A 56,231-nucleotide genomic window follows, 5' to 3' on the forward strand; every position below is an offset into this window, starting at 1 on the left:
CCCCTGAACCTTCAGGGGGCCGCCGCCCTCGTACGTACCGGGTGTCCCGGGCGGGCTACTTCCGGGGCACGGTCACGCCCGTCCCGTTCACGACCTCGCGGTCGCCCAGCGGCTTGTCCAGGGTCACCGTCCGGGAGAGCTTCTTGGCCATCAGGATGCAGACCTTGTCCTTCTGCCGGGTCTCGGTGACCGAGACCGTCACGCTGTCGCCGTCCTCGCTGGCCGACGCGGCGTAGTCGCTGCACACGCCGCCCCAGAAGTGCAGGGTCAGGGACCTGCCGTCGGCGCTGTAGGACTCGACGCGCGCCTGGCTCGTGCCCTCCTTCCCGCCCTGCTTCCCGGTGGGCGAGGGCGTGGGGGTGCCCGGACTGCTCGGCGACGTCAGGTACTTGGGGTCGACCGCCGGGTGCGTCACCGTGAAGGTGTCCCGCGCGCCCTGCGGCTTCATCGCGAACAGCCAGGACGGTACGAGAGTCTGCTTGCCGTCCACGAAGTGCGTCGCGAGCCCGAAGACGGCGCCGTCGACCGCGACCGGCTGCGGCTTCGGTGCCGTGGACGCCGGCTTGCAGGGCGCCTGCTTCGAGCCGCCGCCCTCCGTCTTCGTGAAGTCGTCGGCGTGCGGCACGGGGGTCGCGCAGCCGCCGATGCCGACGCGGCCGTCGCCCGCGGTCGAGTTCAGCCGGTCCAGGGTCTCCTGGGCGCCGAGCACCGGATAGCTCGCGCCCTTGTCGGGCGCCTTCAACTGTCCGCTGCCGCCGACCACTTGGCCGTCGGAGCCGACCTGGATGCCGGTCGCCCAGCCGTACGTCGGCAGGCCGCCGATCGTGGGGTCGGCGTTCACCACCCGTACGGCACCCATGAGTTGACGGGCGTCGAGCTTCGCGTCGTCCTGGCCGAGCGCCTTCAGGACGGGCGCCGCGGCCTCCTTGGCGACCCGCTCGCCCACCGCGTCCTCCGGGTCGCCGTTCGGCGCGATGGCGGTGCCCGAACACGGCTTCCCCTTGGGGCAGTTGTCGGTCCCGCCGATGCCATGACGGGAGTACGTCCAGGTGCCGGGCGCCTGCTTGGTCACCTGGAGGGAGGGGCCGGAGCCGTCCTTCTCGGGGCTCACCTTCCAGGCGCCGTCCTGCGTCGTCGGCGTCCCGGAGATGCCAAGGGCCTTGGCCAGGGCGGTCACTTCGGCCCGGGTGACCTCGCCGCGGGCGTGATAGACGGGGGCCGAACCGGGGCCCTTGGGCAGCGTGCCGGTCGCCTTGTACGTGACGCCGTTCGGGTCGGGCTCGCCCGGCGCGATGCCGTTGGTGCCGCCGGTGCCCTCCTTCGCGCCGTCCGTGTACCCGTCGAGGGCGAGCGGCGGCGGACTGCCGCCGTCACCCGCGGGGGCGCCGTCGCCGCCCCGGCCGTCACCACCGCCGGACGCGGTCGCGGCGAAGTACGCGCCACCGCCGCCGATCAGCAGCACGGTGGCCGCGACCGAGGCGACGGCGATACGGGAACGCCGCCGCTGCGGCTCGGCCGCCTCTTGAACGGATCGCTCGGTGCTCACCGCATCGCTCCTTCGACTGCGCTGCTGTCCCTGGAGACCCACGGAAAGCTGCAGGTGGGCCTCGTCGTATCTCACATCCCCTTTACGGGGGACGGCGATGGGACGCGGCAGGGGAGCGCACGGTTCCCTGAACGCGCGCCGGAGTCCGGAATCAGTCTCCCTCAGTCGCCGTATTCGGACATTCCGTCGAGGAGTCGCGCGGAGGCCGGCGGGACGGTGATCCCGTGGATCAGGGAGGGCGGTACGGGAGCGGCCGCGGACGTGGCGGGCACCACCCAGTGCGGTGCCATGCGGGCGCAGTCGCCGCGCAGCGTCTCCATGGTTTCCGGGGCGAGCTCTACGGGGTGCTGTGCGACGGAATGCTTCGAGATGTGCGAGATAGCGGCCATACCGGAACCGTATGCATCCGGCCCTTCACGAAGAAAGCCCTACTATCGGGTAGTTTTTGCCGCTTCAGCGGCGGTGCCCCGACCCGGTAGCGTGAACCGTCAACCCCTCACCTTTCCTCTTCGGGAGCATCCAGCCGTGCGTATCGCAGTCACCGGCTCCATCGCCACCGACCACCTGATGACCTTCCCCGGCCGCTTCGCCGACCAGCTGGTCGCCGATCAGCTGCACACGGTCTCTCTGTCGTTCCTGGTCGACGCCCTCGACGTACGAAGGGGAGGCGTGGCCGCGAACATCACCTTCGGCATGGGCCAGCTCGGCACGAGCCCGATCCTGGTCGGCGCCGCGGGCTCCGACTTCGACGAGTACCGCGCCTGGCTCGACCGGCACGGCGTGGACACCTCCGCCGTCCGGATCTCCGAGACCCTGCACACCGCGCGCTTCGTCTGCACCACGGACGCCGACCACAACCAGATCGGCTCCTTCTACACGGGCGCGATGAGCGAGGCCCGCCTCATCGAGCTGCACGCCGTCGCCGAGCGCGTCGGCGGCCTCGACCTCGTCCTGATCGGCGCCGACGACCCGGAGGCGATGCTCCGCCACACCGAGGAGTGCCGCTCGCGCGGGATCCCCTTCGCCGCGGACTTCTCCCAGCAGATCGCGCGCATGGAGGGGGAGGAGATCCGCATCCTCCTGGAGGGCGCCACGTACCTCTTCTCCAATGAGTACGAGAAGGGCCTCATCGAGTCCAAGACGGGCTGGACCGACGCCGAGATCCTCTCCAAGGTCGGCCACCGCGTGACCACCCTCGGCTCGCGCGGCGTCCGCATCGAGGCCACCGGCCAGGACCCGATCGAGGTCGGCGTGCCGGAGGAGGAGGCGAAGGTCGAGCCGACCGGCGTCGGCGACGCGTTCCGCGCGGGCTTCCTCTCCGGCCTGGCCTGGGGCGTCTCCCACGAGCGCGCGGCCCAGGTCGGCTGCATGCTCGCCACCCTGGTCATCGAGACCGTCGGCACCCAGGAGTACGAGCTGCAGCGCAGCAACTTCATGGACCGCTTCACCAAGGCGTACGGCCACGCGGCCGCGACCGAGATCAGGGCGCACCTGTCCTAGTCACGAGCTCCGGCGGACCACGTAGGCGACTCCGCGGTCCGCCGGCCGCTCACCCACGTACTCCTGTTTCTGCGTCCAGCACCACGCGGGAATGTCCACCGCCGCGACCTCGTCGTCGGCGAGCACGGTGACGGTGCCGCCCACCCGCACCCGCCCGATCGCCTTGGCCAGTTCGATGACGGGCAGCGGGCAGCTCATCCCGAGCGCGTCCACGGTCACGGCGTCGGCCTCCCCGCCGCCGCCCCCGACCGGCGCCCCCAGCGTCTCCCGCACGCCCCGCACGACCCCGGGCAGCACATCGAGGAACCGCTCGACCTCCGCCTCCTCGGCCCCCATCGGCAGCGAGACCCGTACGTTCCCCTCGCTCACCACCCCCATGGCGCGCAGCACATGGCTCGGCGTCAGTGTCGAGCTGGTGCAGGACGAGCCCGACGACACCGAGAAGCCCGCCCGGTCCAGCTCGTGCAGCACGGTCTCCCCGTCGACATAGAGACAGGAGAAGGTGACGAGGTGCGGAAGGCGCCGCACCGGGTCGCCCACCACCTCCACGTCCGGCACGAGCCCGGGCACCCGCGCCCTGATCCGCTCCGTCAGCTCCCGCAGCCGCGCACCCTCCGCGGCCGCCTCGGCCCGCACCGCCCGCAGCGAGGCCGCCGCCGCGACGACCGCAGGAATGTTCTCGAAGCCCGCGGCCCGCCCCGACTCGCGCTCGTCGACGGGCCCTTGAGCGGCGAACCGCACTCCCTTGCGTACGACGAGGAACCCCACCCCCGCGGGCCCGCCCCACTTGTGGGCGCTCCCCGTGAGCAGCGACCAGTCCCCGTCGACCGGCCCCCAGGGCAGCGACTGCGCCGCGTCCACGAGCAGCGGCACCCCTGCCGTACGGCACGCCGCGGCCACCTCGGCCACCGGCTGCACGGTGCCCACCTCGTGGTTGGCGGACTGCAGACAGGCGAGCGCGGTGTCCTCGCGCAGCGCCGCGGCGTACGCCTCCGGATCCACGGCCCCGCCCCGGTCCACCGGCACCTTGGTGACCGCCCCGCCGTCCGCCTCATGGGCCGCGGCCGAATGGAGCACCGACGAATGTTCGACGGCGGACACGATCAGGTGATCTCCGACGCGCCGCCGCCCGGCCAGCGCCCCCGCGATCCCCGCGTGCACGGCACGGGTCCCCGACGACGTGAAGACAAGCTCGTCGGGCCTGCACCCGACGGCATCGGCGGCCGCCTCACGCGCCGCGTCGAGCAGCAGCCTGGCCCGCCGCCCCTCCCGGTAGAGCCGCGCCGGATCGGCCCACCCCTCGTCGAGCGAGGCCTGCAGGGCCTGCCGGGCAACGGGATGCAGGGGAGCGGAGGAAGCAACATCGAAGTAGGACACGGGACAACGCTATGACGGAGGAGTGCCCCGAAGGGGCGCGGGGAACTGTGCGATCGGCCAGAGCGGGCCCGCAGCCGCGGACCCAGAGATTCCGCCGGGCTCCCGGGCGCCCCGAGGCCGCGCCGGAAGCCCCGTCAGAAAGCGCCCGACGGACGGACATCCCACCCTTCGGAGTGACCCGCGGCGCGTTAGGCACCCTCCCCGCGCGACCCCAAATAGCGTCCAGTAGGGTTTGGTCCGCATAAACATCCAAACCCCTGCCCGCCGCAGGGCGGCGACCGACCAGCGAGTAAGGCCGCAGCCGACCGCGCGGGCGAGACTCTCGGGAAGGCGCTACGTGAGTCCCAACGGCTCCGACCGCTCGTCGCGGCGCCCGATGCGGCGGAAGCTGCCGCAGGTGCTGACTGCGGGCCTGATCCTGGTGACCGCCACCGGTTGCACATATAAGGATTTCCCCCGCCTTGGAATGCCCACCCCGGTAACGGAAGAGGCTCCTCGGATTCTCTCCCTCTGGCAGGGCTCGTGGGCGGCAGCGCTCGCCACGGGCGTGCTGGTCTGGGGCCTGATCCTGTGGAGCGTCATCTTCCACCGGCGCAGCCGCACCAAGGTGGAAGTACCTCTGCAGACGCGTTACAACATGCCCATCGAGGCGCTGTACACGGTCGTCCCCCTCGTCATCGTCTCCGTGCTGTTCTACTTCACGGCACGTGACGAGTCGAAGCTCCTCGCCCTCGAGGACAAGCCGGCCCACACGATCAACGTGGTCGGCTACCAGTGGAGCTGGGGCTTCAACTACGTGGAGAACGTGGACGGCGATCCGGCCACGGGCTACACGTACAAGGAGAAGAAGAAGGACGAGAAGCTCGCCAAGGCGAACGTCGTCCCGAAGGAGCTCTCCAGCATTCCGGAGCGCTTCCTGAAGCAGTTCCCGAAGGGTGCCGAGGGCGTCTACGAGGTCGGCACGCCCGGCGAGCGGAACCCTCAGAACGGCAACCCCGGCCCGACCCTGTGGCTCCCCAAGGGCGAGAAGGTCCGCTTCGTACTGTCTTCGCGTGACGTCATCCACTCCTTCTGGGTGGTGCCGTTCCTCATGAAGCAGGACGTCATCCCGGGCCACACCAACGCCTTCGAGGTGACTCCGAACAAGGAGGGCACCTTCATGGGCAAGTGCGCCGAGCTCTGCGGCGTCGACCACTCCCGGATGCTCTTCAACGTCAAGGTCGTCTCTCCCGAGCGCTACCAGAAGCACCTGGAAGACCTCGTGAAGAAGAACCAGACCGGTTACATCCCGGCCGGCATCGAGCAGACGGGCCACGAGAAGAACCGGGAGACGAACAACCTGTGAGCATCCTCAACGAACCCCAGGGTGCCGCGGCAGCAGACGACTCGTACGAGAACGAGCTGCCGGTCAGGCGCAAGCAGCCGGGCAACGTCGTCATCAAGTGGCTGACCACCACTGACCACAAGACGATCGGCACGCTCTATCTGGTCACGTCGTTCGTGTTCTTCTGCATCGGCGGCGTCATGGCGCTCTTCATGCGCGCCGAACTGGCCCGTCCCGGCACGCAGATCATGTCGAACGAGCAGTTCAACCAGGCGTTCACGATGCACGGCACGATCATGCTGCTGATGTTCGCGACGCCGCTGTTCGCGGGCTTCGCGAACTGGATCATGCCGCTGCAGATCGGTGCACCGGACGTCGCCTTCCCGCGACTGAACATGTTCGCCTACTGGCTGTACCTGTTCGGCTCGCTGATCGCGGTCGGTGGCTTCCTGACGCCGAACGGTGCGGCCGACTTCGGCTGGTTCGCCTACAGCCCGCTGTCGGACGCGGTCCGCTCGCCGGGCATCGGCGCGGACATGTGGATCATGGGTCTGGCCTTCTCCGGCTTCGGCACGATCCTCGGCTCGGTCAACTTCATCACCACCATCATCTGCATGCGCGCTCCGGGCATGACGATGTTCCGCATGCCGATCTTCGTGTGGAACGTGCTGCTGACCGGTGTGCTGGTCCTGCTGGCCTTCCCGGTCCTCGCGGCCGCGCTGTTCGCCCTGGAGGCGGACCGCAAGTTCGGTGCCCATGTCTTCGACGCGGCCAACGGCGGCGCCTTGCTATGGCAACACCTCTTCTGGTTCTTCGGCCATCCAGAGGTGTACATCATCGCCCTGCCGTTCTTCGGCATCATCTCCGAAGTCATCCCGGTCTTCTCCCGAAAGCCGATGTTCGGCTACATGGGCCTGGTCGGCGCGACCATCGCGATCGCCGGTCTGTCCGTGACGGTGTGGGCGCACCACATGTACGTCACAGGCGGCGTGCTACTGCCGTTCTTCTCCTTCATGACGTTCTTGATCGCCGTACCAACAGGCGTGAAGTTCTTCAACTGGATCGGAACGATGTGGAAGGGGTCCTTGTCCTTCGAGACCCCGATGCTGTGGGCGGTCGGCTTCCTGATCACCTTCACCTTCGGTGGTCTGACGGGCGTCATCCTGGCCTCGCCGCCGATGGACTTCCACGTCTCGGACTCGTACTTCGTGGTCGCGCACTTCCACTACGTCATCTTCGGCACCGTGGTGTTCGCGATGTTCTCCGGATTCCACTTCTGGTGGCCGAAGTTCACCGGCAAGATGCTCGACGAGCGGCTCGGCAAGATCACCTTCTGGACGCTGTTCGTGGGCTTCCACGGCACGTTCCTGGTGCAGCACTGGCTCGGTGCCGAGGGCATGCCGCGTCGTTACGCGGACTACCTCGCGGCCGACGGCTTCACCGCGCTGAACACGATCTCGACGATCTCGTCGTTCCTGCTCGGCCTGTCGATGCTGCCGTTCATGTACAACGTCTGGAAGACGGCGAAGTACGGCAAGAAGGTCGAGGTCGACGACCCGTGGGGCTACGGCCGTTCGCTCGAGTGGGCGACGTCCTGCCCGCCGCCGCGGCACAACTTCCTCACCCTGCCGCGCATTCGCAGCGAATCCCCGGCATTCGACCTGCACCACCCCGAGATCGCCGCGCTCGACCAGCTCGAGAACTCCGGTCACGGTGACAAGGCGCTCGCGGGCACCAAGGAGGCCGGCAAGTGAAGATCCAGGGCAAGATGTTCATCTGGCTGAGCGTCTTCGTCCTCGCCATGGCGATCGTCTATGGCGTGTGGTCGAAGGAGCCGGCCGGTACCACGGCGCTCTTCCTGGCCTTCGGTCTGTGCATCATGATCGGCTACTACCTGGCCTTCACGGCCCGGCGGGTCGACGCGGCCGCACAGGACAACACGGAGGCCGACGTCGCGGACGAGGCCGGCGAGGTGGGCTTCTTCAGCCCGCACAGCTGGCAGCCGCTCTCGCTGGCGGTCGGTGGCGCGCTCGCCTTCATGGGCGTCGTCTTCGGCTGGTGGCTGCTGTACTTCTCGGCCCCGATCATCCTGATCGGCCTGTGGGGCTGGGTGTTCGAGTACTACCGCGGCGAGAACCAGACCCAGTGAGTTCGTAGTTCCTTCCGCGCCGAAGGGGCCCGGACACTCCGCGAGGAGCGTCCGGGCCCCTTCGCGTGCGCGGGGGACCCCTCGGACGGGTCACTCGCCGCGCCGGACCTGATCAATCTTCATACCGTGTGTTTTATGAGCCACTCACCGCGAATCCGCACGGTACTGAGCTGCACGATGCTGGTGGCCGCCCTCGGTGCGGGGGCCACGGCATGCGGCAGCTCCGACGGCCACCCGCTCTCGGCGAAGCCGTACGACGCGGCCGGCCAGATCGCCTTCAACGGCCCTGTGGGCAGCCAGAAGGCGGACCCCGACAAGCCCCTGGAAGTCACCGCCCAGGGCACGGACGGGCGCATCACCGATGTGACGGCCACCGACGCGATGGGCCGGTACGTGGCGGGTGAACTCTCCGCCGACGGCGCCCGGTGGCACAGCACCGTGCCGCTGGCGGCGGGCGCTCACTACACGGTGCGGGTGAGCACCGAGGACGAGGAAGGGTCGCCGGGTCGCAAGGTCATGACCTTCGACACCAACGAGGCCGCCAAGAAGAAGCAGCTGAAGGTCACCTTCGGCCCCGAGGCGGGCAAGTACGGCGTCGGCCAGCCCGTCACGGCGAGCCTCAGCGTCCCGGTGAAGGGCAAGGAGGCCAGGGAGATCGTCGAACGCGCCCTGCGGGTCCAGTCGATGCCGTCGACGGAGGGCGCCTGGTACTGGGTGGACAGCGAGACGCTGCACTACCGCCCCAAGGAGTACTGGCCCGCCAACGCGACCATCAACGTCTCCAGCAACCTCGAGGGCATCAAGGTCAACGACAAGCTGTGGGGCGGCGAGGCCAAGCCGCTGAAGCTGACCACCGGCGACCGGATCGAGGCCGTGACGGACGCCTCGTCGCACTGGATGACGATCTACCGCAACGGCGAGGAGATCAACTCCATCCCGGTGACCACGGGCAAGCCCGGCTACTCCACCCGCAACGGCGTCAAGGTCGTACTGGGCAAGGAGTACTTCGTACGGATGCGCGGTACCAGCATCGGCATCCCCACGGGCAGCTCGGATTCGTACAACCTTCCGGTGTACTACGCGACTCGGCTCACCGACACGGGCGAGTACGTGCATGCCGCGCCCTGGTCCGTGGGGTCCCAGGGGTACGACAACGTCAGCCACGGCTGTGTGGGCATGAGCACGGGCAACGCCGCCTGGTTCTTCGAGACCGTGCGCCAGGGCGACATCACCCGGACCATCAACAGCTACGGCGAGGACATGCCGACCTTCGGCAACGGCCTCGGCGACTGGAACATGAGCTGGAAGAAGTGGCGCGAGGGCAGCGCGCTGCTCGCAGGCACCAGAGAGGGCCCCGCGGCGGTCGACGCGGCCCGACTGCGGCCGCAGGTCTAGCGGCGCCGCAGAACGGCGCAGAACAGCACAGAGGGCCCCGCGCCGAGGCGCGGGGCCCGCTGCCGTGCCGGCAGTGGTGGCGTGCGGCCTCGACGGTCAGCCTGCTGCGCAGCAGGGCGGCCAGTGCGTCCGCGAACTCCACCGGCTCGACCGGAAGGGTCACCGCCGCTTCCGCCCGGCTCCAGGTGGCCAGCCAGGCGTCCTGGGGGCGCCCGATGAGCAGCAGCACCGGCGGCGCCCGGAAGATCTCGTCCTTGATCTGGCGGCACACCCCCATGCCGCCCGCGGGCTTCGCCTCGCCGTCGAGCACACAGACGTCGATGCCGCCCCGGTCCAGCTCCTTGAGCACCGCGGCCGACGTCGCGCACTCGATGAACTCGACCTCGGGAACGTCCGTCGCCGGCCTGCGCCCGGTGGCCAACCGGACCTGCTCGCGGGTGCTCGCGTTGTCGCTGTAGACCAGCACCGTGGCGGTCGGCTGCATTGTTCCTCCAAGTACATCGGGCTGAGCTGAGCTGTGCCGTCATGGAATCGGGAACCGATGCGCGGATGCTACTCCTCCCGACACCCCGTCAACACCGGTTCGGACAGCCCTCCGATGGGCCATCCGGGCAGGACACACCCCGCAGACACTCCGAACGGCACCCCCCGGGGTGAGAGCGAGATAAGCGACCGACATAATGTCGGTCGTGGCGACAGCAACGACAGTAGATACCGGGCACGCGCACCCGCCGGTCAATCGACCGAACCTCACCAGCGTCGGAACCATCATCTGGTTGAGTTCCGAGCTGATGTTCTTCGCGGCCCTCTTCGCGATGTACTTCACCCTGCGATCGGTGACAGGTCCTGATCACTGGAAGGAAATGGCTTCGGCCCTGAACTTCCCGTTCTCGGCGACGAACACCACCATCCTGGTGCTCTCCTCTCTCACGTGTCAGCTCGGCGTGTTCGCCGCCGAGCGCGGTGATGTGAAGAAGCTCCGGATGTGGTTCATCGTCACCTTCATCATGGGTGCGATCTTCATCGGCGGTCAGGTGTACGAGTACACCGAGCTGGTCAAGCACGAGGGCCTCTCGCTCTCGTCCGACCCGTACGGCTCGGTCTTCTACCTGACCACCGGCTTCCACGGACTGCACGTGACAGGCGGCCTGATCGCCTTCCTGCTGGTCCTCGGCCGCACCTACGCGGCCAGGAGGTTCACCCATGAACAGGCGACCGCAGCCATCGTCGTGTCCTACTACTGGCACTTCGTCGATGTGGTCTGGATCGGCCTCTTCGCCACGATCTACATGATCAAGTAACGGCGCGTCGCTCACGCGACGTACCGACACATTCCAGAAGCATCGACGCAGAAGATCCTGACACCGGGGTAATCCGTGAAAAAGCTCTCCGCACGACGACGCCATCCGCTGGCGGCGGTCGTCGTCCTACTCCTCGCGCTGGCGGCCACCGGGGGGCTGTACGCCGCGTTCGCGCCGGCGGACAAGGCGCAGGCCGATGACACCGCCCAGTCCCTTGCCATCGACGAGGGCAAGAAGCTCTACGCCGTGGGCTGCTCCAGCTGCCACGGAACCGGCGGTCAGGGCTCGTCCGACGGTCCGAGCCTGGTGGGCGTGGGCGCCGCCGCTGTCGACTTCCAGGTCGGCACCGGCCGTATGCCGCTCCAGCAGCAGGGCGCCCAGGCGCCCAAGAAGAAGGTCATCTACAACCAGGCCCAGATCGACCAGCTCGCGGCGTACATCTCGTCGCTGGGCGCCGGTCCCTCGGTGCCGACCGAGAAGCAGTACAGCCCGGACGGGGCGGACATCGCCAAGGGTGGCGAGCTGTTCCGCACCAACTGCGCCCAGTGCCACAACTTCACCGGTGAAGGTGGCGCGTTGACGCACGGCAAGTTCGCGCCATCGCTCGAGGGTGTCTCCCCGAAGCACATCTACGAGGCCATGCAGACCGGCCCGCAGAACATGCCGTCCTTCCCCGACACGACGATGCCGGAGAAGGAAAAGAAGGACATCATCGCGTACCTCGACGCGGTCAACGGTGAGAAGACCGAGAGCCCTGGCGGTCTCAAGCTGGGTGGTCTGGGTCCGGTCAGTGAAGGCCTCTTCGGCTGGATCTTCGGTCTCGGCTCGCTGATCGCGGTCGCCGTGTGGGTCGCCGCTCGGACCGCAAAGGCCAAGAAGTCATGAGTAGCCAAGAGATTCCAGAAGAGAAGAACCTGCCCAGCGAGCAGGACACCGAGCACGGCTCGGTGGCGGTCGCGGACGAGAAGAACCCGTTCGCCGACCCGGGCCTCCCGCCCCATGAGCACCGCATCCAGGACATCGACGAGCGGGCCGCCAAGCGTTCCGAGCGCGCGATCGCGTTCATGTTCACGCTGTCGATGCTGGCGACGGTCGGCTTCATCGCCTCGTTCGTGGCCATCCCGGCGGACAAGAGCATCTACGTCTGGCCGATCGGGCGCATCAGCGGCCTGAACTTCGCCCTGGGTCTGACCCTCGGCGTGGCCCTCTTCTGCATCGGCGCGGGCGCGGTCCACTGGGCCCGCACCCTGATGTCCGACGTGGAGGTCGCCGACGAGCGGCACCCGATCGAGGCCGAGCCCGAGGTCAAGGCCAAGGTCATGGCCGACTTCAAGGCCGGTGCCGAGGAGTCGCAGTTCGGTCGGCGCAAGCTGATCCGCAACACGATGTTCGGCGCGCTCGCCCTGGTCCCGCTGTCCGGTGTCGTCCTGCTGCGTGACCTCGGTCCGCTGCCCGAGGACAAGCTCCGGCACACCAAGTGGGCCAAGGGCAAGATGCTCGTGAACATGAACACGCACGAGCCGCTGCGTCCCTCGGACGTGCAGGTCGGTTCGCTGACGTTCGCGATGCCCGAGGGCATGTCGGAGCACGACCACGACTTCCAGACCCAGATCGCCAAGGCCGCCCTGATGATCGTCCGGATCCAGCCGGAGAACATCAAGGACAAGCGCGAGCTCGAGTGGTCGCACGAGGGCGTCGTGGCGTACTCCAAGATCTGCACCCACGTGGGCTGCCCGATCTCCCTGTACGAGCAGCAGACGCACCACGTTCTCTGCCCGTGCCACCAGTCCACCTTCGACCTCTCCGACGGTGCCCGAGTGATCTTCGGCCCGGCCGGTCACGCCCTGCCGCAGCTGCGCATCGGCGTGAACGAGGAGGGCTACCTCGAGGCGCTCGGCGACTTCGAAGAGCCCGTCGGTCCTGCCTTCTGGGAGCGCGGATGAGCACCTCGAACGACACACGCAAGAAAGCACCCGCCGGCGAGCGGGTTGCCGACTGGGCCGACGGCCGCCTGGGGATCTACTCCCTGGCCAAGGCCAACATGCGCAAGATCTTTCCGGACCACTGGTCCTTCATGCTCGGCGAGATCTGCATGTACAGCTTCATCATCATCATCCTCACGGGTGTGTATCTGACGCTGTTCTTCCACCCGTCGATGAACGAGGTGGAGTACGCGGGCAGCTACGTCCCGCTGCAGGGTCAGCTGATGTCCGAGGCGTTCAACTCGACCATGCACATCTCCTTCGATGTGCGCGGTGGTCTGCTGATCCGGCAGATCCACCACTGGGCGGCGCTGATCTTCCTCGCGGCGATGTTCGTGCACATGATGCGCGTGTTCTTCACGGGTGCGTTCCGCAAGCCGCGTGAGGTCAACTGGCTGTTCGGCTTCCTGCTGTTCGTCCTCGGCATGTTCACCGGCTTCACCGGTTACTCGCTCCCGGACGACCTGCTCTCCGGCACCGGCGTCCGCTTCATGCAGGGCGCGATCCTGTCCGTCCCGGTCATCGGCACGTATCTGTCGATGTTCCTGTTCGGCGGGGAGTTCCCGGGCGGCGACTTCGTGGCGCGGTTCTACTCGGTGCACATCCTGCTGCTGCCGGGCATCATGCTCGGCCTGATGGTGGCGCACCTGATCCTGGTCTTCTACCACAAGCACACGCAGTTCGCGGGCCCCGGCAAGACCAACAAGAACGTCGTCGGCATGCCGCTGCTCCCGGTCTACATGGCCAAGGCCGGAGGCTTCTTCTTCCTGGTCTTCGGTGTCATCGCGGCCATCGCGGCGATCGCCTCGATCAACCCGATCTGGGCCCTCGGCCCGTACCGTCCCGACCAGGTGTCCACCGGCGCCCAGCCCGACTGGTACATGGGCTTCGCCGAGGGTCTGATCCGTGTGATGCCGGGCTGGGAGATCAACGCCTGGGGCCACACGCTCGTCCTGGGCGTGATGATCCCGCTGGCGATCTTCCCGATCGTCCTGGTGGCCATCGCGGTCTACCCGTTCATCGAGTCCTGGGTCACCGGGGACAAGCGCGAGCACCACATCCTGGACCGCCCGCGCAACGCCCCGACCCGTACGGCCTTCGGTGTCGCCTGGATCACGGCGTACTTCATCATGCTGGTCGGTGGTGGCAACGACCTGTGGGCCACGCACTTCCACCTGTCGCTGAACGCCATCACCTGGTTCGTCCGGATCTTCTTCTTCGCCGGACCGGTCATCGCCTTCATCGTGACCAAGCGGATCTGCATGGGTCTGCAGCGGCGCGACAAGGACAAGGTGCTGCACGGGCGCGAGTCCGGCATCATCAAGCGCCTGCCGCACGGTGAGTTCATCGAGGTCCACGAGCCGCTCAACCAGGAGCAGCTGCACACGCTCACCGCGCACGAGCAGTACAAGCCGGTCGAGATCGGCCCGACGGTCGACGAGAACGGTGTCGAGCGCAAGGTGTCCGGTTCCGAGAAGCTTCGGGCCAAGCTCTCCAAGGGCTACTACGGGGAGGACAACCAGATCCCCAAGCCCACCGTCGAGGAGTACAAGGAGATCACGAGCGGCCACGGCCACCACTGATCGACCGGAGCTCCTGAAGCTCTGACCACAAGGTCGCCACGGCAAGAGCCCCGTCCAGTGCCTGGACGGGGCTCTTTGCCGTCCCCGGGGCTGGATAGGGTGGTCCCACCCCCGTACGCGGGGTGCATTCTTTCCCTGTCTAGAAACCCAGGAGCGGCTATGAGCGCTGTGACCCCCGCAGGAGGCACTACCGCGGCGGGCCGTTCCTGGCCCGACGTGCTGAACGGCCTGCTCGACGGCCGTGACCAGAGCGCCGACGACACCGCCTGGGCGATGGACCGCATCATGCGCGGCGAGGCCACCGACGCGCAGATCGCGGGGTTCGTGGTGGCGCTGCGGGCCAAGGGCGAGACCGTCGAGGAGATCTCCGGTCTGGTACGGACGATGTACGAGCACGCCAATGTGATCGAGGTGCCGGGGGAGACCGTCGACATCGTCGGCACCGGCGGCGACGGCGCCAAGACCGTCAACATCTCGACCATGTCCGCGATCGTCGTCGCGGGCGCAGGTGCGAAGGTCGTCAAGCACGGCAACCGCGCCGCCTCCAGCGCGTCGGGCTCCTCCGACGTACTGGAGAAGCTCGGGGTCAACCTGGAGCTGCCGCTGCACCGGGTCGTCGAGGTCGCGGAGGAGGCGGGGATCACCTTCTGCTTCGCGGTGAAGTTCCACCCGGCGCTGCGCCACGCGGGCGCGGCGCGCGGTCAGTTGGGCATCAGGACCGTCTTCAACCTGCTCGGTCCGCTGACCAATCCGGCCAAGGTGCGGGCCCAGGCCGTCGGGGTCGCCGACGCGCGGATGGCGCCCATCGTGGCGGGCGTCTTCGCCGAGCGCGGGAACTCCTCCCTCGTCTTCCGCGGCGACGACGGGCTCGACGAGCTGACGACGACGGGCACCTCGCACGTCTGGGTGGTGCGCGACGGCGTCGTACGGGAGGAGTCCTTCGACCCGCGGGACGTGGGCATCGACCTGGTGCCGATCTCCGCGCTGCGCGGCGCGGACGCCTCGTACAACGCGGAGGTCGCGCTGCGGCTCCTCGACGGGGAGACCGGGCCCGTGCGGGACGCGGTGCTGCTGAACGCGGCCGCGGCGCTGGTGGCCCTGAAGCCGACCGACGAGCCGTTCGCGGCGCAGATCCGGGCCGGCATGGCGCGGGCCGCGGAGTCGATCGACTCCGGGTCGGCCAAGAAGGCCCTCGAGCGATGGGTGGCGGCCAGCAACCGCTGACGCCCGCCCGAGTGTGACGCACGGCGCAGTCCGGATCCTGGACTGCGCCTTGCGCGGCGAAGATCGTGTGGCAGGATGCTGCACAGGTCATGAGTGACAGCGACTACGGCCCCGGCCCGCTGTCCGGCAACCCTCCGTCCGTGGCGGGGTGCCCCGGGTGAAGACCAGGTCGTACGCAGCAAGGCGTATGGCAAGCGCGGACCCCTCGCAACCCTGGGGTCCTGGTCCTCAAGGGAGCAGTCTCGTGAGCAAGCGAATGCGATAGGGCCTTCGGCCCCTTTTGTCGTACCCCTCCGCCCGGCCCAGAGCGCCGCGCGTCGAGGCAACACCCGTATGCCGAGCAGCAGTTGTGCTGCCGCGCGGGATCTTACGCAGCTGTTCCTTCATGCCCGCAGGGAGAATTCGTCATGTCCGCACGCCCCGCCGCCGCCCAGGTCACCTCCGCCACCGAGTCCGCCGACCCCTGCTGTGCCGCGCCGCTGCCGGTGCTCGGCCGGGACGTCACCGTGCCGCTGGTCACCGGTGGCGAGGTGACGTACGCGGCGCTCGACTACGCGGCGAGCGCCCCGGCCCTGCAGCGGGTGTGGGACGACGTGGCGGCCTACGCCCCGTACTACGGCAGCGTGCACCGCGGGGCCGGGTACCTCTCGCAGCTCTCCACCGACCTCTTCGAGAACTCCCGTACGACCGTCGCCGAGTTCCTCGGGTGCCGGGAGGGCGACCAGGTGATCTTCACGCGGTCGACCACCGACTCGCTGAACCTGCTCGCGGCCGTGCTGCCCGCCGACTGCCAGGTCTTCGTCTTCGAGACCGAGCACCACGCCTCGCTGCTGCCCTGGCGCGACGCCCGGGTGACCTACCTGAACGCGCCGCGCACGCCCGACGAGGCCGTGCAGACGCTGGAGCGGGCGCTGGCCGACCGCGACCCCTACGGGCCCGCCCTGGTCTGTGTCACCGGCGCCTCCAACGTCACCGGCGAGCTGTGGCCGGTGCGTGAGCTCGCGGCGGCCGCTCACGCGCACGGTGCCCGCATCGTGCTCGACGCCGCGCAGCTCGCGCCCCATCACCCCGTCTCCATCGACGAGTTGGACGTGGACTGGGTCGCCTTCTCCGGGCACAAGCTGTACGCGCCGTTCGGCTCCGGCGTGCTCGCGGGACGCTCCGACTGGCTGCGCGCCGCCGAGCCGTACCTCGCGGGCGGCGGCGCCTCGCGGAAGGTGGCGCGACGCCCCAAGGAAGCAGGCGGCGGCGTGGACGTCGAGTGGCACGACACCGCGGCGCGGCACGAGGCCGGTTCGCCGAACGTCATCGGCGTCTACTCCATCGCGGCCGCCTGCAAGGCGCTCACCGAGGCGGGCTTCGACGAACTCGTGGCGCGGGAGCGGCACCTGATCGCCAAGGTCCGCGAGGGTCTCGCCGAGGTGCCGCAGGTGCGGGTCCTCTCCCTCTTCGGCGACGACGCGCCGCGCGTGGGCGTCATCTCCTTCGTCGTGGACGGCTGGAACAGCTCGCACTTCGCCGCCGCGCTCTCCGCCGAGTACGGCATCGGCGTACGGGACGGTCTGTTCTGCGCCCACCCGCTGGTGCGCACCCTGCTCGGCAGCGAGCCCGACGAGCCCGGCGAGTGCGGTGCCCCCGAGGCCGCGCCCGGCGAGAAGTCGCTGAACGCGATCCGCGTGAGCTTCGGTGCGGGCACCCCCGACGAGCACGTCGACCGCTTCGTGCGGGCCGTCAAGGAACTGGTGGCGGACGGTGCGCGCTGGAACTACCGCACCGAGGACGGGCGTTGCGTGCCGGACACGAGCGTCGCCGCCTGACCGGGCAGCCGTGCACCGAGCTGGATCATCCGCAGGGCCCGCTCGGTCGCGTCGGTGAGGAACTCGCCGCCCCGGCCGAGCGCCTCGGTCAGGGAGACGGGGGCGGGCAGGATCGCGCTGTACGCGTCGACACCGGCGGCCCGCACATGGTGGGCGCCCTGGCCGATGGTGCCCGCGAGGACGAGTACCGGGCGGTCGAACAGCTTGGCGCGGCGGGCCACTTCGGCGGGGATCTTGCCGCGCGGGGTCTGGTGGTCGAGGGCGCCCTCGGCGGTCACGACCAGGTCGGCGCGGGCCAGGCGTGCGTCCAGGTCCAGCTGGCCGAGCAGTACGTCGAAGCGGGGGAGCAGCGCGGCGCCGAGGGCGGCGAGTCCCGCGCCGAGCCCGCCGGAGGCGCCCGTGCCGGGGCCGAGGCAGAGGTCGGACGTGACGCGCAGGTCGCGGGTCAGGAGGGACGCCCAGTGTTCGAGGGCGGCCGCCAGCTCCTCGACCTGGCTGGGGGTGGCGCCCTTCTGCGGGCCGAAGACGCGGGCCACGCCGCGCTCGCCGCACAGGACGTTGAAGGGGTTGCAGGCCACCTGGATCTCGGTGGCCGCGACGCGCGGGTCGATGCCGCTGGTGTCGATGCGGTTCAGGCGGATCAACTCCCGGCCGCCGCGCGGGAGTTCCCAGCCGTCCACGTCGAGGAGGCGGGCGCCGAGGGCCTGCAGCGCGCCCGCGCCGCCGTCCGACGTGCCCGAGTCGCCGCAGCCGACCAGGATGCGCCGCGCGCCCGCGTCCAGGGCGGCGCGGATCAGCTCGCCGACGCCGTACGTGGTGGTGGCGCCGGGGTCGCGCAGATCGCGGGGGACCAGGGAGAGTCCGGCAACGGCCGCCATCTCGACGACCGCGGTGCCGTCGGGCAGCAGCGCGAAGTGCGTGCCGATCGGCTGGCCGACGGGGCCGGTGGCGGGCAGTGCGACGAGGCGGCCGCCGTCCGCTGCGGCCAGCGCGCGTGCCGTGCCCTCGCCGCCGTCCACCAGCGGGATCAGATCGGTCTCGGCGTCCGGTACGACACGGCGTACGCCCGCGGCGATGGCCTCGGCCGCGGCGCCTGCGGACAGGGACTCCTTGAAGCCGCTGGGGGCGATGGCGAAACGGGTCAGCATGAGGGTCTCCACGAAGAGGGCTTGCAGGGGGGGGCTTAGCGGACCGGGACGCCGAGCAGCGGCCACAGCGTGACGGCGCAGAGCAGGACGAGCGCGGCGGACAGCGGTGCCAGGACCGCGGAGAGGCGCAGCAGGTCGCGCGAGGTGTAGGTGGGGACGCCGGGGATCTCCGCGAAGAGCGTGACCGGCTTGGCGGAGGCGGGCAGCGTGTGGCAGAAGCCCGCGGCCGCGGTGGAGGCGAGCGCCGCCGCGACCGGGTTGACGCCTGCGCCGACGGCCGCCGCGACGACCAGCGGGACCAGGACCGACGAGCGTGCCGAGCGGGACTGGAGGACCAGGTGCGCCGCCGTGCTGACGGCGACGACGACGGTGAGGAACAGCCACGGGGGCAGATCCAGGGGCAGGCCGCCGACCAGCCACTTCGCCGCGCCCGAGTCGGCGAGCGCGACGCCCATCGCCATCGTCGCCGCCATGAACAGGAGCAGCGACCAGGGGACGGTCTTCAGGGCGTCCTTGAGGCGTACGGTGCCGAGCGCGGGGGACGACGCGACGACCGCGCCGATCAACGCGACGACGGCGGGCGGCACTTGATGCAGGGGCTCGCTGCACCAGAGCGCGACGACCGTGGCGAGCAGGAGGGCGCAGCGGGTCTCCGCGGGCTTCCAAGGTCCGGTGACCGGCTGCTCGCTGTGCTCCTGGAGCTGGTCGAGGGTGATACGGACGGGGCCCTTGCGGTCCGCGCGGCGCGTGGTCGTCAACAGGACGGCCTCCGCCGCCAGATGGGATGACGCGACGGCGAGCGGCAGGCCGAGCAGCAGCCACTGGGTGAAGCCGATGCGCTCGCCGGTGGCCTCCCACAGGACCGACACGGTGATCAGATGGGCACCCGCTCCGATCAGGGTCGCGACCGCGGACAGCAGGATCACGGTCGGGAAGAGCAGCGCGAGCATCACGACCAGTCGCTTCCGGTCGGCGAGGACCTTGGCGAGGGCGAGGAAGACGGGCAGTGCGAGCGCGGCGCGCCCCGACGTGGCGGGCACCGCGAACGCCGTCACCACCAGGGCCGCGGTCGTCAGATGCGTCAACTGCCGTACGCTGCGCGCCCCGCTGACCAGGAAGGCCGCGGCCCGCCCGGAGAGCCCGCTGCGCGCCACCGCGGCGGCGAGCACGAACGCGCAGATCAGCAGCCAGACCGTCTCGTCGCCGAGGGTGCCGAAGAGGGTGTCGCTGCTTATCACCCCGGTCGCGGTGAGCGCGAGGCCCGCGCCCAGGGCGATGTAGGTGTCGTCGATCGGCGTGCCGATCCACGCGCAGGTCGCGAGCGCGAAGATGCCGAGGGTGAGGCGGGCGTCGCCGCTCAGGCCGGGGAAGTTCCCGGGGACCAGGAGCAGGGCGCAGAGGGAGAGCGCGATGCAGAGGGTCACGGCTTGGCGCGGATTCAAGGTCACACGTTCAGCGTGGGGCGGCGCCGTGAGCCCTCAATGAGCCGTAGATGAAAGGAAGTTCACCAGCGGCGGTGAGCGGTGGGCGGAGGGCGGCCCACCAGCCGCTCCGCGTGCTCACTCCGGCAGCCGGTACCCCATGCCGCGCACCGTCTCCACCCGCTGCGCGCCCAGCTTCTTGCGCAGGGCGCGGACGTACACGTCCACGATGTTGGAGCCGGGATCGAAGTCGTACCCCCAGACGTGCGACAGGATCTGCTCCCGCGAGAGCACCTGCCCGGGGTGGCGCAGGAACAGTTCGAGGAGCACGAACTCACGTGCCGTCAGATCCACCGTCCGCTCGGCCGCACGGGCCCTGCGGGTGCGCAGGTCAAGGGTGAGCTCCCCGTTGCGCAGCACCGTCACCTCGGGCGCCCGCGCCGCCGTGCGAAGGCGTAGCCGGACCCGGGCGAGCAGCTCCTCGAAGCGGAACGGCTTGGTCATCCAGTCGTCGGCGCCGCCCTCCAGGCCCGCCACGGTGTCCCGCACCGAGTCGCGGGCGGTGAGCACGATGACCGGGGTGGTCACCCGGGCCTCGCGCAGCTGCCGCAGGACCGTGAAGCCGTCCTTGCCGGGCAGCCCGATGTCCAGGACGACCAGGTCGAAGCCGCCGGTCAGGGCGTAGTCGTGGGCGCTCTCGCCGTCGCCGACCACGGTGGTCGTGAAGCCGTTGGCCCGCAGGCCCTTCTCGACGAAGGAGGCGATGCGCTCCTCGTCCTCCACGATCAGGATCCGGTTCACTGGTGCGCTGCCCCTTCCGGCTGTCCCAGTACGAGTACGAAGGTGGCGCCGCCGCCGTCCGTGGGGCGCAGCTCGACGCGCCCGCCGTGGCTCTCGGCGATGGCCTTGACGATGGCGAGACCGAGCCCCGCCCCGGTGGCACGGGAGCCGCGCCGCGCGGTGCCGCGGCGGAACCTCTCGAAGATCACCGCGGCGTCCTGGGGCTGTACGCCGGGCCCGGTGTCGGCGACGTACAGCTCGATGTGCCCCTCGTGCAGCCGCGAGCCGATGCTGACGCGCTGTCCCTGCTGGGTGTGCTGGACGGCGTTCTGGGCCAGCTGCACCATCGCCTGGGTGATCCGCTGGGGGTCGAGGCCGGCCTCGGTGTCGGCGACTTCGGCGAGCGTCCAGTCGCGTTCGCCGAGCGCCCGCGCCTTGACGAAGACGTCCGCCGTCAGTTCGGCGAGCTGCACCGGTTCGGGGGTGACGAAGTCGGGGCGTTCGGCCTTGGCGAGCAGCAGCAGGTCCTCGACGATGCGGCTCATCCGGTCCAGCTCCTCCGTCACGATGCGGACCGTCTCCTCGCGCTCGCCCGGTTCGTCGCCCATCAGCTCCAGGTGGCCGCGGACGATGGTGATGGGGGTGCGCAGCTCGTGGCCCGCGTCGTCGACGAACTCCCGCTGCGCGGCGAAGGCCCGTTCCAGGCGGTCCAGCATGCCGTTGAACGTCTCGGCGAGCGCTGCGACGTCGTCACGGCCCTGGACGGGGATGCGCTGGGTCAGGTCCTGCTCGGTGAGCTGCGCGGCCGTCGTACGCACCAGGCGCACCGGCCTGAGGATGCGTCCGGCGACGGCCCAGCCGATGCCGGTCGTCATCAGGAGCGCGACGCCGGAGATGGCGAGCAGCATCGTGAACACGTCGCCCGCCTTGGCCTGTTCGCCCGCCGGGTGGAAGGCGACGACGAACGCCGCCTCCGGGTGGCCGGGGCTCGCGGCGATCTCCACCTTCGCCCAGCGGACCTCGCCCCGGTCGCGGTGCAGCGTGCCGGTCGCCTCGGGGGACTCGAAGACCGTCCGCAGCGCGGCGGGGTCCTCGGCGAGCGGATGGTCGATCCGGGGTTCGCGCGACTGCTCCTTCTTCGCGGGCGCCCTGCCGGGGCGGCCGACCAGGCCGAGCAGCTCCTCGTCGGGGTCGGCGTACTGCCGGGACAGGAAGAGCCGCAGGAGGGGGTCGGGGTCGGTGAACTTCTCGCCCGTGTGCGGATCGACGCCTTCGCGGGCGAGGTTGGTGAACTCCCCGGTCTCCTGGGCGAGCAGGCCGTCGATGCGGTGGTCGACGTCGCGCAGCAGGACGGAACGCGTGGTGGCGGCGACCGCGGTGAGCGCGACGGCCATCACCACGAGCAGCCAGAGCAGGATGCGGACACGGGCGGATATCCGGCGGTGCGGGCGGTCAGCCGTCGTCACCGGGGCCGTCGTCGTCGTTGTCGCCCCGGCCGTCGGTTCCTTCGTTGGCGTCGTCGTCGTTGTCATCGCCCGAGGGATTCTCGCTCACCGGCGGCGGGGACACGGTCTCGTCGCTCGGCGTCGGCCGGGGAGTGGTGGGCCTGGAGGACGGCGAGCCGCTCTCCAGCTCCACCTTCGGCGGGGCCTTGGGGGGCTCGGGGTTGTCGGTCAGGGCGTAGCTGGTCGCGGCGATGCCGAGCGGGATGGCGACGACGGCGGCCAGGGCCGCCATGCGGTGGGAGAAGACCATGAGAGCGAGGGTGGGGGACGTACCGCCGCGTCAGGATGAGCCGCAGATGAAGAAACCCTCATCCGGGCGGACGTCCGGGGCGGGCGTGGCCTACGAGTCGAGGCCGATCGCGAACGCCGCCTCCAGGTCGTGCTGCGAGTACGTGCGGAACGCGACGTGCGTGTCCGTGCCCTCCACGCCCGGGATCTTGCTGATCCGGCCGGGGATGACGTCCGCGAGGTCGTCGTGGCGCGTGACGCGGACCATGGCGATCAGGTCGTACGTGCCGGTGACGGAGAAGACTTCGCTGACACAGTCGAGCGCGGCGATCGACTCGGCGATCTCCGGAATCCGGTCCACGCTGGTCTTGATGAGCACGATCGCGGTGATCACGGCTGACTGTCTCCCTCGGTGGCCGGTGCTGTGCCTTTCACTCTAGCCCTCCATCCATAGACCCCCCACGCGTAGCAGAAGCCGAGGGAGAAGCCCACCAGGTGCGCCAGATAGGCCACCCCCGTGCCCCGGCCGCCCTGCCCCGCCGCCAGCCACTGCAGCGCCACCCAGAACGGCAGCACCACCCATGCGGGAAAGCGCAGCGGCAGGAAGAAGAGGAACGGGAAGAGGCTGGTGACACGTGCCTTCGGGAAGAGATAGAGGAAGGCGCCGAGGACGGCGGAGATCGCGCCGGAGGCGCCCACCAGCGTCTGGCCGGAACCGGCGTGCGCGGCCGCGTAGGCGAGCAGGGCGAAGTATCCGCAGACGACATAGAAGAGCGCGTACTGGAGGTGCCCCATGCGTTCCTCGACCATCGCCCCGAATACGTACAAGAACAGCATGTTCCCGAGCAGATGAAGCCAGCTTCCGTGCACGAACAGAGCGGTGAACGGTCCCAGAGCGGCACGCGGGACACCGCTGAACAGCTCGACCGGCACCACGCCCCAGCGCTCGAAGTACGCCTGCTGCGCGGCGAGCAGCCGGTCGCCGCCGCCGTACCCGGGGTTGAACCCGGACACCGGGGAGATCAGGAAGACCACGCAGCAGACGACGATCAGTCCGTACGTCACCGGGGCGGACTGCCCCCGGAGCATCCGGCCGGCCTTCGAACCCCATGTGCTGATCATGAACAGAGCATGACGTAATGGGCGCTACCTGCACAGACCGCCATGCCGCAGCGGAGGCCGCCGCATGGCGCCCCTTACAGGCCTTAGGGTTACGGGCAATACGCACCCGATGAAAGCGAACAGCCACGATGACGGTTCCCCTGCCGACCGACACCACCCGGTGGCGCTGCACGCTGTGCGGCAATCTCACGCGTTTCGACGTGACCCGCACGTCGAAGGTCGTCGAGTATGTCCATCTCGACCTGGCCGGTGAGTCGAACGTCGAGGAACGCGAGGTGGTCAGTGAGACCATCGAGTCGGTGCGCTGCCGCTGGTGCAACGCCGTGGATCAGGTGGAACTCGTGGACAGGCCGGGCACCGACTCCTGAGGGAGCGGGGCCCGCACGGCAAGTGGGGTGACGGATGGTGGAGAGCGCAGGCGGGGAGCCGGACGACGGCACCGCTGAGGTGCTCGACCGTCCGCTGCCCGACGGAGTGCGCCGGCGGGTCGTGCAGATCGCGTCGGACGGCTTCGGCGGGCTCACCCTGGCCGAACTGCCCGCACAGCTGAGGCAGTACGCCCGCTTCACGCCCACCCGGCGCGCGAAGTTCGCGGGCAACGCCATGGCGGCGGCGCTGGACGGCGACACCCTCTTCCGGCAGCGCATCGGCGAACGTCTCAGAGAGGCGCAGCCGGAGCTCGCGAACGCCCTGGACGCGGGCTCGCCGCCGCCCGCCGCCGACCCCCTCGACGTCGCGGCCGCGGCCTATGTGCTGCGCCCCACGGGCTGGGTGAAGCTGGTGACCGCGGCGGGCGAGGAGGCCCAGCGGGCCGATGCCGAGCGCGCCGACGAGGAGACCAGGGCCGAGCTGGAGCGGCTGCGCGAGGAACTCGCCGCAGCCCGCGGCCAGACCAGGGCCGAGACCGAGCGGCTGCGCACGGAACTCGAATCGGCGCGCAGGGAAGCCGAATCGATGCACCGCAAGCTGCGCGGGGCACTCAGCGACGTCAAGCGGGGCGAGGCCGCGCTGCGCAAGGTGGCCGGCGAGATCGAGGCCGTGCGCTCCGAGGGGCAGGCGCAGGTGTCCGCGGCGGAGAGCGAGACGCGCCGCCTCAAGGCGCGGCTCGCCGAGACCGAGGCCGCGCTCGAAGCCAGCCGCAGGGCGGCCCGCGAGGGGCGCAGCGTCGAGGACATGCGGGTGCGACTGCTGCTCGACACGGTCCTCGAGTCCGCCCAGGGACTCCGTCGCGAACTGGCCCTGCCGCCCGTGTCGGTGCGGCCCGCGGAGACCGTGGACGCCGTCGAGCCCGGCCGGATGTCGCCCAAGGACATCGCGGCCCGCGCGCTCTCCGAGAACGACCCGGCGATCCTGGACCAGCTCCTCGCCCTGCCGCAGGCGCATCTGGTCGTGGACGGCTACAACGTCACCAAGACCGGCTATCCCACGATGCCGCTGGAGAAGCAGCGGCTGCGCCTGCTCGGCTCGCTCTCGCAGCTCGCCCTCCAGTCGGGCGCCGAGGTCACCTGTGTCTTCGACGGCGCCGAGCTGGCCGCGCCGGTGCTGCTCGCGCCGCCGCGCGGGGTGCGGGTGCTGTTCTCCAAGCCCGGTGTGACGGCGGACGAGTTGATCCGTCAGCTGGTGCGCGCGGAGCCGCCGGGGCGGCCCGTGGTCGTCGTCTCGACCGACCGCGAGGTGGCCGACGGGATCGCGAAGGCGGGTGCGCGCCCGGTGGCTTCGGTGGTGCTCCTGAAGCGGCTTTCGCGGGGCTAAGGGTGCTCAAGTAACTCCTGGTCTCTATGCCCGAATTGAGACGCAGCTCACGCGACGTAGCGTCAAATGATCATCACTGCCTGTGGGTTGTCGGTAAAGAATGCTTGCGGCGAAGCGATTTTTCCTGATCAGGATTTGAACTGATCACAAGAAGGTCACTAATGTCTCGCCTCGAACCTCCGCTCGGTTGATCGCCCATCCGGGGTGACGGCGGCGGTACCCGCCCACCGGGTCTCGGTAGGCGGCTGGAGGAAGAAGGAGCCGCCTTCGTGGCGTCCCACCGTCGACCCAAGCAGCCGAGCCGCACCCGCGTGACCGTGCTCACCGCAACCGCCGCCGCTGCCGTCGCTCTCACCTCGCAGGGCGCCGCCCAGGCCGCGCCGAAGCCGAGCAAGGACGAGGTCAAGTCCAAGGTCGACGCGCTCTACGAGGACGCGGGCAGGGCCACCGACAAGTACAACGGGGCCAAGGAGAAGCAGGAGAAGCTCGAGAAGCAGATCGGCGAGCTCCAGGACAAGGTCGCCCGCGGCCAGGAGGAGCTCAACGACCTGCGCGGCGGCCTCGGTTCGATGGCCAGCGCGCAGTACCGTTCCGGCGGCATCGACCCCTCCCTGCAGCTCTTCCTCTCCTCCGACCCGGACGACTACCTCGACAAGGCGTCCACCCTGGACCAGTTGAGCAGCCAGCAGGTCGAGGCGCTCAAGAAGATCCAGGAGAAGCAGCGGGACCTCGCGCAGCAGCGCAAGGAGGCCGCGGGCAAGCTGGACGACCTCGCCGACACCCGCAAGGAACTCGGCAGGAAGAAGAAGGAAGTCCAGGGCAAGCTCGGCGAGGCGCAGAAGCTCCTCAACACGCTGACGGCCAAGGAGAAGCGGGACCTGGCCGCCAAGGAGCAGCGCGCGAGCCGCGCCGCCGGCGACCGCGTGGACCTCGGCAAGGAGGCCCCCGCCTCGAACCGTGGCGCCGCCGCCCTGTCCGCCGCCGCCACCCAGCTCGGCAAGCCGTACGTCTCCGGCGGCTCGGGCCCCAACTCCTACGACTGCTCCGGGCTCACCCAGTGGGCGTACTCGCAGGCCGGTGTCTCCATAACCCGGACCACGTACACGCAGCAGAACGACGGCACGAAGATCGGCCGCAACGAGCTGAAGCCCGGCGACCTGGTGTTCTTCAACAACCTCGCGCACGTCGGCTTCTACGCGGGCAACGGCCAGGTCCTGCACGCCCCCAAGCCGGGCGCCGTGGTGCGCTACGAGTCGATGGCGTACCTGGGCACCTTCCAGTTCGGCGTCCGCGTCGCCTGACCTCCGCGTCAACGCGCTGCCGACACCGCCCGAACGGGCGAATTCCGGCAACTCCCGCTGACCCCGCGCCCCGTTGATGACCTGCGTCTGAAGCGGGGCGCCGGTCTTTCCACGCACGTTCCGTACGCCGTCGGGTCTTTGGCCGCTCCGTAGTCCCACGGCTACTGTCGCGCGCATTCCCCCGGAAAGACGGGGGTCCGTCAGCGGAAGGGAGAGCGGCGTCCCGTGGGGTCCCATCGCCGTCCCGCACAGCCCGGCACCGACCGGAGCACGCGCGTGACCGTCCTTTCAGCGGCAGCGGCCACCGCGGCGGCGGCCTTCGGCGCCGCACCCGCAGGTGCCGCGCCGCAGGACAAGCCGTCCGACACCCGGGCCAAGGTGGACCGGCTGTACGAGCAGGCCGAGCAGGCAACCGAGGCGTACAACAAGGCCGACGAACGCGCGGACAAGCTGCGCGCGCAGGTCGAGCGGACCAAGGACAGCGTCGCGCGCGGCCAGGAGCGCATCAACATGATGCGCGGCGCGCTCGGTTCGCTGGCCGGGGCGCAGTACCGGTCGGGCGGCATCGACCCCTCGCTGGCCCTGATGCTCTCCTCCGACCCGGACGGTTACCTGGAGAAGGCCGCCGCCCTCGAGCGCATCGGCGCCCGGCAGGCGGGCCGGCTCAAGGACCTCCAGGAGGCCCAGCGGCAGCTCGCGCAGCAGCGCGCCGAGGCCACCCGCAAGCTGGCCGAGCTGGAGAAGAGCCGCACCACCGTCGCCCGCCACAAGCGCACCGTCGAGCACAAGCTCGCCAAGGCGCGGCGGCTGCTCAACTCGATGCCGAGCCAGGAGCGCGAGGCGTACGACAGGTCGTCGCGCTCCGGCAGCGCACGCGCCGAGCTGCCGGACCTGACGGGAGCCGGTGCCCCGTCCTCCTCGCGGGCCGCCGCGGCGATCGCGGCGGCGCGGGCCGCGGTCGGCCGCCCCTATGTGTGGGGCGCCAACGGGCCCTCGGGATTCGACTGTTCGGGCCTCACCCAGTGGTCGTACGCCCAGGCAGGGGTGGGCCTGCCGCGCACCTCGCAGGCCCAGCGGTACGCCGGGCGCCAGGTGTCCCTCGCCGAGGCGCAGCCCGGCGACCTGGTCGCCTACCGCGACGACGCCAGCCACATCGGGATGTACATGGGCAACGGCCAGGTGGTGCACGCCCCGTACCCCGGGGCGCCGGTGCGCTACGACCCGGTGGGCATGATGCCGGTGTCGTCCGTGACGCGGATCTGACCAGCGGCCCGGCCGCGGGGCACCGTACGATCGGAATGTGGCTGGTCACAGGCGTGGGTCCCGGGTGGTGGCGCTGTGCGTCGTGCTCTGCCTCGCCGTGCTCGCCGGATGCGGCGGCGATCCGGTCCCGGACGCCGCGGGCCGCGAGGTGCGCACGCTGCTCGAACAGCGCGCGCACGCGGTCCTCGACCGGGACGCCCGGGCCTACGCGCGGACCGAGCGGCCCGCCGCGGGAGCGCCCGACCTCTTCGAGAACGTCCGCGACGTCCCGCTGGACTCCTGGGAGTACCGCCTGACCGGCCTGGACCGCTCGGGCTCGCGCGCCACGGCGAACGCCCAACTCCGCTACCGCGTCAAGGGCTACGACCGCGCCCCGCTCACCGCCGCGCGCACGCTCTCCCTGGCGCGGCACGACGGGCGGTGGTACGTCACCGCGGAGCGGCCCGAGAAGAAGTCCGGGGAGCAGCTCTGGGACCAGGGGCACGTGACGGCCGAGCGGGGCGCGCGCAGCCTCGTCCTCGGCGTCGGCCAGAGCGCCGCGGAGCTGCGCGCCCACCGGGACGTCGCCGACCGCGCGGTGCCCGCGGTGCGGGACGCCTGGCCGGGGAGCTGGCCGGGCCGGGTCGTCGTCCTCGTGCCCCGCTCCCTGGACGGCATGGCGGGCCTCCTGGGCGCGCCCGCCTCCGGGTACCGGGGGATCGCGGCGGTCACCACCGGCGAGTCGGGCGGCTCGGGGCGGGCGCCCGCCGACCGGATCATCGTCAACCCCGAGGCGTACGGCGTCCTCGGCGACTTCGGCAAGCAGGTCGTCCTCACCCATGAGACGACCCACGTCGCGACCCGCGCGCAGACCTCCGCGGCCACCCCGCTCTGGCTCTCCGAGGGCTTCGCGGACTGGGTGGGCTACCGCGGCACGGGACGCACCGCGGTGCAGGCCGCGCCGGAGCTGCGGCGCGCGGTCCAGGACGAGCGGGTGCCCGGCGCGCTCCCCGAGGACGACGACTTCGGCTTCGGCGGCGACGCGGACCGCCTCGCGCAGGCGTACGAAGGCGCATGGCTGGCCTGCCGGATGATCGCCGAGCAGTGGGGCGAGCGGAAGCTGACGGACTTCTACCGGGCCGTCGGCGCCCACAAGGAGCGGGCGGGCGCGGTCGAGGACGCGCTGCGGGACGTCCTGGACACCACTGCGCAGGACTTCACGGCGCGCTGGCGTACGTATCTGCGCTCGGAGCTCGGCTGACCTGTCCCGGCATCGACTGCCGCTCCCGGGCGCGCGGTTCGGACACGGTCTGCCGCCACAGGCTCCGGCAGGCCAGCAGCGTGGCCGCGACCAGCAGGCCGTTGCGTACGAGGAGCAGGGCGACGCCCAGCGGATCGCTCAGCACCACGTGCGAGAACCACACGGGGAACTCCAGGAACGTCACGAACGTGGCCACGAGGACCAGCCGGGCGGGCAGCTCCATCCGGCTGGTGCGGAAGGCCAGGCACACGGCGGCAACCCCGACCAGCCACAGCATGTACTGGGGGCTGATCACCCGGCTCGTCGTCGTGAAGAGGAGCACGGCCACGAACGCCGCGTCCGCCAGTGTGCTCGCCGACCGGGCCTTCGCGCGCAGGCGCCACACCAGGAGCCAGCCGAGGGCCGCCGCCGAGAGGACCTGCGCCACGGTGCTGACCAGCGGGACGTACGGGCCCAGGAATTCCACCGAGCCGTAGTTGAGCCGCACCTCGCCCTGCCAGCCGAAGTACCGGGCGACATGCAGCACGAGGGCGCCGAGCGACTCCACCTCCGTGCCCCGGTCCCGCTGGAAGGTGAGGAACGCCAGGGCGCCCGGCATCGCCACCAGGAACGCCAGCGTGATCCCGCAGGCCGTGCCCGCTGCGGCGCTCCAGGACCGTCGGGTCGCCCGGCCGCGCGGGGTGCCGACGAGCAGCAGCACCGGCCACACCTTGAGCAGCGCGCCGAACCCCACGAGCACGCCCGTCGTGCGCGGATGCCGGGCCCCGGCGAGCAGCGCGGCGACCGCGACGGCGGTCACCAGGACGTCGTAGCGGGCGTACACGATGGGGCCGAGCAGCGCCACGCCCACGACCCACACCCAGGCGCCCCGCGGCGACTTGCCGGGCCGCCGCCCCGCGTACAGGAGCAGCCCGCACACCGCGGCGTCGGCGAGGCAGCAGAGCACGAAGAAGGCCTGCGCGTAGCCGAGGAAGGGCAGCAGCGCGGGGGAGAGGATCGCCAGGGCGGCGGCGGGCGGGTACTGCCAGGTGACGTCGTCGAGCGGGAAGGTGCCGGTGCGCAGGACCTCGAACCAGCCCTGGTAGATGACGGAGACGTCGCTGGTCACGTCGGGGCCGGGGGCGATGAGCACATGGAAGACGCAGAGCAGCAGGACGGTCCTGGTCAGGACCCAGACGGTCAGGATGCGCGCCATGCGTGCCTCGCCCCTTTTCATGTACTTCATTGTGATTCGTGAAGTCATGATGCCGGGGGCGACCGTGCGGGGGCCAAGAGGCCGGGCCGTGCGGTGCCCGCGGGCGGCTTTCGGTACTGTCGGGCGCGATGCACAAGACCCTGATCGTCACGAACGACTTCCCGCCCAGGCCCGGTGGCATCCAGGCGTTCCTGCACAACATGGCGTTGCGCCTGGACCCCGAACAGCTCGTCGTCTACGCCTCCACCTGGAAGCGCGGCCGCGAAGGCATGGAGGCCACCGCGGCCTTCGACGCCGAGCAGCCCTTCAAGGTCGTACGCGACCCCACGACGATGCTGCTCCCCACCCCACGGGTCACCCGGCGCGCGGTCTCGCTCCTGCGCGAACACGGCTGTACGTCGGTGTGGTTCGGCGCGGCCGCACCGCTCGGCCTGATGGGCTCCGCGCTGCGCAAGGCGGGCGCCACGCGCCTGGTCGCCACCACGCACGGCCACGAGGCGGGCTGGGCCCAGCTGCCCGCCTCCCGCCAACTCCTGCGGCGGATCGGCGAGTCGACCGACACGATCACCTATCTCGGCGAGTACACGCGCTCCCGGATCGCCGCCGCGCTCACCCCCGCCGCGGCAGGCCGCATGGTCCAACTGCCGCCCGGCGTCGACGAGAAGACCTTCCACCCCGGCTCCGGCGGCGACACGGTACGCGCCCGCCTCGGCCTGACCGACCGCCCCGTGGTCGTCTGCGTCTCGCGGCTCGTGCCCCGCAAGGGACAGGACACACTGATCCTCGCCATGCCGCGGATTCTGGCGGGGGTGCCCGATGCGGTGCTCCTCGTCGTCGGGGGCGGCCCCTACGAGAACGACCTCCGCAAACTCGCCGCCGAGACGGGCGTCGCCGACTCCGTCCGCTTCACCGGCGCGGTGCCGTGGGAGGAACTCCCCGCGCACTACGGCGCGGGCGACGTCTTCGCCATGCCGTGCAGGACCCGGCGCGGGGGCCTCGACGTGGAAGGCCTCGGCATCGTCTACCTGGAGGCATCGGCGACGGGCCTTCCCGTCGTCGCCGGGGATTCTGGCGGGGCGCCGGATGCGGTGCTCGACGGTGAGACGGGGTGGGTCGTCCGAGGCGGGGTGCCCGAGGAGGCGGCTGACAGGATTACCGCCTTGCTCGGCGATGCGGAGTTGCGTGCCCGTATGGGGGAGCGGGGCCGGGAGTGGGTCGAGGAGAAGTGGCGCTGGGACTTGCTGGCGGAGCGCCTCAAGGAACTCCTGTAGCGCGTAAGGGGCTGCCGCCGGGGGTTTCGCTGGCGGCAGCCCGCCGTACGGGGCTGGCCGCCACGGCGAGTGGGCACATCAGCCCCGGTAGATCGCTTCGATTTCGTCGGCGTAGTCCTTCGCCACCACATTCCGCTTCAATTTCAGCGAAGGCGTCAGATGTCCGGACTCCTCCGTGAACTGGGAGGACAGGACACGGAACTTCCGTACGGACTCCGCCTTGGAGACCGCCGCGTTCCCGTCGTCCACCGCACTCTGGATCGCGGCGAGGAGATCCGGGTCGTCCCGGAGCGACGCCGCTGTGGAGCCCGCCGGCTTCCCGTGGTCAGCGGCCCAGCGGCCGAGGAACTCGTCGTCGACGGTGACGAGCGCGCCCACGAAGGGGCGGCCGTCGCCGACGACCATGCACTCGGCGACCAGCGCGTGCGCGCGGATGCGGTCCTCGATCACGGCGGGGGCGACGTTCTTGCCGCCCGCCGTCACGATGATCTCTTTCTTGCGTCCGGTGATGCGCAGGTAGCCGTCCTCGTCGAGGGTGCCGATGTCGCCGGTGTGGAACCAGCCGTCGGCGAGGGCCTCTTCGGTGGCGCCCTCGTTGTTCCAGTACTCCTTGAACAGGTGCTCGCCGTGCAGCAGCACCTCGCCGTCGTCGGCGATCCGGACGACGGAGCCGGGCAGCGGCTGGCCGACCGTGCCGATCTTCTGGCGGTCCCACGGGTTGAAGGCGGTGGCGGCGCAGGACTCGGTCAGGCCGTAGCCCTCGAGGACCGTGAAGCCGATGCCGCGGAAGAAGTGGCCGAGGCGCTCGCCGAGCGGGGCGCCGCCGGAGATCGCGTGCTCGCCGCGGCCGCCGAGCACCGCGCGCAGCTTGCTGTAGACCAGCTTGTCGAAGACCTTGTACTTGATCTTCAGGCCGAGCGAGGGGCCGCCGGGGGCGTCGAGCGCGCGGCTGTAGGCGATCGCCGTGTCCGCGGCCTTGTCGAAGATCTTGCCCTTGCCGTCGGCCTGCGCCTTGGCGCGCGCCGCGTTGTAGACCTTCTCGAAGACGCGCGGCACACCGAGGATCAGCGTCGGCCGGAAGGAGGCGAGATCGTCGGTGAGGTTCTTGATGTCGGGCGCGTGGCCGAGCTTGATCGGCGCCATCAGCGCGGCGACCTCGACGAGCCGTCCGAAGACGTGCGCGACGGGCAGGAAGAGGAGGACCGAGCAGTCGCCCGTGCGGAACAGGGGTTTGAGGCGTTCCACCACGTTGCCGCACTCCGCGAAGAAGCTGCGGTGCGTCAGGACACAGCCCTTGGGGCGGCCCGTGGTGCCCGAGGTGTAGACGATGGTGGCGGGGTCGTCGGCGCTCGCGACGGCGCTGCGCTCGTCGACCGTCTCGTCCGTGACGTCGGCGCCCGCGCGGTGCAGCTCGTCGACGCCGCCCTTGTCGATCTGCCAGACGTCCGTCAGGGAGGGCAGCCGGTCGCGTACGGACTCGACGGCGGCGGCGTGCGTGTCCAGCTCCACGAAGCAGGCCACGGCCCCGGAGTCGCCGAGGATCCACTGGATCTGCTCGGCCGAACTCGTCTCGTACACGGGCACGGTGACCGCGCCCGCGTACCAGATGGCGAAGTCGAGGAGCGTCCACTCGTAGCGGGTGCGCGACATCAGGCCGATGCGGTCGCCGGGCCGGACGCCGGCGGCGATCAGGCCTTTGGCGGTGGCGCGCACCTCGGCGAGGAAGGTCTTGGCGGTGACGTCCTGCCAGCGGCCGTCGGCCTTGCGGCCGATGACGGCGACATCCGGGTGCTGCGCGGCATTTCTGCGGACGATGTCGGTCAGATTGCCGTCCGCAGGGACCTCGTACAGGGCCGGAAGGCTGAACTCGCGCAAGACTGCTGCTCCTACATAGGGCACCGACGCCACGACGTTGTGTGCTGCGACGGTGCGGTCCAAGATCGGGCAGGTGCTCAAGCGGGGGAGGACTGAGCACTACTGGACTGCCCGGACGTTACCCATCGGTATGGCTGGTTCGGTAGGGGGGCAGGGCCAGATGTTCGGTGCGTCACACGTCGTTGTGGTCTGAATCGCACAGTACGCCACCGTCTTCCCGACTCGGAAGTAACCGCAGGTCCAGCCGCTGCCCTGAGCCACTACCGTCCGCCGGACGGCCGTCCTAGGGTGATCGGCATGCCAGCTTTCCGGGTCAACGTGGTCAGTGACGTGCACGGCAACGCGGCGGATCTCGCCCGTGCGGGGGACGGCGCGGACGCGCTCGTCTGCCTCGGTGACCTCGTCCTCTTCCTCGACTACGCCGATCACTCGCGGGGGATCTTCCCCGATCTGTTCGGCGCGGAGAACGCGGGCCGCCTGGTGGAGCTGCGCACCGCCCGCCGTTTCGACGAGGCCAGGGAGTTCGGCTCCCGGCTCTGGGCGGGCATCGACCGCAGGCCCGCGATCGAGAGCGCCGTCCGCAAGCAGTACGCCGAACTCTTCGCGGCCTTCCCCACCCCGACGTACGCCACCTACGGCAATGTCGACATGCCGAAGCTGTGGCCGGAATACGCCGGGCCCGGCACCACCGTCCTCGACGGCGAACGGGTCGAGATCGGCGGCCGCGTCTTCGGCTTCGTCGGCGGCGGCCTGCGCACCCCCATGCGGACGCCCTACGAGATCAGCGACGAGGAGTACGCGGCCAAGATCGAGGCCGTCGGCGAGGTCGACGTGCTCTGCACGCACATCCCGCCGGACATCCCCGAGCTGGTCTACGACACCGTGGCGCGCCGCTTCGAGCGGGGCAGCCGCGCCCTGCTCGAAGCGATCCGCAGGACCCGTCCGAAGTACGCGCTCTTCGGCCACGTCCACCAGCCGCTGGTCCGGCGCATGCGCGTCGGCGCGACGGAGTGCGTGAACGTCGGGCACTTCGCCGGGTCGGGCAGGCCCTGGGCCCTGGAGTGGTGAGCCCCGTGGCGCGCGGTAGCCTTCACGCGGTACAACCCACCTCATCCCGGACCGCATCTGGAGGAGCCACGGCCATGGCCGAACACACCAGCTCGAGCATCACGATCGAGGCGGCGCCGGCCGAGGTCATGGGGGTGATCGCCGACTTCGCGCGCTACCCGGACTGGACGGGCGAGGTGAAGGAGGCCGACGTCATCTCCACCGACGAGCAGGGCCGCGCCAAGGAGGTCCGCCTCGTCATGGACGCGGGCGCGATCAAGGACGACCAGACGCTCGGCTACACCTGGACCGGCGACAACGAGGTCAGCTGGACCCTCGTCAAGTCCCAGATGCTGCGCTCCCTCGACGGTTCCTACCTCCTGAAGCCCGCGGGCTCCGGCACCGAGGTCACCTACCAGCTCACCGTCGACGTCAAGATCCCCATGCTCGGGATGATCAAGCGCAAGGCGGAGAAGGTCATCATCGACCGCGCCCTCGCGGGCCTCAAGAAGCGCGTGGAGTCCAAGGAGGCGTGACGCTTCCGGGTCACGTACGCCACTGACGTACCGTTCACCCTTATGCGCACCCTCCTCGTCACCGGGCCCGGCGGCGCCGGGCGGACCACCGTCGCCGCCGCCACCGCGCTCGCCGCCGCGCGTGCCGGACGCCGGACCCTGGTGATCTCCGCCGACCGCACCGACACCCTCGGCGCGGTGCTCGGCACCCCGGACGCGCACCCCGGTCTCACCGCACGGCTGCTCGGCCCCGACGACCGGTTCAGGGACGACCTGGTCGCCCTGCAGGAGCGTGCCGGTGCCGCCTTCGAACTGCTCGGCGCCGACCGGCTCGACGGCGAGGAGCTGACCCCGCTGCCCGGCGGCGAGGAGCTGGCCCTGCTGCGCGCCCTGCGGGACGCGGCGCGCGACGACGCGTACGACACCGTCGTCGTCGACCTGCCCGCCGCCCCGAAGGCCCTCGCCACCCTCGCCCTGCCCGAGCAGCTGCGCCGCTATCTGCGCAGGCTGCTGCCGCCCGAGCGACAGGCGGCCCGCGCGCTTCGCCCCATGCTCGGCCGCCTCGCCGGCGTCCCGATGCCGGCCGCCTGGCTGTACGAGACCGCGGCCCGCTGGGAGGACGAACTCGCCGCCGCCCAGGCCCTGGTCGAGGCGCCGGGCACCACCGTCCACCTGGTCGCCGAGCCGGGCCCCGGCGGCGCCGACGCCGTGCGCTCCGCCGTCGCGGGCCTCGCCCTGCACGGCCTGCGCACCGACCTCGTGATCGCCAACCGGCTGCTGCCCGACGCCTCCGCCGACACCTGGCTCGCCGCGCTCTCGGCCCAGCAGCACAAGACGCTCGCGGAGTGGGAGACGGCGTACGACCGGGTCGTCCGCGTCCCGCACCTGGGCCGTGACCCGCGCGGCGCCGACGAGCTCGCCGCCCTCGGCCTGCCCGCGCCGGACACCGCCCCGGGCCCGGTGGAGTGGCCCGTCACCGAGGAGCGTGCCGACGACGGGAGCGGCGAGCGCATCTATGTGTGGCACATCCCGCTCCCCGGTGTCGTACGCGAGGAGCTCGGTCTGATCAGGCGCGGCGACGAACTCGTCGTCACCGCGGGCCCCTTCCGCCGCATCGTCGCCCTGCCGTCCGCGCTGCGCCGCTGCACCGTCGCGGGTGCGGGGCTGCGCGAGGGCGAGCTGCGGGTGCGGTTCACCCCCGACCCCGACCTGTGGCCGCGCACCCGGTGAACGTGATACCGCCATTCGGGTAACGTCGAGAGACATGAGCGATGCCACCGAGCGGGAAGCCCCCGAAGTCGACGCCGACGCCTGGGAGAAGGCGTGCGCCGAGGACCTCGCGGCGGAGAAGGCCCGCCGCCGCGCGCAGTACGGCCCGCCGCCCGGGTCGGCGGCCGAGGAGCTGCGCAAGCTCGTCGACGCCGTCTCCGACAAGCTCTCCGGGCTCCAGGCGCCGCTGCTCGGCGCGGTCGCGCAAGGCGCCGTCGAGCAGACCCTGAAGCAGGTCGTCAGAGAGGCGAAGGCCGTCGTCGAGCCGGTCATCGAGCGCAATCCCGACGTCTTCGACCACCTCGCGGCGGCCGGTTCCGAGCTGCTCGCCGCCTACCGCTCGGCGGTCACGGGGCAGGAGGGCCGCTGGACGCGCGGCGACGAAGCGAGCGGCGGCGCACCCGGCGGCGCGCGAGGTGAGGACCGCCCCGACGAGGGGCCGCCGTCCGGCGAACACATCGATCTGGACTGACCCCCCTCGGGTACGGTGGGCCGTAGCGGGGCTCGATCGAACTGAGGGATTCATGGGACTCACCATCGGCGTCGACATCGGCGGCACGAAGATCGCGGCCGGCGTGGTCGACGAGGACGGCAACATCCTCTCGACCTTCAAGGTGCCGACCCCCGGTACATCCGAGGCCATCGTCGACGCGATCGCCTCCGCCGTGGAGGGCGCACGGGCCGGTCACGAGATCGTCGGTGTCGGCATCGGCGCCGCCGGATACGTCAACCGCCAGCGCTCCACCGTCTACTTCGCGCCGAACATCGACTGGCGGCAGGAGCCGCTCAAGGACGAGGTCGAGAAGCGCGTCGGCCTGCCGGTGGTCGTCGAGAACGACGCCAACGCGGCCGCGTGGGGCGAGTACCGCTTCGGCGGCGGCAAGGGTCACCGCAACGTCATCTGCATCACGCTCGGCACAGGCCTCGGCGGCGGCATCATCATCGGAAACAAGCTGCGCCGCGGACACTTCGGCGTGGCCGCCGAGTTCGGCCACATCCGGATGGTCCCGGACGGACTGCTGTGCGGCTGCGGCTCGCAGGGCTGCTGGGAGCAGTACGCATCCGGGCGCGCCCTCGTGCGGTACGCGAAGCAGCGCGCCAACGCCACCCCCGAGAACGCCGAGTACCTGCTCTCGCTGGGCGACGGCACCCCCGGGGGCATCGAGGGCAAGCACATCTCGATGGCCGCGCGGCAGGGCGACGCGGTCGCGGTCGACTCCTACCGCGAGCTGGCCCGCTGGGCCGGTGCCGGTCTCGCCGACCTGGCCTCGCTCTTCGACCCGTCCGCGTTCATCATCGGCGGCGGCCTCTCGGACGAGGGCGAGCTGGTCCTCGACCCGATCCGCAAGTCCTTCAAGCGCTGGCTCGTGGGCAGCAACTGGCGCCCCGAGGCCCAGGTCATCGCCGCCCAGCTGGGCAACAAGGCGGGGCTCGTCGGTGCGGCGGACCTGGCGCGGGAGCCCGACCCCGTCATGTGACCCCGCGACGGGGGCGCCGTCGATCGCGCCGCGCGTTCGTCCTCAAACGCCGGACAGGCCGGATACCCTCGGCCTGTCCGGCGTTCGCGTATCTTGATCGCCATGCCGACGAGCCCGACCTCTACGCTGCCCAACTCCCGTACCGAACCCGACGGTTCGGCGGTCATCCGTGTTCTCAGCTACAACATCCGCTCGATGCGCGACGACACCGACGCGCTCGCCCGGGTCATCGCCGCCTGCGCCCCCGACCTGGTCCTGATCCAGGAGGCGCCGCGGTTCTTCCGCTGGCGCAAGAAGCTGGCCCGTCTCGCGCGCGCGGCCGACCTGGTGATCCTCTCCGGCGGCGGCAGCGCCGCGGGCCCCGCGCTGCTCTGCTCGCTGCGGGCCACGGTCGAGCACACCGAGGACGTGCTCCTGCCGCTCACCCCGGGGCTGCACCGGCGCGGCTTCGCCACCGCCGTCGTCCGCTTCGGCGGGGCCCGAATCGGCTTCCTCAGCTGCCACTTGAGCCTGCAGACCGACGAGCGGTACGAGCAGGGCGGGATGCTGCTCGACCGGCTCGCCGGGATGGGTGTGGAGCACGCGGTCGCGGGCGGCGACCTCAACGAACGCCCCGGCGGCCGGACGTTCCGCAGGCTCGCCGCCGCGCTCCAGGACTGCCGGCAGACCACGCCCTGGGGCGGCGAGAACACCTCGACGCCCGGCGACCCGCACCAGCGCATCGACGCGATCTTCGCGACCTCCGGGGTCGAAGTCCTGGGCTGCGGCGTGCCGTTGGGCCTGCCGGGCGTGACGGAGGCAGACCTGAGGGCGGCCACGGACCACCTTCCGGTCCTGGCCGCCCTCAGGGTTCCCCCTCTTCGGTGAGGCTTCGTGGGCGTGCGGTGGGGCTCAGGGGCGCTGCTTCACCTTGTCGGTGATCGCCCAGCTGTCGAGGTACGAGAGCTGGGTGTACGTCTTCATGCTCTTGCCCTCGCCCGAGGTGCGCGTGTCGCGGAAGCCGAGGAACTCGTACGTCTTCGGGTTGAAGATGAAGAACCCGCCGTACGGAGTGCCCTCGACCGTCGGGTCGTCGTAGGTGATCGCGACACCCGTGCGGCCCTTCGCGTCCTGCTGGCCGGGGACAGCCTGCACGCCGGGGACCATGCCGAGCGCCTCGTACGCGGCGGGGCGCAGGCCCTTCGGCATCACGGGGACCAGGCTCAGGAGACCGGCCAGGCTGAAGTGGATGTCCGACCACTCCTGGTCGGTGATCTCGTCCAGGGAGTCGTTCTTGTCGTTCGGGCCCGACTTGTGGAGCAGCGAGAGGATCAGCTTCTCCGGGTCGGTCGGCAGCTTCTTCAGGGTGCCCCAGTCCTGCGGCGGCCAGACGGACTCGTTCTCCTTGAGCGGCTCCGACCACCAGCCCTTGCCGATCTCCATGACCCAGGAGCGCTTGGAGCCGTCCACGGAGCGCCAGTTCTCGTCGACGTGCCGCTGGACCTCGCCCGTGCCCTTCTCGGTCTCCTGGATGATCTCCTTCGTGTAGATGTACTGGTCGTCGCGCGGGGCGACGGTCTTCTCGTGCGTGCGCTCGTACTGTGCCGCGCCGTTGAGCACGGCCCGCGCGCTGACGTTGCGCAGGGCGGGGGAGCTGGCGGCGGGCGCCTTGGCGCGGGGCTCCTGCCCGTCGCCGTCGCGCACCACGACCAGGACGGTGGCCGTCACCGCGGCGGCGACGGCCCCCGCGACGGCGATGCGCAGCACCGGGCGGCGGCGCGGTGGACGCGGTGCCGCGGCCGGTTCGTTCATCGCGGCGAACAGGCGCACCCGCGCGCGGTGGCGCGTGTCGTCGTCGAGCGGGGGAGCCCCCGCGTCCCAGCCGCGCAGTTCATCGAGCTCATTCATGGGCGTGTGCCTCCTGGAAAGCTGTCGGATCGGATCCGCCCAGTGCTTCGCGCAATGTGCTGCGGGCCCGGTGCAGCCGTGATCTGACGGTGCCGACGGGCACCCCGAGGGCCTGGGCCGCCTCCTCGTAGTTGAGGTCGGCCCACGCCACGAGCAGCACCACGTCACGGTGGTGTGCGGAGAGTCCGGCCAGGGCCGCCGCCAGCTCGTGGCGGATCCCCCGGGCCCCCGCTCGGGCGACCGCGCGCTCGGCGACCGGCTCCTCGTGCTGCACCGGCGCGGGCACCTGGGCCAGCGCCTTGAAGCGGCGGGCCTCGGCCCTGCGGTGTCTGCCGATGAGATTGGTCGCGATGCCGAACAGCCAGGGGCGGGCGTCGGCCCGCGCCAGGTCGTAGCGGTGGCGCTGCTTGAAGGCGGTGGCGAAGGTGTCCGCCATCAGATCCTCCGCCGCCTCGGGACCGAGCCGCCGCGCCGCGTACCGGTACACGGAGTCGGCGTGCCGGTCGAAGAGGACGGCGAACTGCTCGGGCTCGTCCCGGGACCGCTCGATTGACCAGGCATCACTCTGCTCGCGACTGCCCGCGCGGAGGGGGACGCCGGGTTCGACGGTCATCGGGGCTCCTTTCGTTCGTCTGAACGCCTCGAAGGCTTGGGCTCGTTCTGGTGGTTCACCTCTCCTTCGCCGTTCGCCGGGATCGGGTTCCATCGAGGTGGCGCGGGATGCCGAAGGGCCCGCCCGGAGCGTGTCCGGACGGGCCCTTCGCGGTGTACGGGGCTCAGACGACGGCGCCGCGCCCCGGGTCGTCCTCGTCCTCGTCGTCCCCGCTGTTCATCCGCATCACGAGCGTGGCGAAGCCGCCGAGGAAGCCGCCGATGCCGAGCGTGGTCAGCCACCACGTCATCTGCCAGCCGAGCAGCACGGCGAGCAGGATGAGCAGCGGGCCGCCGAGCACCGCGAGCCAGGCGAACTTGGCCGTCACATCGGCCTCGGGCAGCGGCGGCGGCTCCGGCGGCACGAAGTGGCCCTCGTCGTCCGCGTCGAAGTCCTCCTCGGAGGGCTCGGGCGTGGAGTAGTCGCGCGGGCCGCCGACTCCGGGCGCGAAGGAGACGGAGCTGCCGAGCGGCTTGTCGGTGCCGGACTTGGCGTCCGGCCCGGGCTTGCCGGGAGCGCCCGCCGAGCCGTTCGTCTCCGGCTCCAGGAGTGCCAGGTCCTCGACCGACTTGAAGGGCTTCGCGCCCGGCGGGTCCGCGGGCTCCTCGCCGTACCCCGCGACGATCGCCTGCCAGGCGGCGTCCTCGTCGAGCGGCAGCGCGTCGTCGTCGGGCGTCCGGGTCTGCTCGGCGCCCTGCTCGGGCTCGCGCCGCGCGTCCTCGCGCTCCTCGTGGCCCTCGCCCTGGGGGCTCTTGTCCTCGCGGCTCTCGTCGCGGTCCGCCTCGTGCTCAGCCACCGGTGGCCGTCCCTTCCTTACCGACGCTGGGGGCGAGCCGGCCGATGAACGCGTAACTCTCCTCGAAAATCCGGTCCGCGTCGTGGTCCAACGTCGCGACGTGGTAGCTCTGTTCCAGCAGGATCTCCTTGACGTCCCTGGACGAGACGCGGCTGAGGATCCGGGCCGAGTCGGCGGGCGGCACCACATGGTCCTGCGGGCTGTGCAGCACCACCAACGGCTGGGTCACCTGCGGCAGTTCGGCGTCGACCAGGCGGAAGAAGCGGCGCAGGGAGTGCGCGGAGTGCAGCGGCACCCTGTCGTAGCCCAGCTCCTTGGAGCCCTCCTTGGCGATGTCGCTCGCGATGCCCTTCGCCGTCCGTACGAAATGCCGCGCGACCGGCAGCGCGTGCGCGGCCAGGCCGTGCACCTTGTTCCCCGGGTTGACCAGGACGAGGCCGGTGATCGCGTCGCCGTGCTTGGCCGCGAGGCGCAGCGCGAGGGCGGCGCCCATGGAGAGCCCGAAGACGAAGACCCGCTCGCACCGCTCGAGGAGGGCGCGCAGCTCGCGCTCCACCTCCGCGTACCAGTCCTGCCAGCCGGTGATCTGCATGTCCTCCCAGCGCGTGCCGTGCCCGGGAAGGAGCGGCAGCGAGACGGTGAGGCCGCGCTCCGCCAGATACTCGGCCCAGGGGCGCAGCGACTGCGGGGATCCGGTGAAGCCGTGGCAGAGGAGGACGCCGACCTCGCCGCCTTCGTGGCGGTACGGCTCGGCTCCGGGGAGGACCGGCACCTTCGGTCTCCTTCGTGAGAGGTGACAAGCGGGTTCAAGGCGATTCGAGGAGTACTTCACCGTACGCGACCGGACTGACACCGACCAGGGTCGTCGGGCCCATTGCCCGCACCCCGGGTTAAGGTCTGATCCACAGAAACAGGAGGCACTCGGTTTGATCTACGGCGCAATGAAGGTTGCCATCGGAGGGCCCCTGAAGCTCGGCTTCAGACCCTGGGTGGAGGGCCTTGAGAACGTTCCCGCCGAGGGCCCCGCGATTCTGGCGAGCAACCACTTGTCCTTCTCGGACTCCTTCTTCCTCCCCGCGGTCCTCGACCGCAAGGTCACCTTCATCGCGAAGGCGGAGTACTTCACCACGCCCGGTGTGAAGGGCAAGCTCACGGCGGCCTTCTTCAAGGGCGTCGGACAGCTCCCGGTGGACCGCTCCGGCGCGCGCGGCGCGGGCGAGGCGGCGATCAAGAGCGGCATCGAGGTCCTGGAGCGCGGCGAGCTCTTCGGCATCTACCCCGAGGGCACCCGCTCGCCCGACGGCCGCCTCTACCGCGGCAAGCCCGGCGGCCTCGCGCGCGTGGCGCTCGCCACCGGCGCTCCCGTGCTCCCCGTCGCGATGATCGACACCGAGAAGATCCAGCCGCCCGGCAAGGTGGTGCCGAAGCTGATGCGGCCCGGCATCCGCATCGGCAAGCCGCTGGACTTCTCGCGCTACCAGGGCATGGAGCAGGACCGCTTCGTGCTGCGCGCGCTGACCGACGAGGTCATGTACGAGATCATGAAGCTCTCCGGCCAGGAGTACGTCGACATGTACGCGACGGCCGCGAAGCGCCAGATCACCGAGGCGGCCAAGGCCGCCAAGGCGGCGGAGAAGGCCGAGGCCGTGAAGGCGGCAGGGAAGGCCGAGGGCGCCGAGGGTGCCGGGGACGCCGGGGACAAGGAACGGTCCGGCTCCTAGCCGCGTCCGTTCAGGGGTGGGGGACATGGCCAAGCGCGAAAGAGTCATGAGGATGTCGGTCGAGCAGCCGCTGTGGCGTGCGCTCACCGGCTACCGCGTGCTGACGATGCTGTACGCGATCGCGCTGTTCGTGCGGGCGTACGACAAGTTCGACCGCCCCTGGGTGGCCATCGCGTTCTTCTCGGTGCTCGCCGTCTGGACCCTGGCCACGCTGCCCCGGGTCGCGAACGCGGCGAGCTGCACCAAGCGGTTCCTCGTCGTGGACCTGGCCGTCGCGCTGACCGGCATCCTGCTCACCCCGCTCGCCGACTCCCGCCAGCAGGTCGTCGGCGAGGGCCCGACGCTGCCCTCCATATGGACCGCGGGCGCCGTCCTGGCGTACGCGATCAAGGGCGGCTGGCGGTGGGCGGCCTGCGCGTCCGCGCTCGTCGGCGTCGCCAACATCGTGCAGCGCGGCGAGCTCACCCAGTCCACCGTGCACAACGTCCTGCTCGTCTGCATCGCCTCCATCGCCATCGGCTACGTCGTCGAGGTCGCCCGCGCCTCCGAGCGCACCCTCGCCCGCGCCCTGGAGATCGAGGCCGCGACCCGTGAACGCGAGCGGCTCGCCCGCGACATCCACGACAGCGTCCTGCAGGTCCTCGCCATGGTGCAGCGGCGCGGCACCGCCATCGGCGGCGAGGCCGCGGAACTGGGCCGCCTCGCGGGGGAGCAGGAGGTCGCGCTGCGCAGCCTGGTCGCCGGGGGCCTGGTGCGCACCTCGCACGCGTCGGAGGACGCCTCGCAGGGCGCCCTCGTACGCGCCGTGGAGGAACCGGACGAGGAGCCGGACGAGGCGACGCCCTGCGATCTGCGGTCGCTGCTCTTCCCGCACGCCGGGTCGAAGGTGACCCTCTCGGAACCGGGGGCGCCGGTCCTCCTCGCGCCGCGGGCGGCCAAGGAGCTTGCGGCCGCTGTCAGTGCCGCACTGGACAATGTCCGCAGACACGTGGGAGCGGACGCGCACGCCTGGATCCTGGTCGAGGACGAGCCGGACGCGGTGATCGTGACGGTGCGCGACGACGGCCCCGGCATCCCGGAGGGGCGGCTCGCCGAGGCCGAGGGGGAGGGGCGCCTCGGGGTCGCCCTGTCGATCAGGGGGCGGCTGCGGGACATCGGGGGAACGGCCGAGCTGATCTCGGTGCCGGGCCAGGGCACGGAAGTGGAATTGCAGGTCCCGCGCGCGGCGCGGGACACACGGGGGAAGGCGGAGAAGACACGATGAGCGAGCGAGAGCGGGAACGGTCCGTGGAGCAGGCACAGGGGGCGGGCGGCACCGAGGACGCCGCGCCGATCAAGGTCATGGTCGTCGACGACCACCCGATGTGGCGCGACGCGGTCGCCCGCGACCTGGCGGAGGCGGGCCTGGACGTCGTCGCGACGGCCGGCGACGGCGAGCAGGCGGTCCGCCGCGCGCAGGCCGCCGCCCCCGACGTCCTGGTCCTCGACCTGAATCTGCCGCTGAAGCCGGGCGTCCAGGTCTGCAAGGAACTCGTCGGCGCCAATCCGGCGCTGCGCGTCCTCGTCCTCTCGGCGAGCGGCGAGCACGCCGACGTCCTGGAGGCGGTCAAGTCCGGCGCCACCGGCTATCTCCTGAAGTCGGCGTCCACGGAAGAGCTGATAGACGCGGTGCGCCGCACGGCCGTCGGTGACGCGGTCTTCACCCCCGGCCTCGCGGGCCTGGTCCTGGGCGAGTACCGCAGGCTGGCCTCGGACTCCGCGCCCGGCACCCCGGACGAGCAGAAGGCCCCGCAGCTCACCGACCGGGAGACGGAGGTGCTGCGCCTGGTCGCCAAGGGCCTGAGCTACAAGCAGATCGCCGAGCGCCTGGTCATCTCGCACCGCACCGTGCAGAACCACGTGCAGAACACCCTGGGCAAGCTCCAGCTGCACAACAGGGTGGAGCTCGTGCGGTACGCGATCGAGCGGGGCCTCGACGACGCGTGACCCTCATAAGGGTGAACACACATGATCAACTCCCCTGCACCGCAAAGGAATTGACCGTTCGCACCGTCCCGGAGTGACCTGGCTCACCATTAGCGTGACTCGCATCAGGTCACTGAGGCGAAGGGACTTTTCCATGCGGGTCGGAGTACTGACCGGAGGCGGCGACTGCCCCGGGCTCAATGCCGTCATCCGGGGCGTCGTCCGCAAGGGCGTGCAGGAGTACGGCTATGACTTCGTCGGCTTCCGGGACGGCTGGCGCGGTCCACTCGAAGGCGACACCGTCCAGCTCGACATCCCCGCGGTCCGCGGCATCCTGCCGCGCGGGGGCACCATCCTCGGTTCGTCGCGCACCAACCCCTTCAAGGCGGAGAACGGCGTCCGCCGCATCAAGGAGAACCTCGCCAAGTACGAGGTCGACTCCCTCATCGCGATCGGCGGCGAGGACACCCTCGGCGTCGCCGCCCGGCTCACCGACGAGTACGGCGTCCCCGTCGTCGGCGTGCCCAAGACCATCGACAACGACCTCTCCGCCACCGACTACACCTTCGGCTTCGACACGGCGGTCGGCATCGCGACCGAGGCGATCGACCGCCTGCACACCACCGCCGAGTCCCACATGCGGGTCCTGGTCGTCGAGGTCATGGGCCGCCACGCGGGCTGGATCGCGCTGCACTCCGGCCTCGCGGGCGGCGCGAACGTCATCCTCATCCCCGAGCAGCGCTTCGACCTCGACCAGGTCTGCGCCTGGGTGACCTCGCGGTTCAAGGCGTCGTACGCCCCGATCGTCGTCGTCGCCGAAGGGGCGATGCCCAAGGACGGCGAGATGGTCCTCAAGGACGGCACGCAGGACTCCTTCGGGCACGTCAGGCTCTCCGGCGTCGGCGAGTGGCTGGCCAAGGAGATCGAGGGGCGCACCGGCAAGGAGGCGCGCACCACGGTTCTCGGCCACGTCCAGCGCGGCGGCACCCCCAGCGCCTTCGACCGCTGGCTGGCCACCCGTTTCGGCCTGCACGCGATCGAGGCCGTCAAGGACGGCGACTTCGGAAAGATGGTGGCCCTCCAGGGCACGGACGTCGTCCGCGTCCCGATCGCCCAGGCCACGGCCAAGCTGAAGACGGTGGACCCGGAGCTGTACACGGAGGTCGGCGTCTTCTTCGGCTGAGCCCCGAAGGGACGGCACCCGCCCCCCGGCTCCGGGTGCCGTCCCAGGGGCCAGTACCTAGACTCACGCCCATGGAGATCCTCGCGTTCGGCGTGCAGTCCGACGAGAAGCCGCTGATGGAGAGGGCCTTCGCGGGCCACCACGACGTCCGCTGCCTGGACGTCTTCCTGAACGAGGACACCGCCCCGATCGCCGCGGGCTACGAGATCATCTCGTCCAGCGTCAACGCCACGCTCAACAACCGCGTGCTCCAGACCCTCGCGGCCGGCGGCACGCAGATGATCGCCCAGCGCTCCACGGGCTTCAACAACATCGACCTCCAGGTCGCCGAGCGCCTCGGCCTGACCGTCGCCCGTGTCTCGTACTACTCGCCGTACTCCGTGGCCGAGTTCGCCTGGACCCTCGCGATGGCCGTCAACCGCCGCATCGTCCGGGCCTCCAACCGCACCCGCGACTTCGACTTCAGGCTCGACGGCCTGATGGGCCGCGACCTGCGGGGCCGCACGGCCGGGGTGCTCGGCACCGGCAAGATCGGCGAGGCGTTCACCCGGATCGCGCACGGCTTCGGCATGAACCTGCTCGGCTGGGACGTCGCACAGAACCCGGCCTGCGTCGAGCTCGGCATGAAGTACGTCGAGAAGGACCAGCTCTTCGCCGAGGCCGACCTGATCAGCCTGCACGTCCCGCTGCTCCCCTCGACGCAGCACATCATCGGCGCCGACGCGCTGCGCACGATGAAGGACGACGCGATCCTCGTGAACTCCAGCCGCGGCGGCCTGATCGACACGGACGCGCTGGTCACGGAGTTGCGGGCGGGACGCTTCACGGGCGTGGGCCTGGACGTGTACGAGGCGGAGGCCGGGCTCTTCTTCCTCGACAAGTCCCTGGAGGTCGTCGAGGACGACACCCTGGCCCGCCTCGTGACCTTCCCGAACGTCGTGGTCACCTCGCACCAGGCGTACTACACCGTGGACGCGGTGGGCCAGATCATCGACACCACGGTGCAGAACGTCCTGGACTATCAGGCGGGCCGCCGCTCGGAGAACGTGCTCGTCCCCGCGGTGGCGAGGAGCTGACCGAGCAGCTCCCGCACGATCCCGGCGCCGCGCAGCGTCAGGACCGACTCCGGGTGGAACTGCACACCGGCAAAGCCGGGACCCCGCACCGCGTGCACCTCGCCGCTCGCCCCGTCCCTGCTGACCTCGACGTCGTGCGCGGCCAGTTCCGCCGCGGCCTCGTCGTCGCAGCGCGCCACGAAGCTGTTGTAGAACCCGACGGTCTCGGTCCGCCCGAACAGGTCGATGCCCGTCTGCGCGCCCTGGTACGGCACGTCCTTCCGTACGATCTCCAGGCCGAGCTCGGCCGCGATCAGCTCGTGGCCCAGGCAGACACCGAGGACACCGTGCCGGTGCTCCCCGATCACCTCCGCCGTCAGGGAGCGCAGGAACCGCATCTTCGGATCGGCGAGGTCGGACGGGTCGCCGGGGCCCGGACCGAGCACGACGGGCCCCTCGTGCGCGAGCACGGCGGCCCGCAGCCCCTCCTCGTCGTACCGCCGCACCGACACCCGGAGGCCGGACGAGCGCAGGACGTGCGCGAGCATCGCGGTGAACGTGTCCTCGCCGTCCACGACGAGCGCGTGCCCGGCCAGCTCGTGGGACGGCTCCTGCATCCGCAGCCAGAACGGCGCGAGCCCGGCACGCCGCCCGTCAAGGGCCGCCCGCACGCGCGGGTCGTCGGCGAGGGCGGGCCGCGTGCCCTCGTGCCGGGGCCGCCCGGGGCGCACGCCGAGCGCGGCAAGCACCCCCGCCGCCTTCGCATGCGTCTCGGCGACCTCGCCCGCCGGGTCCGAGCCGCGCACCAGCGTGGCGCCCACCGCCACCCGCAGCGCGCCCGCCGCGGAGATGTCGGCGGTGCGGATCAGGATGGGGGAGTCCAGGGTCTGCGCGCCGCCCGCGTCGCGGCCGATGAGGGCGAGGGCGCCCGCGTAGTAGCCCCGGCCACCGGCTTCGTGGCGCTCGATGACCCGGCAGGCGTTCTGCACGGGCGACCCGGTGACGGTCGCCGCGAACATGGTCTCCTTCAGGACCTCCCGCACGTCCAGCGACGACTTGCCGCGCAACTCGTACTCGGTGTGCGCGAGATGCGCCATCTCCTTCAGGCGCGGCCCGATCACGACCCCGCCCATGTCGCCGACCGTGCACATCATCTTGAGCTCCTCGTCGACGACCATCGACAGCTCCTCGATCTCCTTGCCGTCGGCGAGGAAGGCGAGCAGGTCGTCGGGGGTGGGCCCGTCGGCCGGGTAGCGGTAGGTCCCGCTGATGGGGTTCATGACGACGGTCCCGCCGGACATCCGCACATGCACCTCGGGGCTCGCCCCGACCAGCGTCCGGTCCCCGGTGTGCACGACGTACGTCCAGTACGCGCCCCGCTCGCCGACCAGGAGCCGCCGGAAGAGCGCGAGGGCATCGGCCCTGCCGAAGCCGGGGATCTCCCCTTCGTACGTACGCCGGATCACGAAGTTGGCGCCCTCGCCCCGCCCGATCTCCTCGCGCAGGACCCGTCCCACGATGTCCGCGTACGCGGCGTCGTCCACGTCGAAGGCCCCGCCGTCGACCCGCACGTCGTGCGCGGGCAGCGCCGACAGGGCCTCGGCGAGCGGGAGTTCGTACGTCTCCTCGGGGGCCAGGACGGTCAGCGGCGTGCCGTCGTCGCGGACGTCGAAGCCGCGTTCCCTGATCTGCCGGAAGGGGATGAGGGCGAGGCCCTCGGGGATGTCCGCGAGCCGTTCGTACGTATCCGTCGGGCCGACGAGCACCTCGACGGTGTCGTGGTCGCGCCCCGGCGTGCGGCGTCGAAGGAGGGCGAACGGGCGGTCGTCGGACAGGAGGTCTGTCAGCTGCATCGGTGCTGTTCCTTCTCAACGGGGAGAGGAACGGCCCGGTGCGGAAAACGCGGAAGGCCGCCCTCTCGGGCGGCCTTCGCGAGTGTGTGGGTACGCGCAGTCAGTGGGCCGCCGGATGAGCGGGCCACCACCAGTTCTGGGTCGAGAACGTCGTCTGCGTACGCATGTCCGGCACCCTAGCGCATCATCAGGAGGTCGAGGGCCTCGTCGGGATGGGCGCCGAGCCCGTCGCCCGCCGCAGGGCGGCCGGGCCTTGCTGCGCAACGAACACCAGTGCCCGAGCTGACGGTCGAACCGGTCGACGGCGACCACTGCCGCGTACGCCATGTTCTGCAGACGCGTCCGCGCGTTCTGGACCGGCTCCTGTGGTCCCGCCTGCTCAACCGCATCGGCCGGGAGCGCCCGGCAGCCGTCGGGACGCGTACCGGATGAAACTGCTCGCCGGACGCACCGCGCATACGCGCTCGCCGCACCGTCCGCAGCCGAACGCGCAGCCGGAGTGGGGCACTCCGCTGTGTCGGCTCCGTCTCACTTCGTGAGCGGGTGAATGGACGGCGCGCATCACCCCGTAATGTTGGCGGGGTGACCGTGAACGCTAAGACCACCACCGGTGGCAACACCTGGCGAGACCTTCCCGCGGCGCAGCAGCCCGAGTACCCCGATGCCGAGGCTCTGCGCGATGTGATCGCGGACCTCGAGTCGTATCCGCCGCTCGTCTTCGCGGGCGAGTGCGACCAGCTGCGCGCCCGACTGGCCTCCGTCGCCAAGGGAGAGGCGTTCCTGCTCCAGGGCGGCGACTGCGCAGAGGCCTTCGATGCCGTATCGGCCGATCACATCCGGAACAAGCTGAAGACCCTGCTCCAGATGGGCGCCGTCCTCACGTACGCGGCGTCCGTGCCCGTCGTGAAGGTGGGCCGCATCGCGGGGCAGTACTCCAAGCCGCGCTCCAAGCCGACCGAGACCCGCGACGGCGTGACGCTCCCGACCTACCGGGGCGACTCCGTCAACGGCTTCGACTTCACCGAAGAGGCCCGGATCCCGGACCCCGAGCGCCTGAAGCGGATGTACAACGCCTCCGCGTCGACGCTCAACCTCGTGCGCGCCTTCACCACGGGCGGCTACGCGGACCTGCGCCAGGTGCACGCCTGGAACCAGGACTTCGTGAAGTCCTCGCCGTCCGGCCAGCGTTACGAGCAGCTGGCGCGCGAGATCGACAACGCGCTCAACTTCATGCGGGCCTGCGGGACCGACCCGGAGGAGTTCAAGACCGTCGAGTTCTTCGCCTCCCACGAGGCGCTGCTCCTCGACTACGAGTCGGCGCTCACCCGCGTCGACTCCCGCACCGGGCGGCTCTACGACACCTCGGGCCACATGGTCTGGATCGGCGAGCGCACCCGTCAACTGGACCACGCGCACATCGAGTTCGCCTCGAAGATCCGCAACCCCCTCGGCGTCAAGCTCGGCCCGACGACGACGGCCGAGGAGGCGCTGCAGTACATCGAGCGCCTCGACCCCGACCGCGAGCCCGGCCGGCTGACCTTCATCGTCCGCATGGGCGCCGACAAGGTCCGCGACAAGCTGCCCGAGCTCGTCGAGAAGGTCACCGCGTCCGGTGCGACCGTCGCCTGGATCACCGACCCGATGCACGGCAACACCTACGAGGCGGCATCGGGCCACAAGACCCGCCGCTTCGACGACGTGCTCGACGAGGTCAAGGGCTTCTTCGAGGTCCACAAGGCCCTCGGCACCCACCCGGGCGGCATCCACGTCGAGCTCACCGGTGACGACGTCACCGAGTGCGTGGGCGGCGGCGACGAGATCTTCGTCGACGACCTGCACCAGCGCTACGAGACGGCCTGTGACCCGCGCCTGAACCGCAGCCAGTCCCTGGACCTGGCCTTCCTGGTCGCGGAGATGTACCGGGACCAGTAGTTCTCGCCGTACGTACGAGTGGGGCGCGGATCCATGTGATCCGCGCCCCACCGGCGTATCCGGGGCTTTTGTGTGCCCGATGTCGCGGGTAAGGTTAGGTTAGCCTCACCGATCAATCGGGACGGCGCTACCGATAAGTCCTGTCCGGGAGGTGAACCGCGTGTACGTCTGCAACTGCTTCGGGGTCACCGAGGCGCAGGTGAAGAAGCACGCGGAGGACGGTGCCTGCACCCCCCGCCAGATAGCGTCGGCCTGCAAGGCGGGCACGGACTGTGGTTCGTGCGTACGGCGGATCCAGGCGCTGCTGGGCCGTGGCGCGTGCCCCCGCCGCGAGCTCGCGGACCAGGGCGAGCCCGTGCTCACCGAGCTCGACGAAGCCGCTTAGCCCTCCGGCTGCTCGATCAGCTGCGCGATGTAGAGGGCCTCACCGAGCTTCTCGACCAGTTCGAGCTGGGTGTCGAGGTAGTCGATGTGGTGCTCCTCGTCCTCCAGGATCGACTCGAAGATGTTCGCGGACGTGATGTCTCCCTTGCCGCGCATCACCTCGATCCCGCGCTTGAGGCGGTCGATCGCCTCGACCTCGACCTGCCGGTCGGCCTGGAACATCTCGGTGACCGTCTGGCCCACGCGCACATGGAAGAGCCGCTGGTAGTTGGGCAGGCCGTCGAGGAACAGGATCCGGTCGGTGAGCACCTCCGCGTGCTTCATCTCGTCGATCGACTCGGACCGGGTGTACTTGGCGAGCTTGGTCCAGCCGAAGTTCTCCTGCATCTTGGCGTGGAGAAAGTACTGGTTGATCGCCGTGAGTTCGGCGGTCAGCTGCTCATTGAGAAACTCGATGACCTCGGGGTCGCCCTGCATCGCAGAGGCTCCTTCCACACGGGTGACTGGGCAGGTAGCGCGCATCCTTGCACCGGCGTTCGGAACCCGTCCAGTAAGTGCACGCTTAGTAGGAGTTGCCCGAATCCGTCTATGCCGGGCTTCGCCTGGTCACGTCCACCGCCCAGGGTCTGTCAGGATGGAGTCATGGGTCAGCCGGCGGAACGCGCATCTCGACAGGCAGCGGAGCCGGAGCTTCCGCCGGGGCAGCGGCTGCAGCGCGGCTGGCCGGTCACGCACTACGGACCCGTGCCGAAGTTCCGCCCCGAGCGCTGGGAGTTCAGGGTCTTCGGGGCCACCGCCGACGGCGAGAAGCACTGCTGGACGCACGAGGAGTTCTCGGCCCTGCCGTACGCCACGGTGGTCGCCGATCTGCACTGCGTGACGAAGTTCAGCATGCTGGGCGCCGAATGGGGCGGCGTACCGGCCCAGGCGCTCCTGGAGATCGCACCGCCCGCGCCCAACGCCACGCATGTGATGGTCTGGGCCGAGTACGGCTTCAGCTCGAATCTGCGGATGGCGGACTTCCGGTCCGAGCGCACGATTTTCGCCACCCACAAGGGCGGTGAACTGCTCACCGCTGAGCATGGATTCCCGCTGCGGCTCGTGGTGCCGCATCTGTACGCCTGGAAGGGTCCCAAGTGGGTCCGCGGCATCGAGTACATGACCGCCGACCGCCGCGGCTTCTGGGAGGAGCGGGGCTACCACAACGTGGGCGACCCCTGGCGCGAGCAGCGCTACTCGTACCAGGAAGAGCCCGGGGACGGCCCCGAGCTCTAGTCATGGCGCCTGCTGTCCTCGCAGGTCAGTGGTGGTACTGGTGCACCACCGCGTGGCCCTTGCCACGGCCGATCATCCACTTGTTCACCGGCGTGGTGATCACGAACGCGGCGGCCAGGGCGATGGCGAGGACCCACCAGAACATCGCGTCCGCGAGGTGGGCGTCCATGGCGCCCGGCCACAGCGCGATCACGCCGTTGTCGATCAGCTCCATCACGGCGATGGACAGGGTGTCGGCGGCGAGCGCGACGCGGAACGCCGTCTTGAAGTCGACGCCGGCCTTGAGGATGCCGCGCAGCGTGAGGGCGTAACCGAAGGCGAAGGCCAGGATGATCGCGAGGATCATCGTCGGCATGTTGCCCCAGCCGAGCGCGGTGCCGATGATCATGCCGAGCACCTCGCCGATGGCGCAGCCGGTGAGGCAGTGGAGCGTGGCCTGGGCGGCCATGCGCCAGCTGACCTTGCCGATGCCGTGGGCGTGACCGTGGTGCGCGTGGTCGGCGTGGTGTGCGTGACCTTCGTGCTGCGCGTGGCCCTGGTGCTGCCCGTGGTCCGCGCGCTGGTCGTGGCCCCCGTGCTGCCCGTGCCCGTGGTGCTCGGCGTGAGTGTCGTGCTGCATGAGAAGCCCCCAACGTCGGATAGCGGTTCCTGCCGTCTGACAAGAACCGTATACCCCCTGGGGGTATTCCTCAAGAGGTCACTCGCCGCGCCTCAGCTCCTTCAGGCGCGCCACGTCCGCCGCGTGCCCCTCCTTGCCGCCCGGCGTCTCGATGATCAGCGGCACGCCCTCGGTGGCGGGATGGGCCATCAGCTCGCGGAACGGCTCCGCCCCGATGTGGCCGGTGCCGATGTTCTCGTGACGGTCCTTGTGGGCGCCGACGACGTCCTTGGAGTCATTGGCGTGCACGAGCTTCAGGCGGCCCTCGCCCACGGTCTCCACGAGCAGGTCGAGGGTCTGCCGCATGCCGCTCGGGCCGGTCAGGTCGTGGCCCGCCGCGAAGATGTGGCAGGTGTCCAGGCAGACGCCCAGCTTGGGGTGGGAGTCGAGCGCCTCGAAGTACGGGCCGAAGTCCCAGGTGCGGGAGCAGAGCGAGGAGCCCTGGCCCGCGGTCGACTCCAGGAGCAGATACGGGTCGTCGTCGTGCGTCAGCTCGTCGAGCAGCGGCAGCATGCGCTCCCGCACCTGCGCGAGGGCGACGGCCCGCTCCCTGCCGCCGGTCGCCGAGCCGGTGTGCACGACGACGCCCAGGGCGCCGATCTCGCGGGCCCTGCGCAGCGAGTGGCGCAGGGACTCCACGGACTTCTCGACGGTCGCCTCGGTGTGCGAGCCGAAGTTGATCAGATAGGGCGCGTGCACATACGCGGGGATGTCCTCGGCGGCGCAGGCCGCGCGGAACTCCTCGTCCTGCCGGGGGTTGCCGGGCGGGGTCGCCCAGCCGCGGGGGTTGGCGACGAAGACCTGGACGGTTTCGGCGGCCAGCTCGCGGGCGTACGAGAGGCCGACGGACGCGAGGCCGCCGGCCACCGGGACATGGCCGCCGACGGGGTTGCGGGACGCCGCGCCCCTGGACGTCGTGCTGGGGGAATCGTTGCTGCTCACGCGCTCCAGGGTGGCACGCGCGCGTAGGGGCTCCGGCAGCGGTCCACCCGGTCCGCGGGCCCAGGCGGTCAGGGCCCGCGGCCGGTGGCTCAGCGGATCTTGATGGTGATCGTCGAACCCTTGGGCGCCTTGTCGCCGCCGTCCACCGACTGGTCCTTCACGGTGTCGCCGAAGATGCCGAGCAGACCGCGGTCCTCGTCCACGTCGAAGCCCGCGTCCTCGAGCGCGGAGGTGGCCTCGCCGACCTTCATGCCGGTCACGTCCGGGACCTCGATCATCTCGGGGCCCTTGGAGAGCGTCAGCTTGACCGTGTCGCCCTCGGCGAGCGTCTTGCCGTCGCGGGGGGACTGCTCGACGACGGTGCCCTTGTCCTCGTCCGAGTAGACCCGCTCCGTCGCGATCTCCGGCTTGAGACCGGCCTCCTCCAGCTCGGCGACGGCGTCCTCCTCGGAATCGCCCGTCACGTCCGGGGTCTCGATCGGTGCGCCCTTGGAGACGACGATGGCGATCGCCGAACCGGCCTTGCGCGTGAAGCCCGCCCGCGGCTCCGTGCTGATCACGGCCCCCTTCTTGACGCTCTCGCTGAAGGACTTGGTGACCATGCCCGGTTCGAGCCCGGAGTTCTTCAGCTCCTTCTTGGCCGTCGCCAGCGGGATGCCCTTGACGTCCGGAACCTTGACGTTCTCCGGGCCGCGCGACACGGTCAGCGTCACCTTGCCGTTGTCACGGATGCGCTGGCCCACGGCCGGGTCGCTGGCCATGACCGTGCCGCGCTTGTCGGTGTCGCTGAACTCGCGCTTGATCTCCTTCACGTCGAGCCCGGCCTCTTCGAGCCGCTGCTTCGCCTGCGCCTCGGTCTTCGACAGCAGCGGCGGGACCTTCGTGAACTGGCCGGAGTTGATGTACCAGACGCCCGCGCCGAGCCCCAGGACCAGGAACACGGCGGCGATCACGGCGACCATCCGGCGGCGCGGGTCGAGCCGCCTGCGGGAGGCCGCCCGGGTGGGGGCGGGCGGGCCGGGCGGGGGCGGCGCAAGGATGCTGGTGCGGTTGAGCGCGTCCTGGCCGTCCTGCCCGTTCTCCTCCGGCAGCGCCAGCTGGACGGGCCGCACCGCGCGCGGGATCACGCTCGTGCGGTCCTCCGCGTTGTCGTGGTCCGTCGTGTGCGCCTGCGGCGGCACCGCGTCCAGCTGCTCCTCGGACAGGACGGCCCGGCTCTGCCTGAGCTGCCCGAGCAGCGCCACCGCGTCGTAGGGCCGGACGTCGGGCGTGCGGGCCGTGGCGGACGCGACCAGCTCGTCGAGTTCGTAGGCGAGCCCGGGGACGGCCGCCGACGGGGGCGGCACGTCCTCGTTGAGGTGCTGGTAGAGCACCTGGGCCGGGGAGTCGCCGGAGTGCGGCTTGGCGCCGGTCAGCATTTCGTAGAGCACGACCCCGCACGCGTACACGTCGACGCGGGTGTCCGCCGTGCCGTGCTCGATCTGCTCGGGGGCGAGATAGGAGACGGTTCCCAGGACGGTGCCGGTCGTGTTCGTGACGGTGTCCACCGCGCGCACGAGCCCGAAGTCGGCGACCTTGACCCGGCCGTCGTCCCCTATGAGTACGTTCTCGGGCTTCATGTCGCGGTGCACGAACCCGGCGCGGTGCGCGGCGCCGAGTGCCGCGAGGACCGGCTCCAGGATGTCGAGCGCGGCGCGGGGCTGCAGGGCGCCGCGCTCGCGCAGGACGTCGCGCAGGGTGCAGCCCGCGATGTACTCCATCGCCAGGTAGACGTACGACCCGTCCGTGCCCTGGTCGAAGACGCCGACCACGTTCGGGTGGGAGAGGCGGGCGACCGATTTGGCCTCGCGGATGAAGCGGTCGACGAAGGAGGCGTCCGCCGCCAGCGTCGGGTGCATCACCTTGAGCGCGAGCACGCGGTCCAGGCGGGTGTCCACGGCCCGGTAGACCGTGGCCATGCCGCCGACCGCGATGCGCCCGTCGATCCGGTAACGGCTGTCGAGCAGCTGCCCGACGAGGGGGTCCTGAAGGGTCGTGTCCACGCAGGGGAGTCTACGAGCCCGCACTGTCGGCGCCGCCCGCGCGGATGCTCTGCGGCCAGACTGCAGCGGAGCTGTGACCGTCACCGGGGATCACGTCGGCGTTCAGAAGGCCGGCCGCTCCGGATCCAGCCTGGCCATGCCCTCCCCGGGAGACGACGCCTCCGCGAAGTGCCGCCGCGGGATCCGCCCCGCCCGGTGCGCGAGGCGCCCCGCCTCGACGCCGTGCCGCATGGCCTCCGCCATCAGGACCGGCTCCTGGGCCCGCGTCACCGCGGAGG

The 56,231-nt window shown here is 70.7% G+C and carries 55 protein-coding genes, 1 pseudogene and 1 riboswitch (1 of these 57 running past the window's edge); of the genes and pseudogenes, 32 read left to right on the plus strand and 24 right to left on the minus strand.

Annotation, left to right across the window (positions count from 1 at the left end; all coding sequences use genetic code 11):
• Positions 1–55: 55 nt before the first annotated feature.
• Together ACFWZ2_RS32410 and ACFWZ2_RS32415 are read right to left on the minus strand one after the other, a co-directional pair.
• Positions 56–1,546 carry a hypothetical protein gene (locus ACFWZ2_RS32410; RefSeq protein WP_384551756.1) on the minus strand — a complete coding sequence of 497 codons (1,491 nt, stop codon included), beginning with the start codon at positions 1,544–1,546 and terminating at the stop codon, positions 56–58.
• Between the two features lie 161 nt (positions 1,547–1,707).
• A complete protein-coding gene (locus tag ACFWZ2_RS32415; protein ID WP_384551874.1) occupies positions 1,708–1,935 on the minus strand; it encodes a hypothetical protein in 228 nt (75 codons plus the stop codon).
• Between the two features lie 136 nt (positions 1,936–2,071).
• Between ACFWZ2_RS32415 and ACFWZ2_RS32420 the strand changes: the two genes are divergently transcribed.
• Positions 2,072–3,046, plus strand: coding sequence for a carbohydrate kinase family protein (locus ACFWZ2_RS32420; RefSeq protein WP_384551757.1), 975 nt, complete (start codon positions 2,072–2,074; stop codon positions 3,044–3,046).
• On the opposite strand, the gene ACFWZ2_RS32425 is transcribed toward ACFWZ2_RS32420, so the two are convergent.
• Positions 3,047–4,423, minus strand: coding sequence for a cysteine desulfurase/sulfurtransferase TusA family protein (locus ACFWZ2_RS32425; protein ID WP_384551759.1), 1,377 nt, complete (start codon positions 4,421–4,423; stop codon positions 3,047–3,049).
• Positions 4,424–4,760: 337 nt separating this feature from the next.
• Between ACFWZ2_RS32425 and coxB the strand changes: the two genes are divergently transcribed.
• The 4 genes from coxB (at position 4,761) to ACFWZ2_RS32445 (ending at position 9,291) form a co-directional block, all read left to right on the plus strand.
• Positions 4,761–5,768, plus strand: a complete 1,008-nt coding sequence (gene coxB / locus ACFWZ2_RS32430; protein WP_384551761.1) for a cytochrome c oxidase subunit II — start codon at positions 4,761–4,763, stop codon at positions 5,766–5,768.
• Positions 5,765–7,501, plus strand: a complete 1,737-nt coding sequence (gene ctaD / locus ACFWZ2_RS32435) for a cytochrome c oxidase subunit I (RefSeq protein WP_384551763.1) — start codon at positions 5,765–5,767, stop codon at positions 7,499–7,501. The genes coxB and ctaD overlap by 4 nt, the downstream gene beginning before the upstream one ends.
• On the plus strand, positions 7,498–7,896 hold the full coding sequence (locus ACFWZ2_RS32440; RefSeq protein WP_055550079.1) for a cytochrome c oxidase subunit 4: 399 nt from the start codon (positions 7,498–7,500) through the stop codon (positions 7,894–7,896). Before ctaD ends, ACFWZ2_RS32440 begins: the two co-directional genes overlap by 4 nt.
• 135 nt (positions 7,897–8,031) lie before the next feature.
• Positions 8,032–9,291 carry an Ig-like domain-containing protein gene (locus ACFWZ2_RS32445; protein ID WP_384551765.1) on the plus strand — a complete coding sequence of 420 codons (1,260 nt, stop codon included), beginning with the start codon at positions 8,032–8,034 and terminating at the stop codon, positions 9,289–9,291.
• A gap of 85 nt (positions 9,292–9,376) precedes the next feature.
• Here the strand turns inward: ACFWZ2_RS32445 and ACFWZ2_RS32450 are convergent.
• A pseudogene (locus ACFWZ2_RS32450) lies at positions 9,377–9,775 on the minus strand (hypothetical protein); the annotation flags it as partial.
• Between the two features lie 196 nt (positions 9,776–9,971).
• Between ACFWZ2_RS32450 and ACFWZ2_RS32455 the strand changes: the two are divergent.
• The 6 genes from ACFWZ2_RS32455 to ACFWZ2_RS32480 all read left to right on the plus strand — a co-directional run bounded on the left by ACFWZ2_RS32455 (position 9,972) and on the right by ACFWZ2_RS32480 (position 17,198).
• Positions 9,972–10,592, plus strand: coding sequence for a heme-copper oxidase subunit III (locus ACFWZ2_RS32455; RefSeq protein WP_055566234.1), 621 nt, complete (start codon positions 9,972–9,974; stop codon positions 10,590–10,592).
• A gap of 75 nt (positions 10,593–10,667) precedes the next feature.
• On the plus strand, positions 10,668–11,477 hold the full coding sequence (locus ACFWZ2_RS32460) for a c-type cytochrome (protein WP_384551767.1): 810 nt from the start codon (positions 10,668–10,670) through the stop codon (positions 11,475–11,477).
• Positions 11,474–12,535 (plus strand): Rieske 2Fe-2S domain-containing protein, encoded by a 1,062-nt coding sequence (locus ACFWZ2_RS32465; RefSeq protein ID WP_384551769.1) that lies wholly within the window; start codon positions 11,474–11,476, stop codon positions 12,533–12,535. Before ACFWZ2_RS32460 ends, ACFWZ2_RS32465 begins: the two co-directional genes overlap by 4 nt.
• Positions 12,532–14,157 (plus strand): cytochrome bc complex cytochrome b subunit, encoded by a 1,626-nt coding sequence (locus tag ACFWZ2_RS32470; protein ID WP_384551771.1) that lies wholly within the window; start codon positions 12,532–12,534, stop codon positions 14,155–14,157. The genes ACFWZ2_RS32465 and ACFWZ2_RS32470 overlap by 4 nt, the downstream gene beginning before the upstream one ends.
• A 159-nt stretch (positions 14,158–14,316) precedes the next feature.
• A complete protein-coding gene (gene trpD / locus ACFWZ2_RS32475; protein WP_384551773.1) occupies positions 14,317–15,381 on the plus strand; it encodes an anthranilate phosphoribosyltransferase in 1,065 nt (354 codons plus the stop codon).
• An 85-nt stretch (positions 15,382–15,466) separates the two neighbouring features.
• Positions 15,467–15,584: riboswitch (SAM riboswitch) on the plus strand.
• A 204-nt stretch (positions 15,585–15,788) separates the two neighbouring features.
• Positions 15,789–17,198, plus strand: coding sequence for an aminotransferase class V-fold PLP-dependent enzyme (locus ACFWZ2_RS32480; protein ID WP_384551775.1), 1,410 nt, complete (start codon positions 15,789–15,791; stop codon positions 17,196–17,198).
• Here the strand turns inward: ACFWZ2_RS32480 and ACFWZ2_RS32485 are convergent.
• The 7 genes from ACFWZ2_RS32485 to ACFWZ2_RS32515 form a co-directional block, all read right to left on the minus strand.
• Positions 17,147–18,346: a glycerate kinase gene (locus tag ACFWZ2_RS32485; RefSeq protein ID WP_384551776.1), complete on the minus strand. Its 1,200-nt coding sequence runs from the start codon at positions 18,344–18,346 to the stop codon at positions 17,147–17,149. The two genes, ACFWZ2_RS32480 and ACFWZ2_RS32485, sit on opposite strands and share 52 nt — an antisense overlap.
• Positions 18,347–18,381: 35 nt before the next feature.
• On the minus strand, positions 18,382–19,794 hold the full coding sequence (locus tag ACFWZ2_RS32490) for an SLC13 family permease (protein WP_384551778.1): 1,413 nt from the start codon (positions 19,792–19,794) through the stop codon (positions 18,382–18,384).
• A gap of 111 nt (positions 19,795–19,905) precedes the next feature.
• Positions 19,906–20,568 (minus strand): response regulator transcription factor, encoded by a 663-nt coding sequence (locus ACFWZ2_RS32495; RefSeq protein ID WP_384551780.1) that lies wholly within the window; start codon positions 20,566–20,568, stop codon positions 19,906–19,908.
• A complete protein-coding gene (locus ACFWZ2_RS32500) occupies positions 20,565–22,079 on the minus strand; it encodes an ATP-binding protein (RefSeq protein WP_384551782.1) in 1,515 nt (504 codons plus the stop codon). The genes ACFWZ2_RS32495 and ACFWZ2_RS32500 overlap by 4 nt, the downstream gene beginning before the upstream one ends.
• Positions 22,000–22,302 (minus strand): small secreted hydrophilic protein, encoded by a 303-nt coding sequence (locus ACFWZ2_RS32505; RefSeq protein WP_384551784.1) that lies wholly within the window; start codon positions 22,300–22,302, stop codon positions 22,000–22,002. The genes ACFWZ2_RS32500 and ACFWZ2_RS32505 overlap by 80 nt, the downstream gene beginning before the upstream one ends.
• 90 nt (positions 22,303–22,392) lie before the next feature.
• Positions 22,393–22,674, minus strand: coding sequence for an Lrp/AsnC family transcriptional regulator (locus tag ACFWZ2_RS32510; RefSeq protein ID WP_098242014.1), 282 nt, complete (start codon positions 22,672–22,674; stop codon positions 22,393–22,395).
• Positions 22,671–23,402, minus strand: coding sequence for a rhomboid family intramembrane serine protease (locus ACFWZ2_RS32515; RefSeq protein ID WP_384551786.1), 732 nt, complete (start codon positions 23,400–23,402; stop codon positions 22,671–22,673). Before ACFWZ2_RS32515 ends, ACFWZ2_RS32510 begins: the two co-directional genes overlap by 4 nt.
• A 128-nt stretch (positions 23,403–23,530) precedes the next feature.
• Between ACFWZ2_RS32515 and ACFWZ2_RS32520 the strand changes: the two genes are divergently transcribed.
• The 5 genes from ACFWZ2_RS32520 to ACFWZ2_RS32540 all read left to right on the plus strand — a co-directional run bounded on the left by ACFWZ2_RS32520 (position 23,531) and on the right by ACFWZ2_RS32540 (position 28,958).
• A complete protein-coding gene (locus tag ACFWZ2_RS32520; protein WP_223774176.1) occupies positions 23,531–23,770 on the plus strand; it encodes a hypothetical protein in 240 nt (79 codons plus the stop codon).
• 34 nt (positions 23,771–23,804) lie between these two features.
• Positions 23,805–25,154: an NYN domain-containing protein gene (locus ACFWZ2_RS32525; protein WP_384551788.1), complete on the plus strand. Its 1,350-nt coding sequence runs from the start codon at positions 23,805–23,807 to the stop codon at positions 25,152–25,154.
• 269 nt (positions 25,155–25,423) lie between these two features.
• On the plus strand, positions 25,424–26,455 hold the full coding sequence (locus tag ACFWZ2_RS32530; RefSeq protein WP_384551790.1) for an NlpC/P60 family protein: 1,032 nt from the start codon (positions 25,424–25,426) through the stop codon (positions 26,453–26,455).
• 225 nt (positions 26,456–26,680) lie between these two features.
• A complete protein-coding gene (locus ACFWZ2_RS32535) occupies positions 26,681–27,718 on the plus strand; it encodes an NlpC/P60 family protein (RefSeq protein ID WP_384551792.1) in 1,038 nt (345 codons plus the stop codon).
• 37 nt (positions 27,719–27,755) lie between these two features.
• The gene (locus tag ACFWZ2_RS32540; RefSeq protein ID WP_384551794.1) at positions 27,756–28,958 is read left to right on the plus strand and encodes a hypothetical protein; all 1,203 of its coding nucleotides are present in this window, start codon (positions 27,756–27,758) and stop codon (positions 28,956–28,958) included.
• Here the strand turns inward: ACFWZ2_RS32540 and ACFWZ2_RS32545 are convergent.
• Positions 28,915–30,174: a glycosyltransferase 87 family protein gene (locus ACFWZ2_RS32545; RefSeq protein ID WP_384551795.1), complete on the minus strand. Its 1,260-nt coding sequence runs from the start codon at positions 30,172–30,174 to the stop codon at positions 28,915–28,917. The two genes, ACFWZ2_RS32540 and ACFWZ2_RS32545, sit on opposite strands and share 44 nt — an antisense overlap.
• A 107-nt stretch (positions 30,175–30,281) precedes the next feature.
• On the opposite strand from ACFWZ2_RS32545, the gene ACFWZ2_RS32550 reads away from it, so the two are divergent.
• Positions 30,282–31,424 carry a glycosyltransferase family 4 protein gene (locus tag ACFWZ2_RS32550; RefSeq protein WP_384551797.1) on the plus strand — a complete coding sequence of 381 codons (1,143 nt, stop codon included), beginning with the start codon at positions 30,282–30,284 and terminating at the stop codon, positions 31,422–31,424.
• A gap of 78 nt (positions 31,425–31,502) precedes the next feature.
• On the opposite strand, the gene ACFWZ2_RS32555 is transcribed toward ACFWZ2_RS32550, so the two are convergent.
• Positions 31,503–33,299, minus strand: coding sequence for an AMP-dependent synthetase/ligase (locus tag ACFWZ2_RS32555; protein ID WP_384551798.1), 1,797 nt, complete (start codon positions 33,297–33,299; stop codon positions 31,503–31,505).
• 297 nt (positions 33,300–33,596) lie between these two features.
• Between ACFWZ2_RS32555 and ACFWZ2_RS32560 the strand changes: the two genes are divergently transcribed.
• The 6 genes from ACFWZ2_RS32560 (at position 33,597) to ACFWZ2_RS32585 (ending at position 38,475) form a co-directional block, all read left to right on the plus strand.
• Entirely contained in the window at positions 33,597–34,367 is a 771-nt protein-coding gene (locus ACFWZ2_RS32560; protein ID WP_384551800.1) for a metallophosphoesterase, read from the plus strand.
• A 74-nt stretch (positions 34,368–34,441) separates the two neighbouring features.
• Complete coding sequence (locus ACFWZ2_RS32565) at positions 34,442–34,882, plus strand: SRPBCC family protein (protein ID WP_384551802.1); 441 nt, start codon at positions 34,442–34,444, stop codon at positions 34,880–34,882.
• 42 nt (positions 34,883–34,924) lie between these two features.
• A complete protein-coding gene (locus ACFWZ2_RS32570; RefSeq protein ID WP_384551803.1) occupies positions 34,925–36,091 on the plus strand; it encodes an ArsA family ATPase in 1,167 nt (388 codons plus the stop codon).
• A gap of 34 nt (positions 36,092–36,125) precedes the next feature.
• A complete protein-coding gene (locus ACFWZ2_RS32575; RefSeq protein ID WP_384551805.1) occupies positions 36,126–36,602 on the plus strand; it encodes a DUF5304 domain-containing protein in 477 nt (158 codons plus the stop codon).
• A gap of 52 nt (positions 36,603–36,654) precedes the next feature.
• A complete protein-coding gene (locus ACFWZ2_RS32580; RefSeq protein ID WP_384551807.1) occupies positions 36,655–37,608 on the plus strand; it encodes an ROK family glucokinase in 954 nt (317 codons plus the stop codon).
• Positions 37,609–37,710: 102 nt separating this feature from the next.
• A complete protein-coding gene (locus ACFWZ2_RS32585; RefSeq protein ID WP_384551809.1) occupies positions 37,711–38,475 on the plus strand; it encodes an endonuclease/exonuclease/phosphatase family protein in 765 nt (254 codons plus the stop codon).
• 24 nt (positions 38,476–38,499) lie between these two features.
• Here the strand turns inward: ACFWZ2_RS32585 and ACFWZ2_RS32590 are convergent, their stop codons facing one another.
• The 4 genes from ACFWZ2_RS32590 to ACFWZ2_RS32605 form a co-directional block, all read right to left on the minus strand.
• Entirely contained in the window at positions 38,500–39,495 is a 996-nt protein-coding gene (locus ACFWZ2_RS32590) for a CU044_5270 family protein (RefSeq protein WP_384551811.1), read from the minus strand.
• Positions 39,488–40,108, minus strand: a complete 621-nt coding sequence (locus ACFWZ2_RS32595) for an RNA polymerase sigma factor (RefSeq protein WP_384551812.1) — start codon at positions 40,106–40,108, stop codon at positions 39,488–39,490. The genes ACFWZ2_RS32590 and ACFWZ2_RS32595 overlap by 8 nt, the downstream gene beginning before the upstream one ends.
• A gap of 163 nt (positions 40,109–40,271) precedes the next feature.
• A complete protein-coding gene (locus ACFWZ2_RS32600) occupies positions 40,272–40,943 on the minus strand; it encodes a hypothetical protein (protein ID WP_384551814.1) in 672 nt (223 codons plus the stop codon).
• The gene (locus ACFWZ2_RS32605) at positions 40,936–41,715 is read right to left on the minus strand and encodes an alpha/beta hydrolase (RefSeq protein WP_384551816.1); all 780 of its coding nucleotides are present in this window, start codon (positions 41,713–41,715) and stop codon (positions 40,936–40,938) included. Before ACFWZ2_RS32605 ends, ACFWZ2_RS32600 begins: the two co-directional genes overlap by 8 nt.
• A gap of 169 nt (positions 41,716–41,884) precedes the next feature.
• On the opposite strand from ACFWZ2_RS32605, the gene ACFWZ2_RS32610 reads away from it, so the two are divergent.
• From ACFWZ2_RS32610 to ACFWZ2_RS32630, 5 genes are all read left to right on the plus strand, one after another.
• Entirely contained in the window at positions 41,885–42,664 is a 780-nt protein-coding gene (locus tag ACFWZ2_RS32610) for a lysophospholipid acyltransferase family protein (protein ID WP_384551818.1), read from the plus strand.
• A gap of 25 nt (positions 42,665–42,689) precedes the next feature.
• On the plus strand, positions 42,690–43,928 hold the full coding sequence (macS, locus tag ACFWZ2_RS32615; protein WP_384551820.1) for a MacS family sensor histidine kinase: 1,239 nt from the start codon (positions 42,690–42,692) through the stop codon (positions 43,926–43,928).
• 77 nt (positions 43,929–44,005) lie between these two features.
• Positions 44,006–44,650 carry a response regulator gene (locus ACFWZ2_RS32620; protein WP_384551868.1) on the plus strand — a complete coding sequence of 215 codons (645 nt, stop codon included), beginning with the start codon at positions 44,006–44,008 and terminating at the stop codon, positions 44,648–44,650.
• A gap of 133 nt (positions 44,651–44,783) precedes the next feature.
• Positions 44,784–45,812 carry a 6-phosphofructokinase gene (locus ACFWZ2_RS32625; protein ID WP_384551822.1) on the plus strand — a complete coding sequence of 343 codons (1,029 nt, stop codon included), beginning with the start codon at positions 44,784–44,786 and terminating at the stop codon, positions 45,810–45,812.
• Positions 45,813–45,883: 71 nt separating this feature from the next.
• Positions 45,884–46,888 (plus strand): 2-hydroxyacid dehydrogenase, encoded by a 1,005-nt coding sequence (locus tag ACFWZ2_RS32630; protein WP_384551824.1) that lies wholly within the window; start codon positions 45,884–45,886, stop codon positions 46,886–46,888.
• On the opposite strand, the gene ACFWZ2_RS32635 is transcribed toward ACFWZ2_RS32630, so the two are convergent.
• Complete coding sequence (locus tag ACFWZ2_RS32635) at positions 46,834–48,720, minus strand: anthranilate synthase family protein (protein WP_384551825.1); 1,887 nt, start codon at positions 48,718–48,720, stop codon at positions 46,834–46,836. The genes ACFWZ2_RS32630 and ACFWZ2_RS32635 overlap by 55 nt on opposite strands.
• 100 nt (positions 48,721–48,820) lie before the next feature.
• Positions 48,821–48,886: a trp operon leader peptide gene (locus tag ACFWZ2_RS32640; protein WP_384551870.1), complete on the minus strand. Its 66-nt coding sequence runs from the start codon at positions 48,884–48,886 to the stop codon at positions 48,821–48,823.
• A 107-nt stretch (positions 48,887–48,993) separates the two neighbouring features.
• Here ACFWZ2_RS32640 and ACFWZ2_RS32645 point away from each other — a divergent pair, with 107 nt between their 5' ends.
• The 3 genes from ACFWZ2_RS32645 (at position 48,994) to ACFWZ2_RS32655 (ending at position 51,037) form a co-directional block, all read left to right on the plus strand.
• Positions 48,994–49,152 carry a hypothetical protein gene (locus ACFWZ2_RS32645; protein WP_384551826.1) on the plus strand — a complete coding sequence of 53 codons (159 nt, stop codon included), beginning with the start codon at positions 48,994–48,996 and terminating at the stop codon, positions 49,150–49,152.
• Between the two features lie 150 nt (positions 49,153–49,302).
• A complete protein-coding gene (locus tag ACFWZ2_RS32650) occupies positions 49,303–50,652 on the plus strand; it encodes a class II 3-deoxy-7-phosphoheptulonate synthase (protein WP_384551828.1) in 1,350 nt (449 codons plus the stop codon).
• Between the two features lie 160 nt (positions 50,653–50,812).
• Positions 50,813–51,037 (plus strand): bacterioferritin-associated ferredoxin, encoded by a 225-nt coding sequence (locus ACFWZ2_RS32655; RefSeq protein ID WP_384551830.1) that lies wholly within the window; start codon positions 50,813–50,815, stop codon positions 51,035–51,037.
• Here the strand turns inward: ACFWZ2_RS32655 and bfr are convergent.
• Entirely contained in the window at positions 51,034–51,513 is a 480-nt protein-coding gene (gene bfr / locus ACFWZ2_RS32660) for a bacterioferritin (protein ID WP_362340582.1), read from the minus strand. The genes ACFWZ2_RS32655 and bfr overlap by 4 nt on opposite strands.
• Before the next feature lie 165 nt (positions 51,514–51,678).
• Here bfr and ACFWZ2_RS32665 point away from each other — a divergent pair, with 165 nt between their 5' ends.
• Positions 51,679–52,311 carry a sulfite oxidase-like oxidoreductase gene (locus ACFWZ2_RS32665; RefSeq protein WP_384551832.1) on the plus strand — a complete coding sequence of 211 codons (633 nt, stop codon included), beginning with the start codon at positions 51,679–51,681 and terminating at the stop codon, positions 52,309–52,311.
• 25 nt (positions 52,312–52,336) lie between these two features.
• Here the strand turns inward: ACFWZ2_RS32665 and ACFWZ2_RS32670 are convergent, their stop codons facing one another.
• The 4 genes from ACFWZ2_RS32670 to ACFWZ2_RS32685 form a co-directional block, all read right to left on the minus strand.
• Positions 52,337–52,930, minus strand: coding sequence for a DUF4396 domain-containing protein (locus ACFWZ2_RS32670; protein ID WP_384551834.1), 594 nt, complete (start codon positions 52,928–52,930; stop codon positions 52,337–52,339).
• Positions 52,931–53,008: 78 nt separating this feature from the next.
• The gene (locus ACFWZ2_RS32675) at positions 53,009–53,911 is read right to left on the minus strand and encodes a deoxyribonuclease IV (protein ID WP_384551836.1); all 903 of its coding nucleotides are present in this window, start codon (positions 53,909–53,911) and stop codon (positions 53,009–53,011) included.
• A gap of 89 nt (positions 53,912–54,000) precedes the next feature.
• Entirely contained in the window at positions 54,001–55,953 is a 1,953-nt protein-coding gene (gene pknB / locus ACFWZ2_RS32680) for a Stk1 family PASTA domain-containing Ser/Thr kinase (RefSeq protein ID WP_384551838.1), read from the minus strand.
• 102 nt (positions 55,954–56,055) lie between these two features.
• On the minus strand, positions 56,056–56,231 hold the final stretch of the coding sequence (locus ACFWZ2_RS32685) for a thiazole synthase (RefSeq protein ID WP_384551840.1). Its footprint extends 619 nt past the window's final position; 176 of the gene's 795 nt are visible here — the last part of the coding sequence; its start codon lies beyond the right edge, outside the window — the gene reads right to left on this strand; its stop codon occupies positions 56,056–56,058.

It is taken from the genome of Streptomyces sp. NPDC059002, assembly GCF_042740435.1.
GTDB lineage: Bacteria > Actinomycetota > Actinomycetes > Streptomycetales > Streptomycetaceae > Streptomyces.

Coding starts and splice junctions, on each gene's coding strand:
- ACFWZ2_RS32505 (WP_384551784.1), bottom strand. CDS start 22,302: ATGGTCTTCTCCCACCGCATGGCGGCCCTGGCCGCCGTCGTCGCCATC.
- ACFWZ2_RS32580 (WP_384551807.1), top strand. CDS start 36,655: ATGGGACTCACCATCGGCGTCGACATCGGCGGCACGAAGATCGCGGCC.
- ACFWZ2_RS32480 (WP_384551775.1), top strand. CDS start 15,789: ATGTCCGCACGCCCCGCCGCCGCCCAGGTCACCTCCGCCACCGAGTCC.
- ACFWZ2_RS32525 (WP_384551788.1), top strand. CDS start 23,805: ATGGTGGAGAGCGCAGGCGGGGAGCCGGACGACGGCACCGCTGAGGTG.
- macS (WP_384551820.1), top strand. CDS start 42,690: ATGGCCAAGCGCGAAAGAGTCATGAGGATGTCGGTCGAGCAGCCGCTG.
- ACFWZ2_RS32455 (WP_055566234.1), top strand. CDS start 9,972: ATGTCGGTCGTGGCGACAGCAACGACAGTAGATACCGGGCACGCGCAC.
- ACFWZ2_RS32550 (WP_384551797.1), top strand. CDS start 30,282: ATGCACAAGACCCTGATCGTCACGAACGACTTCCCGCCCAGGCCCGGT.
- ACFWZ2_RS32445 (WP_384551765.1), top strand. CDS start 8,032: ATGAGCCACTCACCGCGAATCCGCACGGTACTGAGCTGCACGATGCTG.
- ACFWZ2_RS32625 (WP_384551822.1), top strand. CDS start 44,784: ATGCGGGTCGGAGTACTGACCGGAGGCGGCGACTGCCCCGGGCTCAAT.
- ACFWZ2_RS32595 (WP_384551812.1), bottom strand. CDS start 40,108: ATGACCGTCGAACCCGGCGTCCCCCTCCGCGCGGGCAGTCGCGAGCAG.
- ACFWZ2_RS32575 (WP_384551805.1), top strand. CDS start 36,126: ATGAGCGATGCCACCGAGCGGGAAGCCCCCGAAGTCGACGCCGACGCC.
- ACFWZ2_RS32470 (WP_384551771.1), top strand. CDS start 12,532: ATGAGCACCTCGAACGACACACGCAAGAAAGCACCCGCCGGCGAGCGG.
- ACFWZ2_RS32560 (WP_384551800.1), top strand. CDS start 33,597: ATGCCAGCTTTCCGGGTCAACGTGGTCAGTGACGTGCACGGCAACGCG.
- ACFWZ2_RS32485 (WP_384551776.1), bottom strand. CDS start 18,346: ATGCTGACCCGTTTCGCCATCGCCCCCAGCGGCTTCAAGGAGTCCCTG.
- ACFWZ2_RS32585 (WP_384551809.1), top strand. CDS start 37,711: ATGCCGACGAGCCCGACCTCTACGCTGCCCAACTCCCGTACCGAACCC.
- ACFWZ2_RS32545 (WP_384551795.1), bottom strand. CDS start 30,174: ATGAAAAGGGGCGAGGCACGCATGGCGCGCATCCTGACCGTCTGGGTC.
- trpD (WP_384551773.1), top strand. CDS start 14,317: ATGAGCGCTGTGACCCCCGCAGGAGGCACTACCGCGGCGGGCCGTTCC.
- ACFWZ2_RS32590 (WP_384551811.1), bottom strand. CDS start 39,495: ATGAATGAGCTCGATGAACTGCGCGGCTGGGACGCGGGGGCTCCCCCG.
- ACFWZ2_RS32620 (WP_384551868.1), top strand. CDS start 44,006: ATGGTCGTCGACGACCACCCGATGTGGCGCGACGCGGTCGCCCGCGAC.
- ACFWZ2_RS32670 (WP_384551834.1), bottom strand. CDS start 52,930: ATGCAGCACGACACTCACGCCGAGCACCACGGGCACGGGCAGCACGGG.
- ACFWZ2_RS32415 (WP_384551874.1), bottom strand. CDS start 1,935: ATGGCCGCTATCTCGCACATCTCGAAGCATTCCGTCGCACAGCACCCC.
- ACFWZ2_RS32610 (WP_384551818.1), top strand. CDS start 41,885: ATGAAGGTTGCCATCGGAGGGCCCCTGAAGCTCGGCTTCAGACCCTGG.
- ACFWZ2_RS32515 (WP_384551786.1), bottom strand. CDS start 23,402: ATGATCAGCACATGGGGTTCGAAGGCCGGCCGGATGCTCCGGGGGCAG.
- ACFWZ2_RS32665 (WP_384551832.1), top strand. CDS start 51,679: ATGGGTCAGCCGGCGGAACGCGCATCTCGACAGGCAGCGGAGCCGGAG.
- ACFWZ2_RS32635 (WP_384551825.1), bottom strand. CDS start 48,720: ATGCAGCTGACAGACCTCCTGTCCGACGACCGCCCGTTCGCCCTCCTT.
- ACFWZ2_RS32465 (WP_384551769.1), top strand. CDS start 11,474: ATGAGTAGCCAAGAGATTCCAGAAGAGAAGAACCTGCCCAGCGAGCAG.
- bfr (WP_362340582.1), bottom strand. CDS start 51,513: ATGCAGGGCGACCCCGAGGTCATCGAGTTTCTCAATGAGCAGCTGACC.
- ACFWZ2_RS32500 (WP_384551782.1), bottom strand. CDS start 22,079: ATGACAACGACGACGACGCCAACGAAGGAACCGACGGCCGGGGCGACA.
- ACFWZ2_RS32565 (WP_384551802.1), top strand. CDS start 34,442: ATGGCCGAACACACCAGCTCGAGCATCACGATCGAGGCGGCGCCGGCC.
- ACFWZ2_RS32630 (WP_384551824.1), top strand. CDS start 45,884: ATGGAGATCCTCGCGTTCGGCGTGCAGTCCGACGAGAAGCCGCTGATG.
- ACFWZ2_RS32570 (WP_384551803.1), top strand. CDS start 34,925: ATGCGCACCCTCCTCGTCACCGGGCCCGGCGGCGCCGGGCGGACCACC.
- ACFWZ2_RS32520 (WP_223774176.1), top strand. CDS start 23,531: ATGACGGTTCCCCTGCCGACCGACACCACCCGGTGGCGCTGCACGCTG.